Origin of the sequence: Pseudomonas sp. AFG_SD02_1510_Pfu_092, assembly GCF_003331055.1 — a bacterium.
Classification (GTDB): domain Bacteria; phylum Pseudomonadota; class Gammaproteobacteria; order Pseudomonadales; family Pseudomonadaceae; genus Aquipseudomonas.
This window is the reverse complement of record NZ_PUQD01000011.1, coordinates 1-55,535: the sequence shown is the minus strand read 5'-3', so window position 1 is coordinate 55,535 and position 55,535 is coordinate 1. Positions and strand designations below refer to the sequence as shown.

At 63.1% G+C, this 55,535-nt stretch carries 57 protein-coding genes and 1 pseudogene (1 of these 58 running past the window's edge); 50 read left to right on the top strand and 8 right to left on the bottom strand.

What is annotated here, in order from left to right:
- From bamA to ispD, 15 genes are all read left to right on the top strand, one after another.
- Positions 1–1,645, top strand: the 3' portion of a protein-coding gene (gene bamA, locus C6A77_RS07760) for an outer membrane protein assembly factor BamA (protein ID WP_114168925.1). The gene continues 716 nt to the left of window position 1, outside the view; the window shows 1,645 of its 2,361 coding nt (coding positions 717–2,361); its start codon lies beyond the left edge, outside the window; it ends in the stop codon at positions 1,643–1,645.
- A gap of 44 nt (positions 1,646–1,689) precedes the next feature.
- Entirely contained in the window at positions 1,690–2,193 is a 504-nt protein-coding gene (locus tag C6A77_RS07755; RefSeq protein WP_112251053.1) for an OmpH family outer membrane protein, read from the top strand.
- A gap of 1 nt (position 2,194) precedes the next feature.
- Complete coding sequence (gene lpxD, locus C6A77_RS07750; RefSeq protein WP_114168924.1) at positions 2,195–3,250, top strand: UDP-3-O-(3-hydroxymyristoyl)glucosamine N-acyltransferase; 1,056 nt, start codon at positions 2,195–2,197, stop codon at positions 3,248–3,250.
- A 114-nt stretch (positions 3,251–3,364) separates the two neighbouring features.
- A complete protein-coding gene (fabZ, locus tag C6A77_RS07745; protein ID WP_114168923.1) occupies positions 3,365–3,805 on the top strand; it encodes a 3-hydroxyacyl-ACP dehydratase FabZ in 441 nt (146 codons plus the stop codon).
- On the top strand, positions 3,802–4,578 hold the full coding sequence (lpxA, locus tag C6A77_RS07740) for an acyl-ACP--UDP-N-acetylglucosamine O-acyltransferase (protein ID WP_114168922.1): 777 nt from the start codon (positions 3,802–3,804) through the stop codon (positions 4,576–4,578). Before fabZ ends, lpxA begins: the two co-directional genes overlap by 4 nt.
- Before the next feature lies 1 nt (position 4,579).
- The gene (gene lpxB / locus C6A77_RS07735; protein ID WP_114168921.1) at positions 4,580–5,707 is read left to right on the top strand and encodes a lipid-A-disaccharide synthase; all 1,128 of its coding nucleotides are present in this window, start codon (positions 4,580–4,582) and stop codon (positions 5,705–5,707) included.
- Position 5,708: 1 nt separating this feature from the next.
- On the top strand, positions 5,709–6,332 hold the full coding sequence (gene rnhB / locus C6A77_RS07730; RefSeq protein WP_114168920.1) for a ribonuclease HII: 624 nt from the start codon (positions 5,709–5,711) through the stop codon (positions 6,330–6,332).
- A gap of 235 nt (positions 6,333–6,567) precedes the next feature.
- Positions 6,568–10,092: a DNA polymerase III subunit alpha gene (gene dnaE / locus C6A77_RS07725; protein ID WP_114168919.1), complete on the top strand. Its 3,525-nt coding sequence runs from the start codon at positions 6,568–6,570 to the stop codon at positions 10,090–10,092.
- Between the two features lie 107 nt (positions 10,093–10,199).
- Positions 10,200–11,147, top strand: a complete 948-nt coding sequence (locus C6A77_RS07720) for an acetyl-CoA carboxylase carboxyltransferase subunit alpha (RefSeq protein WP_114168918.1) — start codon at positions 10,200–10,202, stop codon at positions 11,145–11,147.
- Positions 11,148–11,288: 141 nt separating this feature from the next.
- Positions 11,289–12,572: a tRNA lysidine(34) synthetase TilS gene (gene tilS / locus C6A77_RS07710; RefSeq protein ID WP_114168917.1), complete on the top strand. Its 1,284-nt coding sequence runs from the start codon at positions 11,289–11,291 to the stop codon at positions 12,570–12,572.
- A 269-nt stretch (positions 12,573–12,841) separates the two neighbouring features.
- Positions 12,842–14,470, top strand: a complete 1,629-nt coding sequence (locus C6A77_RS07705) for a CTP synthase (protein ID WP_025337984.1) — start codon at positions 12,842–12,844, stop codon at positions 14,468–14,470.
- A 3-nt stretch (positions 14,471–14,473) separates the two neighbouring features.
- Complete coding sequence (kdsA, locus tag C6A77_RS07700; protein ID WP_114168916.1) at positions 14,474–15,319, top strand: 3-deoxy-8-phosphooctulonate synthase; 846 nt, start codon at positions 14,474–14,476, stop codon at positions 15,317–15,319.
- Between the two features lie 153 nt (positions 15,320–15,472).
- Positions 15,473–16,762, top strand: coding sequence for a phosphopyruvate hydratase (gene eno, locus C6A77_RS07695; protein WP_016712919.1), 1,290 nt, complete (start codon positions 15,473–15,475; stop codon positions 16,760–16,762).
- A 167-nt stretch (positions 16,763–16,929) separates the two neighbouring features.
- On the top strand, positions 16,930–17,211 hold the full coding sequence (gene ftsB, locus C6A77_RS07690) for a cell division protein FtsB (RefSeq protein WP_114168915.1): 282 nt from the start codon (positions 16,930–16,932) through the stop codon (positions 17,209–17,211).
- Positions 17,208–17,915 carry a 2-C-methyl-D-erythritol 4-phosphate cytidylyltransferase gene (gene ispD / locus C6A77_RS07685; protein ID WP_114168914.1) on the top strand — a complete coding sequence of 236 codons (708 nt, stop codon included), beginning with the start codon at positions 17,208–17,210 and terminating at the stop codon, positions 17,913–17,915. The genes ftsB and ispD overlap by 4 nt, the downstream gene beginning before the upstream one ends.
- Before the next feature lie 132 nt (positions 17,916–18,047).
- Here the strand turns inward: ispD and C6A77_RS07680 are convergent, their stop codons facing one another.
- Positions 18,048–18,944: a LysR substrate-binding domain-containing protein gene (locus tag C6A77_RS07680; RefSeq protein ID WP_114168913.1), complete on the bottom strand. Its 897-nt coding sequence runs from the start codon at positions 18,942–18,944 to the stop codon at positions 18,048–18,050.
- 107 nt (positions 18,945–19,051) lie between these two features.
- On the opposite strand from C6A77_RS07680, the gene C6A77_RS07675 reads away from it, so the two are divergent.
- From C6A77_RS07675 to rpoS, 8 genes are all read left to right on the top strand, one after another.
- Positions 19,052–20,164, top strand: a complete 1,113-nt coding sequence (locus tag C6A77_RS07675) for an S-(hydroxymethyl)glutathione dehydrogenase/class III alcohol dehydrogenase (RefSeq protein ID WP_016485227.1) — start codon at positions 19,052–19,054, stop codon at positions 20,162–20,164.
- An 8-nt stretch (positions 20,165–20,172) separates the two neighbouring features.
- Complete coding sequence (fghA, locus tag C6A77_RS07670) at positions 20,173–21,027, top strand: S-formylglutathione hydrolase (RefSeq protein ID WP_114168912.1); 855 nt, start codon at positions 20,173–20,175, stop codon at positions 21,025–21,027.
- Positions 21,028–21,202: 175 nt separating this feature from the next.
- Complete coding sequence (gene ispF / locus C6A77_RS07665) at positions 21,203–21,676, top strand: 2-C-methyl-D-erythritol 2,4-cyclodiphosphate synthase (RefSeq protein ID WP_114168911.1); 474 nt, start codon at positions 21,203–21,205, stop codon at positions 21,674–21,676.
- Positions 21,673–22,731, top strand: a complete 1,059-nt coding sequence (truD, locus tag C6A77_RS07660) for a tRNA pseudouridine(13) synthase TruD (RefSeq protein ID WP_114168910.1) — start codon at positions 21,673–21,675, stop codon at positions 22,729–22,731. Before ispF ends, truD begins: the two co-directional genes overlap by 4 nt.
- Positions 22,719–23,468 carry a 5'/3'-nucleotidase SurE gene (surE, locus tag C6A77_RS07655; RefSeq protein ID WP_114168909.1) on the top strand — a complete coding sequence of 250 codons (750 nt, stop codon included), beginning with the start codon at positions 22,719–22,721 and terminating at the stop codon, positions 23,466–23,468. Before truD ends, surE begins: the two co-directional genes overlap by 13 nt.
- Before the next feature lie 35 nt (positions 23,469–23,503).
- Positions 23,504–24,142, top strand: a complete 639-nt coding sequence (locus tag C6A77_RS07650; protein WP_161959656.1) for a protein-L-isoaspartate(D-aspartate) O-methyltransferase — start codon at positions 23,504–23,506, stop codon at positions 24,140–24,142.
- A 220-nt stretch (positions 24,143–24,362) separates the two neighbouring features.
- On the top strand, positions 24,363–25,220 hold the full coding sequence (locus C6A77_RS07645; RefSeq protein WP_114168907.1) for a peptidoglycan DD-metalloendopeptidase family protein: 858 nt from the start codon (positions 24,363–24,365) through the stop codon (positions 25,218–25,220).
- Positions 25,221–25,328: 108 nt separating this feature from the next.
- Positions 25,329–26,336, top strand: a complete 1,008-nt coding sequence (rpoS, locus tag C6A77_RS07640) for an RNA polymerase sigma factor RpoS (protein ID WP_013971277.1) — start codon at positions 25,329–25,331, stop codon at positions 26,334–26,336.
- Positions 26,337–26,834: 498 nt separating this feature from the next.
- Here the strand turns inward: rpoS and fdxA are convergent, their stop codons facing one another.
- Together fdxA and mutS are read right to left on the bottom strand one after the other, a co-directional pair.
- Positions 26,835–27,158 (bottom strand): ferredoxin FdxA, encoded by a 324-nt coding sequence (gene fdxA, locus C6A77_RS07635; RefSeq protein ID WP_112251073.1) that lies wholly within the window; start codon positions 27,156–27,158, stop codon positions 26,835–26,837.
- 140 nt (positions 27,159–27,298) lie between these two features.
- Positions 27,299–29,872, bottom strand: coding sequence for a DNA mismatch repair protein MutS (mutS, locus tag C6A77_RS07630; protein WP_114168906.1), 2,574 nt, complete (start codon positions 29,870–29,872; stop codon positions 27,299–27,301).
- Positions 29,873–30,021: 149 nt separating this feature from the next.
- On the opposite strand from mutS, the gene C6A77_RS07625 reads away from it, so the two are divergent.
- The 20 genes and pseudogenes from C6A77_RS07625 (at position 30,022) to recX (ending at position 46,394) form a co-directional block, all read left to right on the top strand.
- Positions 30,022–30,759: a helix-turn-helix transcriptional regulator gene (locus C6A77_RS07625; protein ID WP_114168905.1), complete on the top strand. Its 738-nt coding sequence runs from the start codon at positions 30,022–30,024 to the stop codon at positions 30,757–30,759.
- 474 nt (positions 30,760–31,233) lie between these two features.
- Positions 31,234–31,572 carry a phage holin family protein gene (locus tag C6A77_RS07620; RefSeq protein WP_114168904.1) on the top strand — a complete coding sequence of 113 codons (339 nt, stop codon included), beginning with the start codon at positions 31,234–31,236 and terminating at the stop codon, positions 31,570–31,572.
- Positions 31,573–31,583: 11 nt separating this feature from the next.
- Positions 31,584–32,081 (top strand): hypothetical protein, encoded by a 498-nt coding sequence (locus tag C6A77_RS07615; protein WP_114168903.1) that lies wholly within the window; start codon positions 31,584–31,586, stop codon positions 32,079–32,081.
- Positions 32,078–32,638, top strand: coding sequence for a phage baseplate assembly protein V (locus tag C6A77_RS07610; protein WP_114168902.1), 561 nt, complete (start codon positions 32,078–32,080; stop codon positions 32,636–32,638). Before C6A77_RS07615 ends, C6A77_RS07610 begins: the two co-directional genes overlap by 4 nt.
- A 72-nt stretch (positions 32,639–32,710) precedes the next feature.
- Entirely contained in the window at positions 32,711–33,037 is a 327-nt protein-coding gene (locus C6A77_RS07605) for a GPW/gp25 family protein (protein ID WP_114168901.1), read from the top strand.
- Positions 33,034–33,915 (top strand): baseplate J/gp47 family protein, encoded by an 882-nt coding sequence (locus C6A77_RS07600; RefSeq protein ID WP_114168900.1) that lies wholly within the window; start codon positions 33,034–33,036, stop codon positions 33,913–33,915. The genes C6A77_RS07605 and C6A77_RS07600 overlap by 4 nt, the downstream gene beginning before the upstream one ends.
- 1 nt (position 33,916) lies before the next feature.
- On the top strand, positions 33,917–34,525 hold the full coding sequence (locus tag C6A77_RS07595) for a phage tail protein I (protein WP_114168899.1): 609 nt from the start codon (positions 33,917–33,919) through the stop codon (positions 34,523–34,525).
- Positions 34,518–35,573 (top strand): annotated as a pseudogene (locus C6A77_RS07590) (phage tail protein); the annotation flags it as partial. The gene C6A77_RS07595 and the pseudogene C6A77_RS07590, both read left to right, overlap by 8 nt.
- 1,559 nt (positions 35,574–37,132) lie before the next feature.
- Positions 37,133–38,299, top strand: a complete 1,167-nt coding sequence (locus tag C6A77_RS07580) for a phage tail sheath family protein (RefSeq protein ID WP_114168898.1) — start codon at positions 37,133–37,135, stop codon at positions 38,297–38,299.
- 13 nt (positions 38,300–38,312) lie between these two features.
- Positions 38,313–38,822 carry a phage major tail tube protein gene (locus tag C6A77_RS07575; RefSeq protein ID WP_027920000.1) on the top strand — a complete coding sequence of 170 codons (510 nt, stop codon included), beginning with the start codon at positions 38,313–38,315 and terminating at the stop codon, positions 38,820–38,822.
- 10 nt (positions 38,823–38,832) lie between these two features.
- Positions 38,833–39,135: a phage tail assembly protein gene (locus C6A77_RS07570; protein ID WP_114168897.1), complete on the top strand. Its 303-nt coding sequence runs from the start codon at positions 38,833–38,835 to the stop codon at positions 39,133–39,135.
- Positions 39,136–39,260: 125 nt separating this feature from the next.
- Positions 39,261–41,015, top strand: a complete 1,755-nt coding sequence (locus C6A77_RS25790; protein ID WP_178082380.1) for a hypothetical protein — start codon at positions 39,261–39,263, stop codon at positions 41,013–41,015.
- A gap of 9 nt (positions 41,016–41,024) precedes the next feature.
- A complete protein-coding gene (locus C6A77_RS07560) occupies positions 41,025–41,870 on the top strand; it encodes a phage tail protein (RefSeq protein ID WP_114168896.1) in 846 nt (281 codons plus the stop codon).
- The gene (locus C6A77_RS07555) at positions 41,845–42,051 is read left to right on the top strand and encodes a tail protein X (RefSeq protein WP_114168895.1); all 207 of its coding nucleotides are present in this window, start codon (positions 41,845–41,847) and stop codon (positions 42,049–42,051) included. Before C6A77_RS07560 ends, C6A77_RS07555 begins: the two co-directional genes overlap by 26 nt.
- A gap of 4 nt (positions 42,052–42,055) precedes the next feature.
- Entirely contained in the window at positions 42,056–43,093 is a 1,038-nt protein-coding gene (locus C6A77_RS07550; RefSeq protein WP_114168894.1) for a contractile injection system protein, VgrG/Pvc8 family, read from the top strand.
- Positions 43,094–43,117: 24 nt separating this feature from the next.
- Positions 43,118–43,666: a glycoside hydrolase family 19 protein gene (locus C6A77_RS07545; protein WP_114168893.1), complete on the top strand. Its 549-nt coding sequence runs from the start codon at positions 43,118–43,120 to the stop codon at positions 43,664–43,666.
- Positions 43,660–44,145 (top strand): lysis system i-spanin subunit Rz, encoded by a 486-nt coding sequence (locus C6A77_RS07540; RefSeq protein ID WP_114168892.1) that lies wholly within the window; start codon positions 43,660–43,662, stop codon positions 44,143–44,145. The genes C6A77_RS07545 and C6A77_RS07540 overlap by 7 nt, the downstream gene beginning before the upstream one ends.
- Positions 44,146–44,250: 105 nt before the next feature.
- Entirely contained in the window at positions 44,251–44,733 is a 483-nt protein-coding gene (locus tag C6A77_RS07535) for a nicotinamide-nucleotide amidohydrolase family protein (RefSeq protein ID WP_114168891.1), read from the top strand.
- 103 nt (positions 44,734–44,836) lie between these two features.
- On the top strand, positions 44,837–45,904 hold the full coding sequence (gene recA / locus C6A77_RS07530; protein ID WP_114168890.1) for a recombinase RecA: 1,068 nt from the start codon (positions 44,837–44,839) through the stop codon (positions 45,902–45,904).
- A 19-nt stretch (positions 45,905–45,923) separates the two neighbouring features.
- Positions 45,924–46,394: a recombination regulator RecX gene (gene recX / locus C6A77_RS07525; RefSeq protein WP_075043995.1), complete on the top strand. Its 471-nt coding sequence runs from the start codon at positions 45,924–45,926 to the stop codon at positions 46,392–46,394.
- Between the two features lie 47 nt (positions 46,395–46,441).
- Here the strand turns inward: recX and C6A77_RS07520 are convergent, their stop codons facing one another.
- Positions 46,442–47,560 (bottom strand): LOG family protein, encoded by a 1,119-nt coding sequence (locus tag C6A77_RS07520; RefSeq protein ID WP_114168889.1) that lies wholly within the window; start codon positions 47,558–47,560, stop codon positions 46,442–46,444.
- A 161-nt stretch (positions 47,561–47,721) separates the two neighbouring features.
- Between C6A77_RS07520 and C6A77_RS07515 the strand changes: the two genes are divergently transcribed.
- The gene (locus tag C6A77_RS07515; RefSeq protein ID WP_114168888.1) at positions 47,722–47,931 is read left to right on the top strand and encodes a hypothetical protein; all 210 of its coding nucleotides are present in this window, start codon (positions 47,722–47,724) and stop codon (positions 47,929–47,931) included.
- Between the two features lie 16 nt (positions 47,932–47,947).
- Here the strand turns inward: C6A77_RS07515 and C6A77_RS07510 are convergent, their stop codons facing one another.
- Positions 47,948–48,367 carry a quorum-sensing-regulated virulence factor family protein gene (locus tag C6A77_RS07510; RefSeq protein ID WP_114168887.1) on the bottom strand — a complete coding sequence of 140 codons (420 nt, stop codon included), beginning with the start codon at positions 48,365–48,367 and terminating at the stop codon, positions 47,948–47,950.
- Positions 48,368–48,586: 219 nt separating this feature from the next.
- On the opposite strand from C6A77_RS07510, the gene C6A77_RS07500 reads away from it, so the two are divergent.
- The 3 genes from C6A77_RS07500 (at position 48,587) to C6A77_RS07490 (ending at position 50,465) form a co-directional block, all read left to right on the top strand.
- Complete coding sequence (locus C6A77_RS07500) at positions 48,587–49,297, top strand: tRNA-uridine aminocarboxypropyltransferase (RefSeq protein WP_114168885.1); 711 nt, start codon at positions 48,587–48,589, stop codon at positions 49,295–49,297.
- A 78-nt stretch (positions 49,298–49,375) separates the two neighbouring features.
- Positions 49,376–50,026 (top strand): response regulator transcription factor ErdR, encoded by a 651-nt coding sequence (gene erdR, locus C6A77_RS07495; RefSeq protein ID WP_114168884.1) that lies wholly within the window; start codon positions 49,376–49,378, stop codon positions 50,024–50,026.
- A gap of 73 nt (positions 50,027–50,099) precedes the next feature.
- Entirely contained in the window at positions 50,100–50,465 is a 366-nt protein-coding gene (locus tag C6A77_RS07490; RefSeq protein ID WP_114168883.1) for a diacylglycerol kinase, read from the top strand.
- Here C6A77_RS07490 and finR read toward each other — a convergent pair.
- The gene (gene finR / locus C6A77_RS07485; RefSeq protein WP_114168882.1) at positions 50,462–51,388 is read right to left on the bottom strand and encodes a LysR family transcriptional regulator FinR; all 927 of its coding nucleotides are present in this window, start codon (positions 51,386–51,388) and stop codon (positions 50,462–50,464) included. The genes C6A77_RS07490 and finR overlap by 4 nt on opposite strands.
- A gap of 117 nt (positions 51,389–51,505) precedes the next feature.
- Between finR and fpr the strand changes: the two genes are divergently transcribed.
- Positions 51,506–52,285 carry a ferredoxin-NADP reductase gene (fpr, locus tag C6A77_RS07480; RefSeq protein ID WP_003252381.1) on the top strand — a complete coding sequence of 260 codons (780 nt, stop codon included), beginning with the start codon at positions 51,506–51,508 and terminating at the stop codon, positions 52,283–52,285.
- Between the two features lie 100 nt (positions 52,286–52,385).
- Here fpr and C6A77_RS07475 read toward each other — a convergent pair whose 3' ends face one another.
- Together C6A77_RS07475 and C6A77_RS07470 are read right to left on the bottom strand one after the other, a co-directional pair.
- Entirely contained in the window at positions 52,386–52,880 is a 495-nt protein-coding gene (locus tag C6A77_RS07475; protein WP_114168881.1) for a SprT family zinc-dependent metalloprotease, read from the bottom strand.
- Positions 52,881–53,021: 141 nt separating this feature from the next.
- Positions 53,022–53,621, bottom strand: a complete 600-nt coding sequence (locus C6A77_RS07470) for a Yip1 family protein (protein ID WP_114168880.1) — start codon at positions 53,619–53,621, stop codon at positions 53,022–53,024.
- Positions 53,622–53,882: 261 nt separating this feature from the next.
- Between C6A77_RS07470 and ttcA the strand changes: the two genes are divergently transcribed.
- Both ttcA and C6A77_RS07460 read left to right on the top strand, forming a co-directional pair.
- Entirely contained in the window at positions 53,883–54,707 is an 825-nt protein-coding gene (gene ttcA, locus C6A77_RS07465; RefSeq protein WP_012270926.1) for a tRNA 2-thiocytidine(32) synthetase TtcA, read from the top strand.
- A gap of 4 nt (positions 54,708–54,711) precedes the next feature.
- Entirely contained in the window at positions 54,712–55,383 is a 672-nt protein-coding gene (locus C6A77_RS07460) for a DNA-3-methyladenine glycosylase I (RefSeq protein WP_114168879.1), read from the top strand.
- Positions 55,384–55,535 lie beyond the last annotated feature (152 nt).

Here is a 55,535-nt window from a genome sequence, read left to right as displayed (position 1 = left end):
CGCCTCTACCCAGGTGTCCATCACGCCAGACAAGAAGCACGTCTACATCACCGTCAACATCAACGAAGGCGAGAAGTACACCGTTCGCGACGTGAAGCTGTCCGGTGACCTGAAAGTGCCGGAAGACCAGGTCAAGTCGCTGCTGCTGGTGCAGCCGGGCCAGGTGTTCTCGCGCAAGGTGATGACCACCACGTCCGAACTGATCACCCGCCGTCTGGGTAACGAAGGCTATACCTTCGCCAACGTCAACGGCGTGCCGCAGCCGAACGATGAAGACCACACCGTCGACATCATGTTCGTGGTCGACCCGGGCAAGCGTGCCTACGTCAACCGCATCAACTATCGCGGCAACACCAAGACCGAAGACGAAGTGCTGCGTCGCGAGATGCGCCAGATGGAAGGCGGCTGGGCCTCGACCTACCTGATCGACCAGTCCAAGACCCGTCTGGAGCGCCTGGGCTTCTTCAAGGAAGTCAACGTCGAGACCCCGCCGGTGCCGGGCACCGACGACCAGGTCGACGTCAACTACAGCGTCGAAGAGCAGGCTTCCGGCTCGATCACCGCCAGCGTCGGTTTCGCCCAGAGCGCCGGCCTGATCCTGGGTGGTTCGATCAGCCAGAGCAACTTCCTCGGTACCGGTAACAAGGTGTCGATCGGCCTGACCCGTTCGGAATACCAGACCCGCTACAACTTCGGCTTCGTCGATCCCTACTTCACTGCCGACGGCGTGAGCCTGGGCTATAACGCCTTCTACCGCAGCACCGACTACGACGACCTCGACGTCGATGTGGCCAGCTACGCGGTGGACAGCTACGGTGCAGGTGTCAGCCTGGGCTACCCGATCAGCGAAACCTCGCGCCTGACCTATGGCCTGAGCGTGCAGCAGGACAAGATCAAGACCGGCAAGTACACCGTTGACGAGATCTTCGACTTCCTCGAAGAGGAGGGCGACAGCTTCCTCAACTTCAAGGCCTCGATCGGCTGGTCCGAATCGACCCTGAACAAAGGCGTGCTGGCGACCCGTGGTCACTCGCAAAGCCTGACCTTGGAATCTACCGTTCCTGGCAGCGACCTGTCGTTCTTCAAGCTCGACTACCGTGGCCAGCTGTTCAAGCCGATCAGCAACGACTACACCCTGCGCCTGCATACCGAGCTGGGCTATGGCGACGGTTACGGCAGCACCTCGGGTCTGCCGTTCTACGAGAACTACTTCGCGGGTGGCTTCAACTCGGTGCGTGGCTTCAAGGACAGCAGCCTGGGCCCACGCAGTACCCCAAGCCGCGGCGAGGCCAACGGTGGCAAGCCAGGCACCATAGCCGACCCGGACCAGGATCCGTTGCCGTTTGGTGGCAACGTGCTGGTACAAGGCGGTGTCGAGCTGCTGTTCCCGCTGCCGTTCGTCAAGGACCAGCGTTCGCTGCGCACCTCCGTGTTCTGGGATGTGGGCAACGTGTTCGACACCAACTGCGGCAACAAGCCGGATTGCGAGAAGGTCGGGTTCTCGGGCATGGCCAGTTCGGTCGGCCTGGGCGTGACCTGGATCACCGCGCTGGGCCCGCTGAGCTTCAGCCTGGCAATGCCGGTCAAGAAGCCGGACGATGCCGACACCCAGGTGTTCCAATTCTCTCTGGGCCAGACCTTCTGAGGTCGGCCCTCGCTTAACGACAACGGTTTATCCAGGAGTGCATCGTGCGTAAGTTGACCCAACTGGCCGTAATGGCCGCGGCGCTGGTCGCCACCCCGGCTTTCGCCGAAATGAAGGTTGCCGTCCTGAACTATCAGATGGCCCTGCTGGAATCTGACGCGGCCAAGAAATACGCCGTGGATGCCGAGAAGAAGTTCGGCCCGCAACTGACCAAGCTGAAAAGCCTGGAAAGCAGCGCCAAGGGCATCCAGGACCGTCTGATCAAGGGCGGCGACAAGATGCAGCAGCAGGAGCGTGAGCGCCTGGAGCTCGAGTTCAAGCAAAAAGCCCGTGACTTCCAGTTCCAGTCCAAGGAACTGAACGAAGCCAAGGCCGTTGCTGACCGTGACATGCTCAAGCAGCTGAAGCCGAAGCTGGATGGCGCTGTCGAGGAAGTGATCAAGAAAGGCGGTTACGACCTGGTCCTCGAGCGTGGCGCGGTCATCGATGTCAAACCGCAGTACGACATCACCCGCCAAGTCATCGAGCGCATGAACCAAGCCCGTTGATATGACCGTGACCATGACGCTAGGCCAGCTGGCCGAGGCCCTCGGCGCCACCCTCAAGGGGCCCGAGGCGCTGCAGATTACCGGGCTGGCCACGTTGCAGGAGGCTGGCCCCGGCCAGTTGAGCTTCCTCGCCAACCCGCAGTACCGCAAATTCCTGGATAACAGCCAGGCGGCTGCGGTGCTGCTGAAGGCGGCGGACGCCGAAGGCTTTGCCGGCAATGCACTGATCGTCGCCGATCCGTACCTGGCCTATGCACGCATTTCCCACCTGTTCGACCCCAAACCCAAGGCTGTGGCGGGTATACATCCCAGCGCCGTGGTGGCTGAGGACGCTCAGGTGGATGCCAGTGCGAGCATCGGGCCGTTCGCGGTCATCGAAAGCGGTGCGCGCATCGCGGCCAATGTCAGCGTGGGGGCACACTGCGTGGTCGGTGCCCGTTGCGTGATCGGTGAGGGTGGTTGGCTGGCCCCACGGGTCACTCTGTACCATGATGTGACCATCGGCAAGCGCGTGGTCATCCAGTCGGGTGCCGTGATCGGCGGTGAAGGCTTCGGCTTTGCCAACGAGAAGGGCGTGTGGCGCAAGATCGCCCAGATCGGTGGCGTGACCATCGGCGACGATGTGGAGATCGGCGTCAACACGGCGGTTGACCGTGGTGCGCTGTCGGACACGCGGATCGCTGACGGGGTCAAGCTCGACAACCAGATCCAGATTGCCCACAACGTGCAGATCGGTGAGCACACGGCCATGGCCGCCTGCGTCGGCATCTCCGGCAGCACGCGCATCGGCAAGCATTGCGCCATCGCCGGCGGTGTCGGCATGGTCGGTCATATCGATGTCTGTGATAACGTTTTCGTGTCCGGCATGACCATGGTGACCCGTTCGATCACCGAACCGGGTGCCTATTCTTCCGGCACTGCCATGCAGCCACTGGCTGAATGGCGCAAGAGCGCCGCGCGTATCCGCCACCTGGACGACATGGCCAAGCGTCTCCAGCAGCTGGAAAAACGCGTCGATACCGTGACCTCAGGTGGCCAGCCGACATCAGAAGGCTGATACCATTCCCTGAGCAAGAGTGAACAGTCGCTAGCTGGCTCCTCTTTGGACTGCAAAAGGAGCGTGTGGTCAGCACCTGCGCTCCCTATTCTTATTACAGGCTTCCCCCCCGAAATGATGGACATCAACGAGATTCGCGAATACCTGCCTCACCGTTACCCGTTCCTGCTGGTGGACCGGGTGACGGATCTGGACTACGAGGCCCAGAGCATTCGTGCCTACAAGAATGTCAGCATCAACGAGCCGTTCTTCAATGGCCACTTCCCGGCGCACCCGATCATGCCGGGCGTTCTGATCATCGAAGCCATGGCCCAGGCGGCCGGCATCCTTGGCTTCAAGATGCTCGATGCCAAGCCTGCCGATGGCACCCTGTACTACTTCGTCGGCTCCGACAAACTGCGCTTCCGTCAGCCGGTGTTGCCAGGTGACCAACTGGTGCTGGAAGCCAGGTTCCTCAGCCGCAAGAGCATGATCTGGAAGTTCGAATGCCGCGCCCTGGTCGACGGCAAGCCGGTTTGCTCGGCAGAAATCACCTGCGCGGAACGCTCCCTATGAATTCGATTGATCCTCGGGCCATTATCGATCCATCGGCCAAACTGGCCGATGGTGTCGAGGTCGGCCCTTGGTCGATCGTTGGCCCTGATGTAGAAATCGGGGAGGGCACCGTTATCGGCCCGCATGTTGTGCTCAAAGGGCCGACCCGTATCGGCAAGCACAACCGTATCTTTCAGTTTTCCTCGATCGGCGAAGACACCCCGGACCTCAAGTACAAGGGTGAACCGACGCGGCTGGTCATCGGTGACCACAATGTGTTTCGCGAAGGGGTGACCATTCACCGCGGGACCATTCAGGACCGCGCCGAAACCACCGTGGGCGACCACAACCTGATCATGGCCTATGCCCACATCGGCCACGACAGCGTTATCGGCAACCACTGCATTCTGGTCAACAATACGGCCCTGGCCGGCCACGTGCACGTGGGTGACTGGGCGATCCTGTCCGGTTACACCCTGGTGCATCAGTACTGCCATATCGGTGCTCACGCGTTTTCCGGCATGGGTACGGCGATCGGCAAGGACGTCCCGGCCTTCGTCACCGTGTTCGGCAGCCCGGCCGAGGCCCGCAGCATGAACTTCGAAGGCATGCGCCGCCGGGGTTTCAGTGACGAGGTGATTCACGTGCTGCGCCGTTGCTACAAGATCGTCTATCGCCAGGGCCTGACCGTCGAAGACGCGCTCAAGGAACTGGCCGAGCTGGCTGCGCAACACCCAGAGGTCGAGCTGTTCCGTCAGTCGATCGTGAATTCCGCCCGCGGCATCACCCGCTGACATGGCCCGGCTTTGCGTAGCCTTGGTCGCAGGTGAGGCCAGCGGCGACATTCTTGGTTCAGGCCTGATGCGCGCCATCAAGGCCCGCCACCCCGACGTTCGTTTCATCGGCGTTGGTGGCCCGTTGATGGAGGCCGAAGGCCTGCGCTCCCACTTCCCCATGGAACGCCTGGCTGTCATGGGCCTGGTCGAAGTGCTGGGGCGCCTGCGTGAGCTGCTCAAGCGCCGCAAGCTGCTGATCGAGACCCTGATCGGCGAAAAGCCCGATGTCTTCATCGGCATCGATGCCCCCGACTTCACCCTCAATATCGAACTGAAACTGCGCCAGGCCGGGATCAAGACCGTGCACTACGTCAGCCCGTCGGTCTGGGCCTGGCGGCAGAAGCGCGTGCTGAAGATTCGCGAAGGCTGCGACCTGATGCTGACGTTGCTGCCGTTCGAGGCGCGCTTCTATGAAGAGCAGGGCGTCCCGGTGCGCTTTGTCGGCCACCCGTTGGCCGACACCATCCCGCTGCAAGCCGACCGCCCGGCAGCGCGTGCTGCGCTGGGCCTGGGTGAGGGGCCGGTGGTGGCGTTGATGCCGGGTAGCCGTGGCGGCGAGGTCGGGCGCCTGGGGGCGCTGTTCCTGGATGCTGCCGAACGGCTGCGCCAGCAGGTGCCGGGCGTGCGTTTCGTGCTGCCTTGTGCCAACGCCGCGCGGCGTGCCCAGGTCGAGCAGATGCTCGAAGGCCGCCAGCTGCCGCTGACCCTGCTCGATGGCCAGTCACACCAGGCGCTGGCGGCCTGCGACGCGGTGCTGATCGCCTCGGGTACCGCCACCCTCGAAGCGCTGCTGTACAAGCGGCCGATGGTGGTGGCCTATCGCCTGGCGCCGTTGACCTACTGGATCCTCAAGCGCCTGGTGAAGAGCCCCTACGTGTCGTTGCCGAACCTGCTGGCCCAGCGTGCGCTGGTGCCGGAGCTGCTGCAGGACGACGCCACCAGCGAAGCGCTGGCCGCCACCCTGGCGCCGCTGGTAGCCGATGGCAGCCGGCAGACCGAACGTTTCGACGAAATACACCGCACCCTGCGCCGTGACGCCTCCAACCAGGCGGCCGAGGCGGTACTGGCGCTGCTCAAGGACCGCTGACATGCAAATTGGACTGGACTTCAACCTGGTCGAGGACCTGGTCGCCGGCGTGGACGAAGTCGGCCGCGGCCCGCTGTGCGGTGCGGTAGTGACGGCGGCGGTGATTCTTGATCCGGCGCGGCCGATCCTCGGCCTGAACGATTCGAAGAAACTCACCGAAGCCAGGCGCGAGGCGCTGTTCGATGAAATTTGCGAAAAGGCCCTGAGCTTCTGCATCGCCCGCGCCGAAGTCGAGGAGATCGACCGCCTGAACATCCTGCATGCCACCATGCTGGCCATGCAGCGTGCGGTCGAAGGTTTGCACGTTACGCCAAAGCTGGCCTTGATCGACGGCAATCGCTGCCCGCAGCTGGCGGTGCCGTCGGCGCCGGTGGTCAAGGGGGATAGCCAGGTGCCGGCGATTGCCGCGGCGTCGATCCTGGCCAAGGTGAGCCGCGACCGCGAGATGAGCGCGTTCGAGCTGATCTACCCGGGGTATGGCATTGGTGGGCACAAGGGCTACCCGACGCCGGTCCACCTCGAGGCACTGGCACGGCTTGGGCCTACGCCCATTCATCGGCGTTCCTTTGCTCCGGTGCGCGCGGCGTGGGACGCGCGTGAAGGCGTCACGAGCTCCCTGATCTGAGTTATCAGTTCGCTACTGCGGGCGTCACGCTATTTTTGTGGGAGCGGCTTTAGCCGCGAACACCGGCGCAGCCGGTGCCATACAGCGCGTCGGATTCTTCGCGGGTAAACCCGCTCCCACAGGGTCGGCGGCGCGCACATGTTCTTTGTTCTCTGCGCGACACAGCAGCCCAAATTCTGTCCTCAATTAAGCTACAATCCCGCCCTTGTCGTTCAGCACTGCTACAGGATCTTCCATGTCGGTTCCCTTCGTTCACCTGCGCGTCCACTCCGAATTCTCGCTGGTAGACGGCCTGGTACGGATCAAGCCGCTGGCCAAGGCGCTGGCTGGAATGAACATGCCGGCGGTGGCCATCACCGACCAGAGCAACATGTGCTCGCTGGTGAAGTTCTACAAGACCGCCATGGGCGCCGGCATCAAACCGATCTGCGGCGCCGACATGTGGCTGGCCGCTGCCGACCCGGAAGCACCGCTGTCGCGCATCTGCTTCCTGGCCATGAACCCTCAGGGCTACCGCAACCTCACCGAGCTGATTTCGCGCGGCTGGACCGACGGCCAGCGCAACGGCCTGGTGATTCTCCAGCGTGAATGGATCGCCCCTGCCAGCGAGGGCCTGATCGCCCTGTCGGCCGGCAAGGAAGGTGACATCGGCATGGCCCTGCTGGCTGGCCGGGACGCAGAAGCCGAGGCGTTGCTGCAAGACTGGATGGGCATGTTCCCGGAGCGCTTCTATGTTGAAGTGCAGCGCACCAACCGTGCCCGCGACGAAGAATACGTTCACGCCGCAGTGGCCCTGGCCGACAGGTTCGGCGCCCCGCTGGTGGCGACCAACGATGTGCGCTTCATCAAGCAGGCGGACTTCGATGCCCACGAAACCCGAGTGTGCATCGGCGAAGGCTGGACCCTCGACGACCCCCGTCGGCCAAGAATGTACAGCGACCAGCAGTACCTGAAATCGGCCGAGGAAATGGCCGAGCTGTTCAGCGACCTGCCTGACGCCATTGCCAACACCGTCGAAATCGCCAAACGCTGCAATATCCAGGTGCAGCTGGGCAAATACTTCCTGCCCGACTTCCCCACGCCCAACGGCATGGGCATCGATGACTACCTGCGGCACGTCTCCCATGAAGGCCTGGAAGAGCGCCTGGCGGTGCTGTGGCCGAAAGAGACCACGCCCGATTACGAAGAGAAGCGCCAGGTCTACCTGGACCGCCTGAAGTTCGAACTGGACATCATCATCCAGATGGGCTTCCCCGGCTACTTCCTGATCGTCATGGACTTCATCAAGTGGGCCAAGAACAACGACGTACCGGTTGGCCCGGGGCGTGGCTCGGGTGCCGGCTCGCTGGTGGCCTACGTGCTGAAGATCACCGACCTCGACCCGCTGGCCTACGACCTGCTGTTCGAACGCTTCCTCAACCCTGAACGTATTTCCATGCCCGACTTCGACGTCGACTTCTGCATGGATGGCCGTGACCGGGTGATCGACTACGTGGCCGAAGCCTATGGCCGCAACGCGGTCAGCCAGATCATCACCTTCGGTACCATGGCGGCGAAGGCGGTGGTGCGCGATGTGGCGCGGGTGCAGGGCAAGTCCTACGGCCTGGCCGACCGCCTGTCGAAGATGATTCCGTTCGAAGTCGGCATGACCCTGGAGAAAGCCTACGAGCAGGAAGAACTGCTGCGCGACTTCCTCAAGGGCGACGAAGATGCCCGCGAGATCTGGGACATGGCCCTGAAGCTCGAAGGCGTGACGCGAGGCACCGGCAAGCACGCGGGCGGTGTGGTCATCGCCCCGACCAAGCTCACCGACTTCTCGCCGATTGCCTGTGACGAAGAGGGCGGCGGCCTGGTGACCCAGTTCGACAAGGACGACGTCGAGGCGGCCGGCCTGGTCAAGTTCGACTTCCTCGGCCTGCGGACCCTGACCATCATCAAGTGGGCGATGGAGATCATCAACCGCGAGCAGGCCAAGAAGAACCTGCCCGACGTCAACATCGACTTCATCCCGCTGGACGACCGCAAGACCTACGAGCTGCTGCAGAAAGCCGAAACCACGGCGGTGTTCCAGCTTGAATCGCGTGGCATGAAGGAGCTGATCAAGAAGCTCAAGCCCGACTGCCTGGAAGACCTGATCGCACTGGTGGCGCTGTTCCGCCCCGGTCCGCTGCAATCGGGCATGGTCGACGACTTCATCAACCGCAAGCACGGCCGCGCCGAGCTGGCCTACCCGCATTCCGACTACCAGTACGAGGGCCTCAAACCGGTACTGGCACCGACCTACGGCATCATCCTGTACCAGGAACAGGTGATGCAGATCGCCCAGGTGATGGCCGGTTACACCCTCGGCGGCGCCGACATGCTGCGCCGGGCGATGGGCAAGAAAAAGCCCGAGGAAATGGCCAAGCAGCGCGGTGGTTTCATCGAAGGCTGCGTGGCCAACAATATCGATGCGGACCTGGCCGGTAACATTTTCGACCTGGTAGAGAAGTTCGCCGGCTACGGTTTCAACAAATCCCACTCCGCCGCTTATGGCCTGGTGTCGTACCAGACGGCCTGGCTGAAAACCCACCACCCGGCGCCGTTCATGGCTGCGGTACTGTCGGCGGACATGCACAACACCGACAAGGTGGTGGTGCTGGTCGAGGAAGTGCGCAGCATGAAGCTGCGCCTCGATGCGCCGGATGTGAACTTCTCCGACTTCAAGTTCACCGTCAACAACGACGGGCGCATCGTCTACGGCCTGGGCGCCATCAAGGGCGTCGGCGAAGGCCCGGTCGAGGCCATCGTCGAGGCCCGCGCCCAGGGCGGCCCGTTCAAGGACCTGTTCGATTTCTGTGAGCGCATCGACCTCAAGCGGGTCAACAAGCGCACCCTCGATGCATTGATCCGCAGTGGCGCGCTGGACCGCCTGGGGCCGCACTTCCATGACGAGATCAAGGCCTACCACGCCAACATCGACATCAACCGCGCCACCTTGCTGTCGGCACTGGGCGAGGCGATCAAGGCCGCCGAGCAGGCTGCGCATACCGCCGACAGCGGCCACGTCGACCTGTTCGGCAGCATGTTCGATGAAGTGGATGCCGACGTCTACGCCAACCACCGCAAGGTGCGCGAACTGACCCTGAAGGAACGCCTGAAGGGCGAGAAGGACACCCTCGGCCTGTACCTGACCGGCCACCCGATCGACGAGTACGAGGCCGAGATCCGCCGCTTCGCCCGCCAGCGCATCATCGACCTCAAGCCGTCACGCGAGACCCAGACCATCGCCGGCATGATCATTGCCCTGCGGGTGATGAAGAACAAGAAGGGCGACAAGATGGGCTTCGTGACCCTGGATGACCGCTCCGGGCGCATCGAGGCGTCGCTGTTTGCCGATGCCTTCATGGCGGCACAGTCCTTGCTGCAGAACGATGCCATGGTGGTGGTCGAAGGCGAGGTCAGCAACGACGACTTCTCCGGTGGCCTGCGCCTGCGGGTGAAGCAGGTGATGACCCTGGAGGACGCGCGCACCAAGCTGGCCGAGAGCCTGCGCCTGAAGGTGGCACATGAAGCGCTCAAGGGCGACCGGCTGAAGTGGCTGGGCGAGCTGATCACCCGCCATCGCGGTGCCTGCCCGATCACCCTCGAATACACCGGCAGCGACGCCAAGGCCATGCTGCAGTTCGGCGACCAGTGGGCGATCGACCCCGCCGACGGGCTGATTCAGGCGCTGCGTGACCAGTTCGGGCGTGAGAACGTCTTCCTGCAATATCGTTGAACCGACAAAAAATTTAATCTCGACCTGAATGCGCCTGATCCCTTAAGGTATGGCGCCAAACGGATCAACCGGCCGGCCGCCTGGCCGTAGACCCAAGACGGATGACTATGAACCCGAATTTTCTCGATTTCGAACAGCCGATTGCCGACCTGCAAGCCAAGATCGAAGGCCTGCGCCTGGTAGGCAACGACAACTCGCTGAACATCAGCGATGAAATTGCCCGTCTGCAAGACAAAAGCAACACCCTGACCGAAAGCATCTTCGGCAACCTGACCAGCTGGCAGATCGCCCGCCTGGCCCGTCACCCGCGTCGTCCCTACACCCTGGACTACCTCGAGCACATCTTCACCGAGTTCGAAGAGCTGCACGGTGACCGCCACTTCTCCGACGACGCCGCCATTGTCGGTGGTACCGCCCGCCTGGACGGCAAGCCGGTCATGGTCATCGGCCACCAGAAGGGCCGTGAAGTGCGCGAGAAGGTGCGCCGCAACTTCGGCATGCCGCGCCCTGAGGGCTACCGCAAGGCTTGCCGCCTGATGGAAATGGCCGAACGTTTCAAGATGCCGATCCTGACCTTCATCGATACCCCGGGCGCCTACCCGGGCATCGACGCCGAAGAGCGCAACCAGAGCGAGGCCATCGCCTGGAACCTGCGCGTGATGGCGCGCCTGAAAACCCCGATCATCGCCACCGTGATCGGTGAGGGTGGTTCCGGCGGTGCACTGGCCATCGGCGTGTGCGACCAGTTGAATATGCTGCAGTACTCGACCTACTCGGTGATCTCGCCGGAAGGCTGCGCCTCGATCCTGTGGAAGACCGCCGACAAGGCAGCCGACGCCGCCGAGGCCATGGGCATCACTGCCGAGCGCCTGAAGAGCCTGAATATCGTCGACAAGGTTATCCCTGAGCCGCTGGGCGGCGCGCACCGTGACCCGGCGAAGATGTCGGAAAGCATCCGTGCCGACCTGGTGCAGCAGCTGGACATGCTCGGCAAGCTCGACCACGACGCGCTGCTGGCCCGTCGTTACGAGCGCCTGATGAGCTACGGTATCTGATAGCGAGATCAATAGCACCGGCTTTGCCGGTGTTCGCGGGTGAACCCGCTCCCACAGGTACTGCGCAGCCCTCTGGAACGGCGCGATCCCTGTGGGAGCGGGTTCACCCGCGAATGCTTTCTCGAATGGAGTGCGGGTTCGATGATCAACCTCACCCCCTGGCTGAACGCCCCCGCCTGGTACATCGCCTTCTCCGGCGGCCTCGATTCCACTGTCCTCCTGCACCTGCTGGCCGACTACGCCCGCCACCACCCAGCACCCCCGCTGCGCGCCATCCACATTCACCATGGCCTGCAATCCGCCGCCGACGCCTGGCCTGCGCACTGCCAAACCGTCTGCGAGCGACTGCGTATCGACCTGCAAGTCGTGCACGTCCAGGTCAGGCCCTGCGCCAGCCTCGAACAGGCTGCCCGCGACGTCCGTTATGCCGCCTTCAGCCAAGTGCTTGGCCCAGGCGACATCCTGTTCACTGGCCAGCACCGCGACGACCAGGCCGAAACCTTGCTGTTGCGCCTGCTTCGCGGTGCCGGCCTGCGTGGCCTGGCAGCGATGCCGGCGCAGCGGGCGCTGGGGCAGGGCAGCCTGGTGCGGCCATTGCTGGGTTGTTCCCGGCAACAACTGCAAGACTATGCCCAGGCTCAACGGCTGAGCTGGATCGAAGACCCGTCGAACGCCGACACGCAATTCGCCCGCAACTACCTGCGCGGCGAAGTGTTCCCGCAGCTGCAGCTGCGCTGGCCCCAGGCCGGGCAAAACCTGGCCCGTGCCGCGGAGCATCTTGGCGAGGCGCTGGGCCTGCTCGACGAGCTGGCCCGGGGCGACCTGGCGCAGGCGCAGGAGGGCGCGCCCGTAGCGTGGCCGGGCCTGGATTCGCTTGACCTGGCAACCCTCACGGCGCTGTTGCCGGCCCGTCAGCGCAATGCCTTGCAGTACTGGCTGAGCCGGCGCACCCGCTTGCCCGACACCCGGCACTGGGCTGGCTGGGCCGACCTGTGCAATGCCGCCGCCGATGCCCGGCCTGTCTGGCGGCATGCCGACGGTCAGCTGCTGCGTAGCCAGGGGCGCATCTGGTGGTTGAGCGGCGACTGGTTGCAGCAGCCGCGCGGCGAACAGGCCTGGGTGAACCCCGCACTACCCTTGCTGCTGCCGGGCAATGGCAGTGTGTGTGTTACCGGCGCAGCGGCGGCGGGGGGCTTGCGCATTGCCTATCGCCAGGGCGGTGAAGTGCTGGACGTCCCCGGCCGCGGTCGGCGTGATCTCAAGCGCCTGCTCAACGAACAGCAGGTACCGCATTTCCTGCGACCGCGCCTGCCATTACTGTTTCATGGCGAACGCCTGCTGGCCGTGGCCAACCTGCCCGGGCTGGTGCAGGCCGATTGCCAGCTGCACTGGCAGTTGCCGACGAACGCGCAAGGTTTGAGCTGAAGGGTACATTCGGGTAGACTACCCTCCCTTCTTGATACAGCTTCTGTGGGTTCCGCGAAAACACAGGGGTTGCCGATTACCAAGCAGTTTTTTGCTGGGCTGATTCTGAAAATGACGAGCGAGCTCCATGCCGGGGATACCCCTGGTCTGTACAGACGCGGCAGTTTTTCGAGATGCACTGTGATTGACGCAGGTGATCGGGGGCTTCGGCCTTCCTTCGCTTTCTCCGGCGGCGCTGGCCGCCTTAACGCAGACTTCTAGGGTTTTTCATGACGCGCTACATATTCGTCACGGGCGGTGTTGTTTCTTCATTGGGGAAAGGCATTGCCTCGGCTTCCCTGGCGGCCATCCTGGAAGCGCGGGGCCTGAAGGTCACCATGCTCAAGCTGGATCCGTACATCAACGTCGATCCGGGCACCATGAGCCCGTTCCAGCACGGTGAAGTGTTCGTCACCCACGATGGCGCCGAGACCGACCTCGACCTGGGCCACTACGAGCGGTTCATCCGCACCACCATGACCCAGAACAACAACTTCACCACCGGCCGCATCTACGAGCACGTACTGCGCAAGGAGCGTCGTGGTGATTACCTGGGCGCGACCATTCAGGTCATCCCGCACATCACCGACGAAATCAAGCGTCGCATCATCAAGGGTGCCGGCGATGCCGATGTGGCCCTGGTGGAAATCGGCGGTACCGTGGGCGACATCGAGTCGCAGCCGTTCCTCGAGGCCATTCGCCAGCTGCGCGTCGAAGTGGGCTCCAAGCGCGCCATGCTGATGCACCTGACCCTGGTCCCGTACATCGCCACCGCTGGCGAGACCAAGACCAAGCCGACCCAGCACTCGGTCAAGGAACTGCGCTCCATCGGCCTGCAGCCTGATGTGCTGATCTGCCGCTCCGACCACCCGGTCGATGCCTCGTCGCGTCGCAAGATCGCGCTGTTCACCAACGTTGAAGAGCGTGCGGTGATCTCGCTGGAAGACGTCGACACCATCTACAAGATTCCTGGCGTGCTGCACGCTCAGGGCCTGGACGATTTCGTCGTCGAGCGCTTCGGCCTGCAGTGCAATGGCGCCGACCTGTCCGAGTGGGACAAGGTGGTCGATGCCAAGCTCAACCCGGAGCACGAAGTGACCATCGCCATGGTCGGCAAGTACATGGAGCTGCTGGATGCGTACAAGTCGCTGATCGAAGCGATGAGCCACGCCGGCATCACCAACCGCACCAAGGTCAACCTGCGCTACATCGACTCGGAAGACATCGAGAACCAGGGCACCAGCCTGCTCGAAGGCGCCGACGCCATCCTCGTTCCGGGCGGTTTCGGCCTGCGTGGCGTGGAAGGCAAGATCACTGCGGTGCAATACGCCCGTGAGAACAAGGTGCCATACCTGGGTATCTGCCTGGGCATGCAGGTGGCGGTAATCGAGTTCGCCCGTAACGTGATGGGCTGGAAAGACGCCAACTCCACCGAATTCGACCGCAACAGCGGCCACCCGGTGGTCGGCCTGATCACCGAATGGGCCGATGCCACCGGTGCCGTCGAGACCCGCAGCGAAGCCTCCGACCTGGGCGGCACCATGCGCCTGGGCGCACAGGACTGCCAGCTGGCGGCCGGTTCCAAGGTGCACGACTGCTACGGCAAGGATGTGATCACCGAGCGTCACCGCCACCGCTACGAAGTGAACAACAACCTGCTGCCGCAACTGGTCGACGCCGGCCTGGTGGTTTCCGGCCGTTCCGAAGACGGCGCGCTGGTGGAAGTGGTCGAGTCCAAGGACCACCCATGGTTCGTCGCCTGCCAGTTCCACCCGGAATTCACCTCGACCCCGCGTGACGGCCACCCGCTGTTCAGCGGTTTCGTCAAGGCAGCCCTGGCTCAGAAGAACAAGGCCTGATCAATGACCCAGAAGATCATTCGCGTCGGTAACATCGAGATCGCCAACGATAAGCCGTTCGTCCTGTTCGGCGGCATGAACGTTCTGGAATCCCGTGACCTGGCAATGAAGGTCTGCGAAGAATACGTGCGGGTGACCGAGAAGCTCGGTATCCCGTATGTGTTCAAGGCCAGCTTCGACAAGGCCAACCGTTCGTCGGTAACCTCGTACCGCGGCCCGGGCATGGAAGAAGGGCTGAAGATCTTCGAGGAGATCAAGCGCACCTTCAACGTGCCGGTCATCACCGATGTGCACGAGCCTTACCAGGCCGAGCCGGTTGCCAAAGTGTGCGACATCATCCAGCTGCCGGCCTTCCTGTCGCGGCAGACCGACCTGGTGGTGGCCATGGCCCGCACCGGCGCGGTGATCAACATCAAGAAGGCGCAGTTCCTCGCACCCCAGGAAATGAAACACATCCTGAGCAAGTGCGAAGAGGCGGGTAACGACCAGTTGATCCTCTGCGAGCGTGGTTCGAGCTTCGGCTACAACAACCTGGTGGTGGACATGCTCGGCTTCGGCATCATGAAGCAGTTCGAGTACCCGGTGTTCTTCGACGTCACCCACGCCCTGCAGATGCCGGGTGGTCGCGCCGATTCCGCCGGTGGCCGCCGCGCCCAGGTCACCGACCTGGCCAAGGCCGGCATGAGCCAGGGCCTGGCCGGGCTGTTCCTCGAAGCCCACCCCGACCCGGACAACGCCAAGTGCGATGGCCCATGCGCCCTGCGCCTGGACAAACTGGAGCCATTCCTGGCCCAGCTCAAGCAACTGGACGACCTGGTGAAAAGTTTTCCGACGGTAGAAACCGCGTAAAGCTCGATTCTCGGGTAAAGTACCGTCCGATCCACCCCTGACCAGTCGGTCAGGGGTTCCCTTCACCCGGCCTGCCCACTGCATGTCCGCCCGGTGAACGGCAAGAATTTCCTAAGCTAAGTTGTTTTCGTCAATTCTGGAGTGCTTACAACAATGGCAAAAATCGTCGACATCAAAGGTCGTGAAGTTCTCGATTCGCGTGGCAACCCCACCGTGGAAGCCGATGTACTGCTCGACAACGGCATCATCGGCAGCGCCTGCGCGCCGTCCGGTGCTTCCACTGGCTCGCGCGAAGCGCTGGAGCTGCGTGATGGCGACAAGAGCCGTTACCTGGGCAAGGGCGTGCTGAAGGCCGTCGCCAACATCAACGGCCCGATCCGTGACCTGCTGCTGGGCAAGGACCCTGCCGACCAGAAGGCCCTGGACCGCGCCATGATCGAGCTGGACGGTACCGAGAACAAGGCCAAGCTGGGCGCCAACGCCATCCTCGCCGTGTCCCTGGCTGCCGCCAAGGCCGCTGCCCAGGACCAGGACCTGCCGCTGTACGCGCACATCGCCAACCTGAACGGCACCCCGGGCCAGTACTCGATGCCGGTGCCGATGATGAACATCATCAACGGTGGCGAGCATGCCGACAACAACGTCGACATTCAGGAGTTCATGGTTCAGCCGGTTGGCGCCAAGACCTTCTCCGACGGCCTGCGCATGGGCACCGAAATCTTCCACCACCTCAAAGCCGTGCTCAAGGCCCGTGGCCTGAACACCGCCGTGGGTGACGAAGGTGGCTTCGCGCCTAACCTGGCGTCCAACGAAGACGCCCTCGGCGCCATCGCCGAAGCCGTGGAAAAAGCCGGCTACAAGCTGGGTACCGATGTGACCCTGGCCCTGGACTGCGCGGCTTCCGAATTCTACGAAGACGGCAAGTACAACCTGTCCGGCGAAGGCAAGTCGTTCGACGCCGAAGGCTTTGCCGAGTACCTGAAGGGCCTGACCGAGCGCTTCCCGATCATCTCGATCGAAGACGGCCTGGACGAGTCCGACTGGGCTGGCTGGAAAATCCTCACCGACAAGATCGGCGAGAAAGTCCAGCTGGTGGGTGACGACCTGTTCGTGACCAACACCAAGATCCTCAAGGAAGGCATCGAGAAGGGCATCGGTAACTCGATCCTGATCAAGTTCAACCAGATCGGCTCGCTGACCGAAACCCTGGAAGCCATCCAGATGGCCAAGGCTGCCGGCTACACCGCGGTGATCTCGCACCGTTCCGGTGAAACCGAAGACTCGACCATTGCCGACCTGGCCGTGGGTACCGCTGCCGGCCAGATCAAGACTGGCTCGCTGTGCCGTTCCGACCGCGTTTCCAAGTACAACCAGCTGCTGCGCATCGAAGAGCAACTGGGTGCCAAAGCGGTTTACCGCGGTCGTGCCGAGTTTCGCGGCTAAGCAAGAGATGGTAAAAAGACAGCAGCCGGATTTGTAGGAACGTTCGTACTGATCTTTCCTACGTTACAACGGGTTTCTGTCGACGAAGCCTGGCCTCGGCCAGGCTTCGTGCTATTCAGGCCCCGAAGTAAACAGTACCCGGCAGCCTTTTTAACCTGGATAACGTGATGCGCAGTCCCTATTGGTTGTTCCTCGTCCTGCTCCTGTTGCTGGGAGGCTTGCAGTACCGCCTGTGGGTGGGTAACGGCAGCCTGGCGCACGTGACCGAGCTGAAGCAGCAGATTGCCGAGCAGCATGCCGAGAACGAGCGCCTGCTCGAGCGCAACCGCGTGCTCGATGCCGAAGTGCTGGAACTGAAAAAAGGCATGGAGACCGTTGAAGAGCGGGCTCGCCATGAATTGGGAATGGTCAAAGAGGGCGAAACCCTCTTCCAGTTGCCACAGAAATGATCGAAACCTTACCGGCTTTCTGGGCCGTGATTCCTGCTGCGGGCGTCGGTGCCCGCATGGCTGCCGACCGCCCCAAGCAATACCTGGAGCTGGCCGGGCAGACCCTTCTCGAGCACAGCCTCGACTGTTTTCTTGGCCACCCCGCGCTCAACGGCGTGGTGGTCAGCGTTGCCGATGATGACCCGTACTGGCCTGGCCTGCGCTGCGCCAGCGACCCGCGCATCCAGCGCGCGGCGGGTGGGCGCGAGCGTGCCGACTCGGTGCTCAACGCCTTGTTGCTGCTGCATGCCCGCGGGGCGGCGGACAGCGACTGGGTGCTGGTGCACGATGCGGCCCGGCCGAACCTGGCGCGCAGCGACCTGGACAAGCTGTTGTCGGCGCTGGCCGACGACCCGGTGGGCGGCCTGCTGGCGGTGCCGGCACGCGACACGCTCAAGCGGGCCGATGGCAATGGCCGGGTGAGCGCGACCGTGGACCGCAGCACCATCTGGCAGGCGTATACCCCGCAGATGTTCCGCCTCGGGGCGTTGCACCGGGCGCTGGCCGAATGCCTGGTGGCGGATGTGCTGGTGACCGATGAAGCTTCGGCCATCGAATGGTCCGGCCAGGCGCCGCGGCTGGTCGAAGGTCGCAGTGACAACATCAAGGTGACCCGGCCGGAAGACCTGGAATGGTTGCGCCAGCGTTGGGCCGGGCGGCGCTGAACCTCATACTCCTGTCCCGGCCCTTTCGCGGGTGAACCCGCTCCCACAGGGATTCCACAGATTTAATACCTGGTGGAGATCCTGTGGGAGCGGGTTCACCCGCGAAGAGGCCGGGACAGGCAGCACATCCTTTCAGCCGAACCGATACTCCGGCAACCCCGCCAACCCTTCCTTCAGGTAATCCACCAGCCGCCGAACCTTCGGCGACAGGTGCCGCTGCTGGGGATACAGCGCCCACACCGCAGTATTCGGCGGCTGGTGCGCTTCCAGCAATGACACCAGCGCGCCGCTGTGCAAATGCTCCAGCACGTAGTAATCCGGCAACTGGCACAAGCCCATGCCCAGCAACGCCGCATCCAGCACCGCCTGCCCGCTGTTGCAACGCCAGTTGCCCTGCACCCGCTGGCTGATTTCGCGACCATCCTGCTGCAGTGCCCACACATCCGAACTGCCCACCAGGCAATTGTGCCGCGCCAGCTCTGACAGGCTGTGTGGTCGACCATAACGCTCCAGGTAGGCCGGCGAGGCACACAGGTACATGCGCCGCGGCGCCAGCCGGGTAGCCACCAGCCGCGAGTCGGCCAGGCGACCCAGGCGAATGGCCAGGTCCATGCCTTCATGCACCAGGTCGAGGGTGTGGTTGCTCAACTCCACATCCACCCGCAACTGCGGGTACAGCGCCATGAACCGCGTTACCAGCGGCACGATGAAGCGCTCGCCGTAGGCCACCGCGCAGGTCATGCGCAGCAAACCTTTGGGCTCGCTGGCCAGGTCGCCCATGGCGCGCAGGGCTTCCTCGCGGCCATCCTGCAGGCGCTGGCAGTGCTGCAGGAAGGTCTGCCCCGCCTCGCTCAGGGTGACCCGCCGGGTACTGCGGTACAGCAAGCGTGTCTGCAACCGTTCCTCGAGGCGGGCGATCTGCCGGCTGATGTGCGACGAGGAAACCCCCAGGCGCTCGGCGGCCGCGGTGAACTGGCCCGACTCGGCCACGGCGACGAACTCGTCGATGCCTTCCCAGCGGCTGCTCATGGATTATCCCTGTGTGGCAATAATGTTTTGTCTTCGGCCGGATTATTCATCAAAAGACACTGAATTACACTGCCAGACTGAATCGACCCTCTGTCTGGAGACCTTTGATGATCAAGTCCCGTGCTGCCGTAGCCTTCGAAGCCAAGAAACCCCTGGAAATCGTCGAAGTCGACGTGGCCATGCCCAAGGCCGGGGAAGTGCTGCTGCGCGTGGTCGCCAGCGGTGTCTGCCACACCGACGCCTACACCTTGTCCGGTGCCGACCCGGAGGGCATCTTCCCGTCGATCCTCGGCCACGAAGGCGGCGCGATCGTCGAGGCGGTAGGCGAGGGCGTGACCTCGGTCGCCGTCGGTGACCATGTGATCCCGCTGTACACCCCGGAATGCGGCAAGTGCAAGTTCTGCCTCTCGGGCAAGACCAACCTGTGCCAGGCCATCCGAGCCACCCAGGGCAAGGGCCTGATGCCGGACGGCACCACGCGCTTCTCCTACAAGGGCCAGCAGCTGTTCCACTACATGGGGACCTCGACCTTCTCTGAGTACACCGTGCTGCCGGAAATTTCCGTGGCCAAGATCCAGAAAGAAGCACCGCTGGAAAAGGTCTGCCTGCTCGGCTGCGGCGTCACCACGGGTATCGGCGCGGTGCTCAACACTGCCAAGGTCAAGCCGGGTGACACCGTGGCCATCTTCGGCCTCGGCGGCATCGGCCTGTCGGCGGTGATCGGTGCGGTCAAGGCCAAGGCCGCGCGCATCATCGCCATCGACATCAACCCGGCCAAGTTCGAAATCGCCCGCCAGCTGGGTGCCACCGATTGCATCAACCCGAAAGACTACGACCGCCCGATCCAGGAAGTGATCGTCGACCTCACTGACGGCGGCGTGGACTTCTCCTTCGAGTGCATCGGCAACGTGCAACTGATGCGGGCGGCGCTGGAATGCTGCCACAAGGGCTGGGGTGAGTCGGTGATCATCGGCGTCGCCGGTGCCGGCCAGGAAATCGCCACACGTCCGTTCCAGCTGGTCACCGGCCGGGTATGGCGTGGTTCGGCGTTCGGCGGCGTACGTGGCCGCAGCGAGCTGCCAAGCTACGTGGAAATGTCCGAGAAGGGCGAGATTCCGCTGGATACCTTCATCACCCACACCATGGGCCTGGAAGACATCAACAAAGCCTTCGACCTGATGCATGAAGGCAAGAGCATTCGCAGCGTCATCCACTTCTGAGGTCTGCCATGAGCCTGGATAACATCTCCTGCCAGAAAAGCTTCGGCGGCTGGCACAAGCGTTACCGGCATCACTCCAAGGTGCTCGGCTGCGACATGGTGTTCGCCGTCTACCTGCCACCGCAGGCCGAGCAAGGCGAGAAGCTGCCGGTGCTGTACTGGCTCAGCGGCCTTACCTGCACCGACGAGAACTTCATGCAGAAGGCCGGCGCCCAGCGCCTGGCCGCGGAGCTCGGGCTGATCATCGTCGCCCCCGACACCAGCCCGCGCGGCGAGCAGGTGCCGGGCGACCCTGACGGTGCCTGGGACTTCGGCCTGGGGGCCGGCTTCTATCTCAATGCCACCCAGCAGCCGTGGGCCACCCACTACCGCATGCACGACTATGTGGTAGAGGAGTTGCCCGCACTGATCGAGGCGCACTTTCCGGCCTCGGGCGCGCGCAGCATCAGTGGCCACTCCATGGGCGGGCATGGTGCGCTGGTATGCGCGTTGCGCAACCCGGGGCGCTACCGTTCGGTATCGGCGTTCTCGCCGATCAGCAACCCGATGGACTGCCCATGGGGCGAAAAGGCCTTCAGCCGCTACCTGGGTGAAGACCGTGCGCGCTGGCGCGAATGGGATGCCAGCGTGCTGCTGGCGGACACGCCTGCCGGCGAGTGCCCGCCGTTGCTGGTAGACCAGGGCGACCGCGATGACTTCCTCGAGAAGCAGCTCAAGCCGGAAGCGCTGGAGCAGGCGGCACGCAAAGGCGGGCATGAACTGACCCTGCGCCTGCAGCCAGGTTATGACCACAGCTACTACTTCATCGCCAGCTTCATCGAGGAGCACCTGCGTCATCATGCGGTGGCGCTGGGGCGGGTGTAACGCGTAGCTGCTGGGTTTGCTTCATCGCCGGCAAGCCAGCTCCCACTCGACCGCATAGACCTCTAGCCCTGTGCAGTTCCTGTGGGAGCTGGCTTGCCGGCGATGGGCTGCGAAGCAGCCCCAATCTCTCAAAAGCAGGTAGAATCACGCCCTGACTCATTCAGGGCGTTTTTCTATGCGTATTGGCCACGGCTACGATGTGCACCGTTTCTGCGACGGTGATTTCATTACCCTGGGCGGGGTGCGTATCCCCCACAAATACGGCCTCCTGGCCCACTCCGATGGCGACGTGCTGCTGCACGCCCTGAGCGATGCCTTGCTTGGCGCTGCCGCGCTGGGTGACATCGGCAAGCACTTCCCCGACACCGACCCGCAGTTCAAGGGCGCTGACAGCCGCGTGCTGTTGCGTCATGTGCTCGGCATCGTCCAGGGCAAAGGCTGGAAGGTCGGCAACGTCGACGCCACCATCGTCGCCCAGGCCCCGAAGATGGCCCCACACATCGAGACCATGCGCCAGCTGATCGCCGAAGACCTGCAGGTCGAACTGGACCAGGTCAACGTCAAGGCCACCACCACCGAGAAGCTCGGCTTCACCGGCCGCGAGGAGGGCATCGCCGTGCATTCGGTCGCCCTGCTGTTGCCAGCATGACCGAACTGGAACTGCTGGGCCCGCGCGCATCGGGCGAGTCACTGGGCACTGCCGTCCTCAAGGCGGTGGCGGAAGATTTCCAGGTCGACGAAGTGCTGGACATCCCGTTGGCGGGCCAGGGTGAACACCTGTGGCTGTGGGTCGAAAAACGTGACCTGAATACCGAAGAGGCTGCCCGCCGGCTGGCCCGTGCTGCCGGCGTGCCCGTACGCAGCATCAGCTACGCCGGGCTCAAGGACCGCCAGGCGCTGACCCGCCAGTGGTTCAGCCTGCACCTGCCGGGCAAGGCCGACCCGGACCTGTCGCGTGCCGAGGATGCCAGCCTGCGTGTGCTCAAGCAGGTGCGCCACCAGCGCAAGCTGCAGCGCGGTGCGCACTCGGCCAACGGCTTCACCCTGCGCCTGACGGCGCTGGCAGCCGACCACCAGGCGCTGGATACGCGCCTGGAACAGCTCAAGCAGCACGGTGTGCCGAACTATTTCGGTACCCAGCGCTTCGGCCACGCCGGTGGCAACGTTCATGACGCCCTCGACTGGGCCGCACGCCAGGCCCTGCCCGAACAGCGCAACGTGCGCTCGCGGCTGCTGTCGGCCGGGCGCAGCTACCTGTTCAACCAGCTGTTGGCGGCGCGTGTCGCCGATGGCAGCTGGGCGCGGGCCCAGGTCGGCGATCTGCTGGCGTTCACCGACAGCCGCAGTTTCTTCCCGGCGGGGGAGGCGGAATGCAGCGACCCACGCCTGGCGATTCTCGACCTGCACCCGACCGGCCCGCTGTGGGGTAACGGCGATTCACCGGCCAGCGGCGCCACCGCGCAGCTGGAAAACGCCGTCGGCGCGCGTCTGCCGGCACTTTGCCAGTGGCTGGCGCGCGCGGGCATGGATCACGAACGGCGCATTCTGCGGCTCCCTATTGGCGGCCTTACGTGGCATTATCCCGAGCCTGATATCCTGCAACTGGAATTCGTCCTTCCGGCCGGATGCTTCGCCACCGTGGTGGTGCGCGAAGTCGTGGATCTGGTGTCGGCAGGGCAGACGGACAGCCCATGCGTATTCTGATTTCGAACGACGACGGTGTTACCGCACCCGGCCTCGCCGCGCTGCACGCTGCGCTGGCGGATTACGCCGAGTGCGTGGTGATTGCCCCGGATCAAGACAAGAGCGGCGCCAGCAGTTCGCTGACGCTGGACCGGCCACTGCACCCGCAGACCCTGGCCAATGGCTTCATCAGCCTCAACGGCACGCCGACCGACTGCGTGCACCTGGGGCTCAATGGGCTGTTGCCGCAGACGCCGGACATGGTCGTGTCGGGGATCAACCTCGGTGCCAACCTGGGCGACGATGTGCTCTATTCGGGTACCGTCGCCGCTGCGCTGGAAGGGCGTTTCCTCGGTGGTACCTCGCTGGCGTTCTCGCTGTTGTCGCGCCAGCCGGACAACCTGCCGACCGCGGCGCATATCGCCCGTCGCCTGGTCGAGGCGCAGTCGCGCCTGGCCTTGCCGCCGCGCACCGTGCTCAACGTCAACATTCCCAACCTGCCGCTGGAGCACATTCGTGGCATCCAGCTCACCCGCCTCGGTCATCGTGCGCGGGCGGCGGCGCCGACCAAGGTGGTCAACCCGCGCGGCAAGGAAGGTTACTGGATCGCCGTGGCCGGTGACGCCGAAGACGGCGGCCCGGGCACCGACTTCCATGCGGTGATGCAAGGCTACGTATCGATCACTCCGCTGCAGCTCGACCGCACCTTCAGTGATGCCTTCGAACAGCTCGACGGTTGGCTGGAGGGCCTGCTCTGATGCGCGAGGACGACATGCTGCGGCGTGGTATCGGCATGACCTCCCAGCGTACGCGGGAGCGGCTGATCCAGCGCCTGAGCGAAGAAGGTGTCGCCAACACCAAGGTGCTCGACGTGATCCGGCGTACACCGCGCCACCTGTTCGTCGACGAGGCGCTGGCACATCGCGCCTACGAAGACACCGCGCTGCCGATCGGCCACAACCAGACCATCTCGCAACCGTTCATGGTGGCCCACATGAGCGAGCTGCTGCTCGAAGCCGGGCCGCTGGACAAGGTGCTGGAGATCGGCACCGGTTCGGGCTACCAGACGGCGATCCTCGCCCAGCTGGTCGAACGGGTGTTCTCGGTGGAGCGGATCAAGGTGCTGCAGGACCGGGCCAAGGAGCGCCTGGTCGAGCTGAACCTGCGCAACGTGGTGTTCCGTTGGGGCGACGGTTGCGAGGGCTGGCCGGCGCTGGCGCCATACAACGGCATCATCGTCACCGCAGTGGCAGCAGAAGTGCCGCAGGCACTGCTCGACCAGCTGGCGCCAGGCGGGCGCATGGTCATCCCGGTGGGGCCAGCCGGCGAAACCCAGCAACTGATGCTGATCGTGCGTGAGGAGCATGGCTTTTCGCGCCGCGTACTTGGGGCCGTGCGCTTCGTACCGCTGCTCAACGGTCCGCTGGCCTGAGCATTGCCGGCCTGCGCACTGCGGGCAGGCGCCACGCGGTATTTTTGTGCCAACGGCGAATTCCTGCCGCGCCGCCCTGTCTATCTGGCGGGGTGTGGCGCCAGGGCTTGGCCACAGCCTTCTGCACCTGCCTGCCAATAGCGGCCGGCTTGGTTATAATTGCAACAATATTGCATTTCTTGTCTTCATATCGATTTTCGGCACCATGAGGGGAGCGCGGGTGGGTCACACAGTCATTCGGCAGCGCAAGGACGGCTCGGGTTTCAAGCTTCTGGTGATTGCACTGGCCATGGGCACGCTACTGGTGGGTTGCTCGAGCACCAGCAGCAACAGCGCGCGGGTGGTCGACCGCAATAACACCGTGCCCAAGCGCCCGGCGGTGACCAGTGGCCAATACATCGTCAAACCTGGCGATACGCTGTTCTCGATTGCCTTCCGTTATGGCTGGGATTACAAGGAACTGGCCGCGCGCAACGGTATCGCTGCGCCTTATACCATTCGCCCCGGGCAAGCGATTCGTTTCAGCAGTGGCTCTGGCGGCACTACCACGGTGGTGTCCAGCCCCTCGTCTTCGAGCAAGACCACGGTCACCCGGCGACCGGTGGGCAGCACCGCCCCGGTGCCAGCGGGCAGCAGCAAACCGGCCACGCCGGCAGCCTCCGGCAGCGCGCCGGTAGTGGCTAGCGTGCCGGCTGCCGAGCGCGCGGTCGGTGGCTGGACCTGGCCTGCCAACGGCGTGCTGATTGGAAAATTCGCTTCAAACGGTAGTTTGAATAAAGGCATTGATATCGCCGGTGATTTGGGACAGCCTGTTTTTGCTGCGTCTGATGGGGCAGTGGTCTACGCCGGGAGTGGCTTGCGGGGCTACGGCGAGCTGGTCATCATCAAACACAGCGATACCTACGTCAGTGCCTACGGTCACAACCGCAGGCTGTTGGTTCGGGAGGGGCAGCAGGTCAAGGCAGGGCAGTCGATTGCTGAAATGGGGTCTACAGGCACAGATCGGGTGAAGCTGCATTTCGAAATTCGCCGCCAGGGCAAACCCGTCGATCCGCTCCAGTTCCTGCCACGTCGTTGACCGTTGTACCCGGCCTGTTCCTGCGATGTAGAGGGGACAGGCTCTAGCGCTGCCAGGGAACCAGGTGCCGCTCGAGTCTGAGTTCGAACTCAGCAAAGGACTATAACAATGGCTCTCAGTAAAGAAGTGCCGGAGTTTGACATCGACGATGACCTCCTCCTGATGGAGACGGGCATTGTTTTGGAAACGGATGTGGTGTCAGACGAACCTGCTGTATCTTCGGTTCGGACGAGGGCCAAGTCGGGCTCTTCGCTCAAGCAACACAAGTATATCGATTACAGCCGGGCGCTCGATGCCACCCAGCTGTATCTCAACGAGATTGGATTCTCGCCACTGCTGTCGCCGGAAGAAGAAGTGCACTTTGCGCGGCTGTCGCAAAAGGGCGACCCTGCCGGCCGCAAGCGCATGATCGAAAGCAACCTGCGCCTGGTCGTGAAAATCGCCCGTCGTTACGTGAATCGCGGCCTGTCGCTGCTCGACCTGATCGAGGAGGGCAACCTGGGGCTGATCCGTGCGGTCGAGAAGTTCGACCCGGAGCGTGGTTTCCGCTTCTCGACCTACGCCACCTGGTGGATTCGTCAGACCATCGAGCGGGCGATCATGAACCAGACCCGCACCATCCGCCTGCCGATCCACGTGGTCAAGGAACTGAACGTCTACCTGCGCGCAGCGCGCGAGCTGACCCAGAAGCTGGACCACGAACCCTCGCCAGAAGAAATCGCCACGCTGCTGGAAAAGCCGGTCGCCGAGGTCAAGCGCATGCTGGGCCTGAACGAACGGGTCTCTTCGGTGGATGTGTCGCTCGGCCCGGACTCGGACAAGACCCTGCTCGATACCCTGACCGACGACCGCCCGACCGACCCGTGCGAGCTGTTGCAGGATGACGACCTGTCGCAGAGCATCGACCAGTGGCTGGGCGAACTGACCGACAAGCAGCGTGAAGTGGTGGTGCGTCGCTTTGGCTTGCGCGGGCATGAAAGCAGCACCCTGGAAGATGTCGGCCTGGAAATCGGCCTGACCCGTGAGCGGGTACGGCAGATCCAGGTTGAGGGGCTCAAGCGTTTGCGCGAGATCCTCGAGAAGAACGGCCTCTCCAGTGAGTCGTTGTTCCAGTAGCGAAAGCCTGGAATAGCAAACGCCCCGATGACCCTCGGGGCGTTTTTGTTTGTCTGACCTGTCAGGCGATATAAAAGCGGGACCGAAAATATTATGTACCGCGCTACCCCCGTAACATCGTGTGTAAGCCTTTTCTTACTTGTCGTGTAAGCCTTTTATGTACGGTTCAGTAAATCATTGTCGTATCCAGCCCCGGGGTTTTCCCAAGCTCTTGAAAACCCTGACTTATTTACCCGTGAGGAAATGTGTCACCAGCAACACCTTGTGAGGTTTCGCAGTTGCCCGCCTGGCTCAAGTCGCTAGTATTCGAACTGTGCACAGGGACATGCACAGGCCTTCAGGACGAAAGCCAAGGACATCGCAAGAAGCGATTTCATCAGGATGATGTTTGGGACAAGCAGGGACTACGGAAAAAAATGTGGGCGGGTCAAACCGCCCCTTTTTTTTGCCTGCAAAAAACAAAAAAGGCCGCAAGGGCCTTTTCCGTATCTGGCGTTATCAGCGCTCCAGGTGTTCGATCTTGCCGGTCTTGCCGTCCCACTCCTCAGCGTCCGGCAGGGCGTCCTTACGCTCGGTGATGTTCGGCCAGACTTCCGCCAGTTCGGCGTTCAGCTCGATGAAGTTTTCCATGCCCGCAGGCACTTCGTCTTCCGAGAAGATGGCTTGCGCTGGGCACTCCGGCTCGCACAGTGCACAGTCGATGCACTCGTCCGGGTGGATGACCAGGAAGTTCGGGCCTTCGTAGAAGCAGTCCACCGGACAGACTTCCACGCAGTCGGTGTATTTGCATTTGATGCAGTTGTCGGTGACGACGAAGGTCATTTCTAGTTTTCTCCTCAGGCGACGGCGGCGGCCCTTCCTCTCAGGGCCGCGCGGTTTACGGGTACGTGGCTGCAGGCCAGGCTAATAACCTGCAGCACCAGCAAACCGCGGCGGATTCTACCAGCTTGTAGTGGGCGCCGTTATAACAGGTTCTTTAGTTGATATAGCATTTCGATAGCTTGACGCGGGGTCATGTCGTCCACTTGCAGCTTGCCCAGCTTCTCGATGGCCGGGTGTGGCAGGCTGGCGAACAGATCGCTCTGGTGCGGGACCTGCGGCGCATCCTTGGCTTTTTGGGCTGGAGGCTGCTCATGCGGCAGGCTGGTGGTTTCCAGCCGGCCCAGGTGTTCGCGGGCACGCTGGATGACCGCCGTCGGCACGCCCGCCAGTTGCGCCACGGCCAGGCCGTAGCTCTGGCTGGCAGGGCCAGGCAGCACATGGTGCAGGAAGACGATGCGCTCGTTGTGCTCGGTGGCATTCAGGTGCACGTTGGCGACCAGCGGCTCGCTTTCGGGTAATACGGTGAGTTCGAAGTAGTGCGTCGCGAACAGCGTGTAGGCGCGCAGTTGGGCCAGGCGCTCGGCGGCGGCCCAGGCCAGCGACAGGCCGTCGAAGGTGCTGGTGCCGCGGCCGACTTCATCCATGAGCACCAGGCTGCGCTCGGTGGCATTGTGCAGGATGTTGGCGGTCTCGCTCATTTCCACCATGAAGGTCGAGCGGCCGCCGGCCAGGTCGTCACTGGAGCCGATGCGGGTGAAAATGCGATCGACCAGCGACAGCTCGCAGCTGGCCGCCGGCACGAAGCTGCCAATATGCGCCAGCAGCACGATCAGCGCGGTCTGACGCATGTAGGTGGACTTACCGCCCATGTTCGGGCCGGTGATGATCAGCATGCGCGTGTCGTTGTCCAGGCCCAGGTCGTTGGCCACGAAAGGTGTGGTCAATACCTGTTCCACCACCGGGTGGCGGCCTTGCTCGATACGCAGGCACGGCTCGTCGACGAAGTGCGGGCAATTCAGGTCGAGGGTCAGCGCTCGTTCGGCCAGGTTGCTGAGAACGTCCAGTTCGGCCAGCGCAGCGGCACTGTCCTGCAGCGGCGCGAGGTGGCTGATCAGGGTTTCCAGCAAGGCGTCGTAGAGCATCTTTTCGCGCGCCAGGGCGCGGCTCTTGGCCGACAGCGCCTTGTCCTCGAAGGCTTTGAGCTCCGGAGTGATGAAGCGCTCGGCGCCTTTGAGCGTCTGACGGCGGATGTAGTCGCCTGGCGCCTGCTCGGCCTGCTTGGTCGGCAGCTCGATGAAGTAGCCATGCACGCGGTTGTAGCCGACCTTGAGGTTGGCCAGACCGGTGCGGGCCTTTTCCCGGGCTTCCAGGTCGATCAGGAACTGGCCGGCGTTCTCGCTGATCGCCAGCAGTTCGTCCAGTTCGTTGTCGTAGCCGGCCTTGAGCACGCCGCCGTCGCGGATCACTGCCGGCGGGTTGTCGATGATTGCCCGCTCCAGCAGGCTGGCCAGTTCGGGGTAGGTACCGGTAATGGCCGCCAGGCGCGCCAGGTGCGGCGCCTCCAGCTCGGCCATGGCGTTCTGCAGCTCGGGCAGCGCGCCCAGCGCATCGCGCAGGCGCGCCAGGTCGCGTGGGCGGGCGTTGCGCAGGCCGATACGGGCGAGGATCCGCTCGATATCGCCGATTTCCTTGAGCTGCGGCTGCAGCTTCTCGAAGCGGTAGCCGTCGAGCAGGCAGCGGATCGAATCCTGGCGTGCCTGCAACACCTTGAGGTCACGCAGCGGGCGGTTCAGCCAGCGGCTCAGCAAACGGCTGGCCATGGCGGTCTGGCAGCGGTCGATCACCGACTGCAGGGTGTTGTCACGGCCGCCTGCCAGGTTGATGTCCAGCTCCAGGTTGCGGCGGCTGGCGCCGTCGAGGATGACCGTGTCGTCCAGGCGTTCGTGGCGCAGGCTGCGCAGGTGCGGCAGGGCCGTGCGCTGGGTTTCCTTGGCGTAGCTCAGCAGGCAGCCGGCAGCGCCGATGGCCAGGGTCAGCTTGTCGCAGCCAAAGCCCTTGAGGTCCTTGGTCGCGAACTGCTGGCACAACGCTTTGCGTGCCGAATCACGGTCGAAGTCCCATGGCGCACGGCGCCGGGCACCCGGGCGTTTTTCCGCCGGCAGGTCGCGCGGCCAATCGTCGGGGATCAACAATTCGACCGGGTTCAGGCGCTCGAGCTCGGCCAGCAGGTTTTCCCAGCCCTTGATCTCCTGCACGCTGAAGTTGCCGCTGGTTATGTCCAGCACGGCCAGGCCGAACAGGCGCTCATCACCGAGCAGCGCGGCAATCAGGTTGTCGCGACGCTCGTCGAGCAGCGCCTCGTCGCTGACCGTACCGGGGGTGATGATGCGCACCACCTGGCGTTCCACCGGGCCCTTGCTGGTGGCAGGGTCACCGATCTGCTCGCAGATCACCACCGATTCGCCGAGCTTGACCAGCTTGGCCAGGTAGCCTTCCAGCGAATGGAACGGAATCCCGCACATGGGAATGGACTGGCCGGCTGACTGACCGCGTGCGGTCAAGGTGATGTCCAGCAGCTTCGCGGCTTTTTTCGCATCTTCATAGAAGATCTCGTAGAAGTCGCCCATGCGGTAGAACATCAGCTGGTCCGGGTGCTGGTTCTTCAGCTTCCAGTATTGCTGCATCATCGGGGTGTGTGCGGAAAGATCAGACATTCAGGGCCTTACAGCGGGTGATCTGGTTGGCGTTTGTGAAACCGGCAATGGTACAGGCTTTTTCGCGCTGATGCAGGCGTGGCGCTGCATGCATCCTCGCGCCACGCAGTGCATTGCATTTCATGCCTTCTGCCTGCATTATGCATGCTATGCAAAAACGCAACGTAGCCACCGTACTCAGAGAACTGCTCGATCGCCACGGCCTGTCCCCGACGGAGCTGTACCGGCGCACGGGTGTGCCTCAATCCACCTTGTCGCGAATTCTCGGCGGCAAGATCGTCGACCCTTCTGACAAACACGTGTCGAAGATCGCCGAGTACTTCGGCGTCAGCACCGAGCAATTGCGTGGCCGCGCAGAGCTTGGCGAGCCTCGCGAAGCCGCGCTGCCGGCGCACGGTCATGCCGACCTCAGCGACATAAGCCTGTGGGACGATGAGACCCCCGTCGAGGATGACGAGGTGTCGGTACCTTTCCTTCGTGAGGTTGAATTGGCAGCGGGATCAGGAAGATTCGTCATCGAAGAAAGCGAGCACGCGCGCCTGCGCTTCGGCAAGCGCAGCCTGCGCCACAATGGCGTACAGTTCGACCAGGCCAAGTGCGTGACCGTGCGTGGCAACAGCATGCTGCCGGTGCTGCGCGACGGCGCGACGGTGGGGGTGAACACCGGCAAGTGTGCGATCGGCGACATCATCGATGGCGACCTCTACGCCATCAACCACAACGGCCAGCTGCGCGTGAAGCAGGTGTATCGGCTGCCTACCGGCATTCGCCTGCGCAGCTTCAACCGCGACGAACATCCCGACGAGGATTACAGTTTCCAGCAGATGCAGGATGAGCAGATCAGCCTGCTCGGGCATGTGTTCTGGTGGGGTATGTACGCGCGCTGACGCTCCCGCACCCAGGAAACCCGCTACGGCGGGTTTTTTTTCGCCTGCAGAAAACCCCTACAAGGCAGGCTGCGCATGGCTTACATGCACATCAGCAAAAATCAGCGCATAGAAATTTGAAGAAATGCATTGACTGCATATGCATTAGTGCATAGCCTGTGTCTCAAGCCGGACGGAAACCGGTTGTTACACAGGCAGCGATGGACCGCCTCAAAGGTCCAGAGGGTTGGCAACTGGCCCGGGTGTGCAGCGTAAAGCACCACGATCAGTTATCCGGCGGGCAGGCAGCCGCGGTCGGAATCATCAATTTGTAGCGGAACCGCACGGCGTCACCAGTCGTGGCCGGCGGTTTGCCAACGCATTACTGAAAAGCCTGGCGAGCCGGGCTTTTTGGAATGTCGAGGTTTCAGGACAAAGCACTCATAACCGACCTGTTGGCCCGCGCCAGCAGGCATTTACACAGGAGACAGGACAGTGACGAACGAGCAACAGGCGTTACTCGAGATGCCGCTCTGGCTGGTGATCGTCCTGGCGTTGCTGGGCGGTCTGAGCGGCGAAATGTGGCGGGCCGACAAGGCCGGTGCCACCGGTTGGTCGCTGCTGCGCCGGCTGGCGCTGCGCTCCGGGGCCTGCATGGTCTGCGGGGTATCGACGGTGATGCTGCTGTATGCCGGCGGCCTGTCGATCTGGGCGGCCAGTGCATTCGGCTGCATGACTGCGGTCGGCGGCGCCGATGTCGCCATGCGGCTGTATGAGCGCTGGGCGATGCGGCGTCTGGGCCTGCGCGACAGCTCACAGCCCGACGAGCGATAAGGAGAATATGCATGAGCGAACTGGCCACTTTGCATGGCGCAGTGACGGCAACCATTCGTGAGGCAATGCCGGAGCTGGCATCGGTAGATGCCTATACCGCCGTAGGAAATGTCCCAGAACGGCCTTCGCTGCGCCACGGCATCGTCCGCATGACGGCCGATGCGGCTCCGCGGGATGGCCGTTCGGTGTTGATCGCCACCTTCGAGGCGGATATCACCGCCGACAGTGCCAATCCAGAGGCGCGGCTTCAAGGCAGCCTGCTGGCCGCGCAACTGATGGACCTGCTGCGCCAGCAACATTGGGCACTGGACTTCGTCGAAGCCAGCCGCAACGTACAAGCACAGTTCCAGGGCAGTGCCTGGACCGTGCGTTGGGACCAGCCGGTACTGCTTGGCGAGCCGCGCTGGAACTGGCCGGATCAGCCGCCCGGTAGCCTGGTATGGGGCTTCGCACCCGATACTGGCCTGGGTAATGAAGCGCACTATGTCGCGCCGGAGGACCTGACATGAGCTACGTCAGTGCCATGCATGACCGCATGCTGGCGTGCATGGTCATTCCCTGCCGGGTGGTCGCTGTGGACCTTGCCGCCGCCCGGGTCCGGGTGTCCGACGGCAGCGGCTGGACCAGCGCCTGGTTGCGCTGGCACGCCCAGGCAGCCGGCCAGGCCAGGCACTGGCGGGCGCCCAGCCTGGGTGAGCAGGGGGTGTTGCTCAGCCCCAGCGGCGAGCCGGCCCAGGGCACCTTCCTGGCGGGCCTGTATGGCAATGCCGGCAGCGCAGCGGACAACCGTGGGCACACCGAGGTCTGGCGCTTCGCCGATGGCGGTTCGATCAGCTACGACTGGCAGGCCAGCCACTATGACATCCAGCTGCCGGCTGGCAGCGCGACCATCAAGGTCGGCGCCAGCACGGTGCAGGTCAGTGACGGTGTGGTCAGCCTGCAGGCCGCAAGCATCAGCCTCTCCGGCAACGTCACGGTCGATGGCCCGCTGCAGGTCAGCGGCGATATCAGCGGCGGTGGCCGGATCATCGACACTGCCGGCAACACGGCCAACCACAAACACTGAATCAAGCCCGCTCATGCGGGCTTTTTCATACCAGGAGAATGCCATGCATACCCATGAACCGGGCGGTGCGCCATGATCGGCATGGACCGCCGCACCGGCCAGCCACTGACCGGCATCGATCATCTGCGCCAGTCCATCGAAGACATCCTCACTACACCGCTGGGCAGCCGGCGCATGCGCCCGGAGTACGGCAGCCAGCTGCGGCGCTTCGTCGACTTGCCGGTCAATGAAGGCTGGAAAAGCGCCGTGCAGGCTGAAGTGGCCCGCGCACTGGGCCGCTGGGAGCCGCGTCTGCAACTGCAGCGGGTCAAGGTAGTCGCGGTGCTTGGTGGCCAGGTCAGCCTGGCGCTCGTTGGCCGCTACCTGGGCGATGATGCGCTGGTGGAGGTGAACGTATGAGCCAGGTCGACCTGTCGAAACTGCCAGCACCACAGCTATTGGAGGACCTGGACTACGAAGCGCTCTACCAGGCCGATCTGGACACCTTCCGCAGTTATCTCGGTGACGGCTGGACCGCCAGTCTGGAAAGCGACCCGGTGACCAAGCTGCTCGAGGTCGGCGCCTATCGCAAACTGCTCAACCGGGCCCGCATCAACGATGCCGCCAAGGCGCTGCTGCTGGCGTACGCCCAGGGCAGCGACCTTGACCAGCTGGCGGCCAATGTCGGCCTGCAGCGCCTGGTGATCCAGGCCGAAGACCTGGCCAGCGTCCCGCCAGTCGAGGCGTTGCTGGAAGCGGATGATGCCCTGCGCGAGCGGGTGCAACTGGTCTATGAAGGCCTGACCACGGCTGGCCCGCGCAACAGTTACATCCTGCATGCCCGCAACGCTTCGGGGCAGGTGGCTGACGCCACCGCCGAAAGCCCGTCGCCGGCCGTGGTGGATGTCACCGTGCTGAGCCTGCAAGGCAACGGCGTTGCCAGTGCCGAGTTGCTGGCGCAGGTTGCGGCCTACCTCAATGACGACGATATCCGCCCTGTTGCCGACCGGGTCAACGTGCGCAGCGCCGAGGTGCTGCCCTACCGCATCGATGCCGTGCTGCACCTGGCCGACAGCGGCCCTGAGTACGAAGCGATTCTCGCCGAGTGCCAGCGCCGCCTGCAGGCCTGGGTCAACCCGCGCAGGCGCCTGGGCGTGGAAGTGGCGCGCTCGGGCATCGATGCGCAACTGCACATCGATGGTGTCAGCCGGGTCGAGTTGAATGGCTGGGCCGATATTCGCCCGAGCAAGGCGCAGGCGGCCTGGTGCAGCGGCTTCACCTTGAAGCGGGGGAGCTGATATGCAGAGCCTGTTGCCGCTCAACCGCACCGCGCTGGAGCGGGCCATCGAGGTGGCTGCCGACGAGGACCTGAAGGTCAGCCTGCGCCAACTCTACAACCCGGATACCTGCCCGGCGCATCTTCTTTATCAGCTGGCCTGGGCCTGGTCGGTGGACCGTTGGGAGGACAGCTGGAGCGATGAGATCAAACGCTCGGTGATCCGCTCGGCGTTCTTCGTCCATGCCCACAAAGGCACCTTGGGTGCGCTGCGGCGGGTGGTCGAGCCCTTCGGTTACCTGATCGAGGTGCAGGAGTGGTGGCAGACCGCGCCGCCCGCCCAGGCGGGCACATTTGCCCTGAAGATCGGCGTTTCCGATACGGGCATCAGCGAAAGCACCTACCAGGAACTGTCTGCGCTGATCGACGACGCCAGGCCAGTCAGCCGCCACCTGACCGGCCTGGTAATCAGCCTCGAAAGCCGTGGCGCCCTTCATTTCGGCTGCGTGATCCAGGACGGCGACGAACTGGACATCTACCCCCCGGCACCCCGTGACATCGAGGTTATCGGCGTGGTGGGACGTGGCGGCCGCGAACACACAATCGATACCTTGGACATTGCACATGGTTGACCAGACTTCTCAGTTCTACGCCATCCTCACCAACGTGGGCGCGGCGAAGCAGGCCAATGCCGATGCCTTGGGCATTGCCTGGAAAATCACCCAGATGGGTGTCGGCGATGCCAAAGGCACCGACCCGACCCCCAACGCCACCCAGACCAGCCTGATCAACGAATGGCGCCGCGCGCCGTTGAACCAGCTGAAGGTGGATGACAGGAACAGCGCGATCATCATTGCCGAGCAGGTCATCCCTGCCGACGTCGGCGGCAAGTGGATCCGCGAGATCGCGCTTTACGATGCCGATGGCGACATGGTTGCCGTGGCCAATTGCGCGCCGACCTACAAACCCTTGCTGAGCCAGGGCTCGGGACGTACCCAGGTGGTGCGGATGAACCTGGTGGTCAGCAGCGCCAGCAATGTGCAGCTGAAGATCGATCCGGCTGTGGTGCTGGCGACCCGGGAGTGGGTTACCGAGGAACTGGCCAGACAGGACTTCAAGCATTCGGTGGTGGCGGCAACCACGGCGAACATTGCCTTGACCGGGTTGCAGACGGTTGATGGGGTGGCGCTTGCTGCCGGGGCGCGGGTGTTGGTGAAGAACCAGACAGCGGCCAAGGATAATGGTATTTACGAAGCATCGGCAGGCACATGGAGCCGGAGCAGTGATGCTGATACCAGCGCCAAGATCACTTCCGGTTTACTGGTGCTGGTGGAGCAGGGGGCAGCCAATGGTGATAGCGCCTGGCAGCTCACGACTGATGGTCCGGTTTCGCTGGGCGTCACTGGTCAGGTCTATGAGATGGCTTTCGGCCGCAGCGGCGTAACGGCTGGCACTTTTCGGAGTGTCACAGTAGATAAGTACGGTCGGGTCATCGCAGCCAGCAATCCAACCACCGTTGCCGGATATGCTCTGACGGATGTTTACACAAAAACCCAGGTGGATACCGCGTTGGGATCGAAGGCGCCTCTGGCCAGCCCGGTCTTCACTGGATTGGCCAAAGCTTCCACCCCAACGCTGACCAGCGATGATACGACATTGGCTACCACCAACTTCGTACAGCGGGTGATCGGTCAGCTGGGTTGGGGCAGCTATGGTGTTTCTACCAGCAATATGCCAGCTGGTACAGACCTCAACGACATGGTCACGCCTGGGTCCTATGGGCAGGCAGCTAATGCCAACGCCACGCTTGCATTAAACTATCCCGCTCCCATGGCTGGAACATTACTGGTCCAGGCAGCGACCTCGGCGATCGTTACTCAGGTGTATTGTCTCTACAATACCGGACAAGTCTTCAGTCGTTCATGTTATTCAAATGTTTGGTCTAAGTGGACGGAGCTTGCCGTCACAGATTCGCCCGCGTTGAGAGGACTGCCTACGGCACCTACTGCGGTTAAGGGCAGCAATTCAAAACAAGTTGCAACGACGGAATTCGTTCAGGACGCAGTTGCTGGTCTCGTGGACTCCGCGCCTGCCGCGCTTGACACCTTGAAGGAATTAGCGCTGGCACTGGGTAACGACCCGAACTTTGCTACGACGGTTACCAATACATTGGCGACCAAGGCGGCTAAAGCGACTACCTTGGCGGGTTACGGTATCAGCGACGGATACACAAAAGCCCAAGTGGATTCTGCCCTCACGCTGAAGGCGTCTACGGCAAGCCCGGTTTTTAGCGGAAACCCGACAGCGCCTACGGCTGCCCGAGGAAATGTTTCAAAGCAGTTGGCGACTACCGAGTTTGTCAAGGAGGCGGGATTGACCCTGCCGTCGCAAATACAGGGCGTGTCGTCCGGCTCTACCCTTGGTCCGGATCAAGTTGGCCGCCTCCTTAGCATGGGCGGTCCAGCCATCTGGAGTGGTACATTGACCTTACCTTCGTCGGGAATCGCTGTAGGCTCGGTATTCATGGTTTACGTGAGTTCGGGTGAAGGGACAATCACGATCCTGAAAGCTGCCGCTCAAGGTAGTTACATCAACATAGGTTCAAGGCAATACGACGCTGTCAGTATTGGTAGGGATGAGCCGCCTATTGTGCTCATGTGCGCCGCGGATGGCATTTATACAGTCATTGCAGGTGGGTTATCCAATACGCCGGATTATTCATCGTTCAAGGCCGGCGCGGGTTGGGCGCGAAATCCCAATGGGCTGATCGAGCAGTGGGGGAAAATATTGCTTCCTTCCAGCATTGCCTCTGCAAACATCGATACCGTATTTCCGTTGCAGTTTCCCAATGCTTGTCTGTCAGTAGTTGCAAGCATCGGTATTAATACTGATAACTACGACAAGATCTCCTATTATCGGCAAAATCGCCAATCGGTAAGTATTGGCGCTTCAAGTGTCTCTGGATTCGATGGCCAGGCGTTTTGTGATAATAACCTTGCGGACTCCCGTATTGTTCAATGGCGGGCCATTGGGTATTGAGTTGCTAGTTTTTTGGAGAGTAAAAGAATGCGGTAGATTCATCTGATTTGGGTGGCCAGGGCATGGATGCGTAAGGCAGAAACGTTATGGTTTTGCTTATAGAAGCCGCCCCGTTAAACCTGATGCTCCTTTATTCGCCATCTTCTTCCAGGCCCTGCACCCGCAGGGCCTTTTCATTCCTGAACCCGGAGTAAACCTACATGAGTGGATTCTTCCACGGCGTCACCGTCACAAACGTCGACACCGGCGCCCGCAGCATCGCGTTGCCTTCCTCTTCGATCATCGGCGTGGTCGATACCTTCACCGAGGGCGCTGGCGCCACGGCCAAGGCAAACGACCTGGTACTGATCACCAGCGAGCGTGAAGCCGTTGCGGCCTTTGGCGAAAGCGCCGCCATCACCAAGGCCTGCCGCGCCATCTACAGCCGCGCCAAGGCGGTCATCGTCGCCTGCGGCGTGGCCAGGCTGGACGATGCAGCAGAGCAGACCGCCGCGATCATCGGCACGGTGCAAGCCGACGGCAAACGCACCGGCCTGCAGGCGCTGCTCGATGGCAAGAGCCGGTTCAACGCCCAGCCACGCCTGCTGGCAGCCCCGCGCCACAGCGCTACCCAGGCGGTGGGCACGGCACTCGTGGCTCTGGCCGACAAGCTGCGCGGCATCGCCATCATCGATGGCCCCAACACCACCGACCAGGCGGCCATCGACTACGCGAAGAACTTCGGTGCCAAGCGCGCCTTCCTGGTCGACCCGGGCGTGCAGTACTGGGACAACGGCGAGCAAGCCAGCGTCGATGCACCCGGCTCGGCCTGGGTCGCCGGCCTGTTCGCCTGGACCGACAGCGAATACGGTTTCTGGGCCTCGCCCTCGAACAAGGAGTTCGTCGGCATCACGGGTACCACCCGCCCGGTGGAGTTCCTCGATGGCGATGACAGCTGCCGCGCCAACCTGCTGAACAACGCCAACATCGCCACCATCATCCGCGATGACGGCTTCCGTCTGTGGGGCAACCGTACCCTGTCGAGCGACCCGAAATGGGCGTTCGTCACCCGCGTACGGACCTTGGACATTGTCATGGACGCGATCCTCTACGGCCACAAGTGGGCTGTGGACCGTGCCATCACCGCCACCTACGTCAAGGACGTCACCGAGGGCCTGCAGGCCTTCATGCGTGATCTGAAGAACCAGGGCGCGATCATCAATTTCGAGGTCTTCGCCGACCCGGAACTGAACACCGCCAGCCAGCTCGAGCAGGGCAAGGTGTACTGGAACATTCGCTTCACCGACGTGCCACCTGCCGAAAACCCCAATTTCCGCGTCGAAGTCACCAACCAGTGGCTGACCGAAGTCCTCGATTCCGCCGCTTAAGGAGCGCATTTACATGGCAATGATTCCCGAAACCCTGGCCAACCTGAACCTGTTCGTCGATGGCGTCAGCTTCCAGGGCGATGTACCCAGCCTGACCCTGCCCAAGCTCACCCTGAAGATGGAGGAGCACCGCCCCGGCGGCATGGACATGCCGGTCGAAATGGACCTGGGCATGGAGAAGCAGGAGGCGGCCTTCACCACCACCGGCGTGCGCCGCGAAGCGCTGAAGTTCTTCGGCCTGGCCGACGGCAGCGGCTTCAATGGCACGTTCCGAGGCGCCTTCAAAGGCCTCAAGGGCAAGATCAACCCGGTCGTGGTAACCCTGCGTGGCACGCTCAAGGAAATCGACATGGGCGACTGGAAGTCCGGTGACAAGGCCGAGATCAAGCACAGCGTCGGCTTGACCTACTACAAGCTCGAAGTCGATGGCCGCCTGATCTACGAGATCGACGCGCTGGGCATGAAGCGCGTGATCGACGGTGTCGACCAGCTGGCCGCCCAGCGTGCCGCGCTCGGCTTGTAAGGAGACGACCATGGCTCAAGTGAAAAAGCAGCCTCAATGGCTGACCCTGGGCGCCGAGCGCGTCACCGTGCGCCTGTCGCGCCCCAGCGAAGCCAACGGCGTTCAGGTCGACAGCCTGTCGCTGCGGGCACCGACCGTGCGGGATATCCGCAACGCCCAGGCCGGGGGTGTGGACGATGACGAGCAGCGCGAACTGAACCTGTTCGCGTCGCTGGCCGAGGTGGGCATCAAGGACCTCGAAGGCCTGGCCCTGAAGGACTATAGCCGCCTGCAAAGCGGCTATTTTCGCCTGGTGCAGGACGACGAACTTTGACCCGGCGCGGCAGAAGGCCGCCGCGCGGCGGCTGGCCAAGGAGCTGAATTTTTCGGCGAGCGAGATCATGACCATGTCGTACAGCGACATGGTCTGGTGGCTCGCCCCGTGACAAGGAGGAACCTATGGCGAACACAGAGGTGTTCTCGCTCGGGCTCGGCGTCACCGTCATCAACCCCCTGGGCCAGGCCATCGAGTGGCTGCGCCGGGACGTCGACCGCCTGCGCCGGCAGGCCGACGGCACCCGGCTTGGCCGGCTCATCGGCGAAGTGATCCGGCTGGGGTTGGCGCTCGGGAAGGTACGCGAGGTCGAACGCCAGCTGGCGCTGGACCAGGTACAGCAAGACGAAGAGCCGATCGCCAGGCTAGGTGCGGAGGCCGCTGCCGTTGAGCGCTTACGCCAGCATTACCTGATGCTGGACCGGGTGCTTGCCGGGCTGGCGCAGCTCAAGCCGCTGCAGGGCCAGATGACGGTCAATGTCTTTCAACAGTGGCATTCGGTCGTGCAAGGGCCAGGGGGCGCTACACCAGGCAAGCTGCAAGCGCCTGCGCAGGCCCCCGCACAGGCTTCCAGGCCGGCTCCCGGCGCGCAGGCCGGTGATGACCTGGGCAACCTCGGCAAGGGCCTGGCGGTGGCCGCCGGGGCTGGCGGGGTTGCTATCGCTGGCGCGTATCGCACGCTGCCGCCGGAACGACAGCGTGCGATACGCGAGCGTATTTCGAAGGAGTGGCGGGACAACCGTGTCGAAACCTTCGGCAAGGTCGCCAAGGCGGTAATCACTGCCGAGGACGGGGAAGAAAGGGCGCGTGGCGTCGGCGCAGCGGTCGGCGAAATCGGCGGCCGCGTGCTGGGCGCAATGGCACCTCTGCTGTTCAAAGGCAAAGGTAAAACGCCAGGTAAAAGCTCGAACACAGCTACAAGCAGAGGAAAGCGTCAGCGCAGAGGTGAAAGCCAGCGCAAGGCTCGAATCAAGGCGCAAAGAGCAGCCGCGCGCAAGCAGACTGCAGAACGGCAGGCAGAGCAAAAGCAGGAGGAAACCGCGCAAGAACAGTGGGCCAGGTTTGGCGGCCAACTGGGCGAGGCTGCGGGTGATCTGGTCGGCGGTGCGCTGTTCAACTGGATCACGGCGGAGGCTGAGCCGACGCCACAAGGCAACGGCACGTTTTTGCAGGGCGAGGCGCAAGCCGCTTCCCGGATGGCGTCCTCGCTACCTTTGATCGGCACAGGCAAACAGCTGCCCTTGGCCGGAAAACTGTTCAGGCGCGCCCCACTTACGGCAGTGCTGGATACCTCGCGGCAGGTGGCCGAGATCTACCAGGGAGAAGCCGCGCCCGCAGAGAAGCTGGAAGGCTATGGCGAGGCTGTCGGCGGGCTGGGTGGCAGTTTGGCCGGCTCATCGGCCGGGTGGCTCGGTGGCGCGGCGGCCGGTGCCCTGATCGGCTCGGTGGTGCCGGGTATAGGCACAGTGATCGGCGGTGCCATCGGCGGCCTGCTGGGGAGCCTGGGTGGTGGTTATCTGGGCGGCATGGGCGGTGAATGGGTCGGCGGCGCGTTAGGCAAGGCCGTGGCATCCGTCGCCGGTTCCGATGCGCCAGGGGCGAGCAAAGACGCTGGCGGTATCCCCGGCCAGGCAGAGCGATTGCAAAAAAGCGTCCCATCTGCACCGGCACCAGCCGTTTCGACACCGGCGCCACCGGCTATGGCGACGCCTGCCATCAACCAGCAATTCACCTTCACCGCCAACATGCCGGTGACTTTCAACAACAGTTTCGATGACCCGACCACCCTGCAACAACTGGAAGCCATCGCCCGCCGCGTGCTTGACGACCTGATGCGTCAGGCGCGCGCGGTGCAGATGGTCGATCAACCACAGCCATGAGGAGAACCCATGACCTACCTGGAACAGTTGCAAGGTGGCTTGCATGCACTGGTCAAGGCGGGCGAAGCAGGGCGTCGGCGTGCCGACGCCATGCTCGAACCGATGAACCAGGCGGTCGACCATGCCAGGGAGGCGGCCGTTGCGCTCGAAGCCCTGCCATGGATCGGCCCGGCGATCGGCAAGCGCCTGCAACGCACCCTGCGCGCCATGGATTCGGCCAGGCAGCGCGTCGACAAGGTCATCGCCAAGTACGACCAGACCCTCGCTGTGGTGCGCAAGGTGCGCGACCGCGTCGAGGCCTTCAGCGAACAGCTGGGCAAGGCCGGAGCGGCGGTACGGCGTGTGCTGGGCGATGTGCGTTCGGCCGCCGGCAGTGTGTTGTCGACCCTTGGCCTTGCGCCTGACGCCACGCCTGCGGCGCAAGCGATCACGCCGTTCCCGCACCTGCTGGTACTGCAACCGCTGAAGGCCGACACAGCGCCGTATTACTTCAACCTCGACACTGCTGCCTTCGATCAACTGCGTCGGCAAACGCGTTTTCGCTGGGCCGGGCAGGAGCGTTTGAGCCGCGAGAATGCCCAGCAGGCGGTGGGGCTGGGGGAGGAGACCATCACTATCCGTGGCGCAATTTTCCCGGGTTTCAAGGGCGGATTGGGCCAGTTGCAGGCCCTGCGTGGCATCGGCCGCCAGCTACTGCCACTGTCGCTGACCACCGGTTATGGCGAAGTGCTTGGCACCTGGTGCCTGACCCGCATCGAAGAAGAGCAGGGCGCCTTGCTGGCCGGCGGCATTGCGCGCAAACAAGGTTTCTCACTGGAGTTCGTCAGTTATGGACAAGACCTGCAAAACGTCTGAGGGCGACCTGCTCGACACCCTCTGCCAGCATTATTACGGGCACCTCGATGGCAGCGTGGAAGCGGTGTTGCAAGCCAACCAGGGGTTGGCCGATGAGCCTCAGCCATTGCGCAGCGGCGTAACGCTCCGTTTGCCGGTGCTGGCGCTGGCATCGGCCGACGCCGTGCACCTGTGGGGCTGATGCCATGCAGCCACAATTTCGCATCCAGGCAGATGGCAAGGACATCACGGCACTGATCAATGATCGCCTGTTGTTGTTGCGTACCACCGATAAACCGGGCATGGAATCGGATGACTTCGAGCTGCGCATCGATGCTCGCGACGGCACCGTGGCCGTGCCGGCGCGTGGCGCCCAGGTCGAGGTGCATCTGGGTTACGCCGGCCAGCCGCTGACCCGGCTGGGGCGTTACACCGTCGATGAAGTCGAGTTGCTCGGCCCACCCGACACCTTGGTGATCCGCGGGAAGGCCAGCGATCTACGCGGCAGTGGCCGGACCATCCGCAGCGGCAGCTGGGAGGCCGTGCCTTTGCAGCGCATTGTCGCCGAAATCGGTGCACGCAATGGCTGGCAGGCCATCTGCCCGGTATTGACGCAGGTGCCGCGGGTGGACCAGGTCAACGAATCGGACCTCAACTTCCTCACCCGCCTGGCGCGCCAGTTCGACAGCACTGCCAAGCTCGCCAATGGCCAGTTGCTGGTACTGCCGCGCCAGAGCGGGCAGAGCGCCAGCGGCAAAGCGCTGGGCGTGGTCGGCATTGCCCGCGGCGATGTCAGCCAATGGCACTTTCGCCTCGATGACAAGGCCGCGCGCAAGGCTGTGCGCACCCGTCATCTCGACGTAGCCAGTGGCGAGGCGAACACCATCGAACTGGTCAACGACGAGGTGGCCGAGGGGCAACGGCCGGTGCATACCGACCGTCATCTCTACCCCAACCGTGCTGCTGCCGAACAGGCCGCCAGGGCCCGCCTGGCCAGCTTCAACCGTGATACCGCGCATGTGCGCCTGGACTTGCCTGGGCGTACCGACCTGTTCGCCGAGCGCAGCATCGACTTGCAGGGTTTTGTCGATGGCCTCGACGGCCAGTACTTGATCGACGCGGTCGAGCAGGTGTTCACCAGTTCGGGCTGGCGCACCACCGTGCAAGGTAATGGCGGCAGGTCAGGCAAGAAGCTGAAGGCCAAGGGCGCCGCGCCCCGCCGCCAGGCCGCAATAAAGGCTTGAGGGCGATACAAAGGAGTGCCAGACATGCTCACTGAAACCCAACTGCTATACATTTTGCCGAACGCCCGCCCTGTAGCGGGCGTTTTTCTTTCTGCACTGAACGCCAGCCTGCCACGTTGGGAAATTGACAACGCCAAGCGCGTGGCGGCGTTCATCGCCCAGGTCGGTCATGAATCAGGCCAGTTCCGTTATCTGAAGGAGCTGGGCAACGACCACTATCTGGCCCGCTACGACACCGGCAGGCTGGCCCTGCGCCTGGGTAATACCCCCCAGGCCGATGGCGATGGCCAGCGCTATTGCGGGCGCGGCCTGATCCAGGTTACCGGGCGCAACAATTACCTGGCCTGCAGCCGCGCGTTGTTCGGTGATCAGCGCTTGCTGGCGCAACCGCAACTGCTCGAACAACCACGCTGGGCCTGTGAATCGGCCGCGTGGTTCTGGCATTCGCGTGGGCTCAATGCCCTGGCGGACCGAGGCGAGTTCAACCGCATCACGCGCCATGTCAATGGTGGGCTCAATGGGCTGGATGAGCGTCTCGAGCTTTGGGCGCGGGCACGCGAGGTGTTGTGTTGAACCGATGGCGACTGGGGCTGGGCGGGTGCTTGCTTGTCCTTTTGGTGGCGCTGGCCTGGCAGGTACAGGGTTGGCGCTATGGCCGGCAGCTGGCGCAACAGGCGCAAGCCCAGGCGGACGCCGAGGCTTCCCGGCTGCGCGCCGAACGTGAGCGGCGTCAGACTCTGGAACGACGCCTGGAAGAAAGTGAAACTCGTCATTTCAAGGAACTCGCCGATGTTCAGCAGGCTCAGGCTCGGCTGCGTGATCGCCTTGCTACTGCCGATCTGCGGCTGTCAGTCCTGGTCGAGCGCGACAACCTCCCCGGCTCAGTGTCTGCCGCCTCCAGCGCCGGCGGCGTGGGTCATGCAACCGTACGCGCCGGACTTGAGCCGGCGCATGCTCGACGAATTATCGCCATCACCGATGAAGGGGACCGGGGGTTGATTGCGTTGCGGGCTTGTCAGGCTTATGTGCGGGAGGTGCGTGGTGGGCTTTGATGCCTGTCTCGAGGCGCCTGGCGCGTGTGCGGCTTGCCCTCGAAAGCGGCAGAAATGCTACGGTGTTTGCACTCCTATCCAGGAACCCCATCAAGGAACATTGACATGGACCCAATCACCGTCCTTTCCACCCGCCTCGGCGAACACCTGCGCCGCTTCAACGCGCAGGTCACCACCGCCGAATCCTGCACCGGCGGTGGCATCGCCGAAGCCATCACCCGCGTGCCCGGCAGCTCGGCCTGGTTCGAGGCTGGCTACGTAACCTACTCCAATGCCCAGAAAACCCGCCAGTTGAATGTGCCTGCGGCACTGTTCGCCGAGGTTGGCGCAGTCAGCCAGGAAGTGGTCGAAGCCATGGCACGCGGTGCCCAGGCAGCCAGCGGTGCGCGCTTTGCCGTAGCCGTCAGTGGTGTGGCCGGGCCGGACGGCGGTTCGCCGGCCAAACCGGTGGGTACCGTGTGGCTGGCCTGGGCTGACGGCAGCCACGTATCCAGCGAGCGCCGCCAGTTCGACGGCGACCGCGAGGCGGTGCGGCGACAGACGGTGATCGCCGCGTTAGACGGCTTGTTACAGCTTGGTGCCGAGTAAATCGACGACAGGGGTTTGCGTGAGCGTTCGCCTGTGGAATAATACTGGCTACTTATACAGGTATTCCGGCCGTCAGGGCCAAGTCGAACACGTGAGGATTTCAATGGACGACAACAAGAAGCGCGCCTTGGCTGCGGCCCTGGGTCAGATCGAACGCCAATTCGGCAAAGGCGCGGTCATGCGCATGGGCGACCACGAGCGCCAGGCTATCCCTGCCATCTCCACCGGCTCGCTGGGCCTGGACATCGCGCTGGGCATCGGCGGCCTGCCTAAAGGCCGTATCGTCGAGATCTACGGCCCGGAATCGTCGGGCAAGACCACGCTGACCCTGTCGGTCATCGCTGAAGCCCAGAAAAACGGTGCCACCTGCGCCTTCGTCGACGCCGAACACGCACTCGATCCTGAATACGCCGGCAAACTGGGCGTCAACGTCGACGACCTGCTGGTTTCCCAGCCGGACACCGGCGAACAGGCGCTGGAAATCACCGACATGCTGGTGCGCTCCAACGCTGTTGACGTGATCATCGTCGACTCCGTGGCCGCCCTGGTACCGAAGGCCGAGATCGAAGGCGAGATGGGTGACATGCACGTGGGTCTGCAGGCTCGCCTGATGTCCCAGGCGCTGCGCAAGATCACCGGTAACATCAAGAACGCCAACTGCCTGGTCATCTTCATCAACCAGATCCGGATGAAGATCGGCGTGATGTTCGGCAGCCCGGAAACCACCACCGGTGGTAACGCCCTGAAGTTCTACGCCTCGGTGCGTCTGGACATCCGCCGTACCGGCGCGGTCAAGGAAGGCGACGAGGTGGTCGGTAGCGAAACCCGCGTCAAGATCGTCAAGAACAAGGTCTCGCCGCCGTTCCGCCAGGCCGAGTTCCAGATCCTCTACGGCAAGGGCATCTACCGTAACGGCGAGATCATTGACCTGGGTGTTTCCCAGGGTCTGGTCGAGAAGTCTGGCGCCTGGTATGCCTACCAGGGCAACAAGATCGGCCAAGGTAAAGCCAACGCTGCCAAGTACCTGGCGGAAAACCCGGCCATCGGCGCCGAGATCGAGAAGCAGATCCGCGAGAAGCTGCTGACCTCTGGTGCTGTTGCCGCTGCTGCCAAGGCTGCTGCTGCCGAAGCTGATGCCGATGACATGGCCGACGCTGACGCCGGTTATTGAGTGCGATAGATAGCCGAACATGTCCGCCGTACTCGACACCCCCGTCGCCATTCGGCGGACAGCCATGGACCTGCTTGCGCGACGTGAGCACGGTCGTGTCGAGCTGACGCGAAAGTTGCGTCAGCGCGGCGCTTCGGACGAGTTGATCGAGCCCGAGCTCGACCGGCTCGCCGAAGAAGGGCTGCTTAGCGAGGCCCGCTACCTCGAAAGCTTCATCCGTTACCGTTCCAGTTCTGGTTATGGCCCTGCGCGTATTCGTGAAGAATTGGGCCAGCGTGGCTTGGCGCGTGCTGATATCGAGCAGGCGTTGCGCGAAAGCGAGGTGGACTGGGGCGAGCGCATGCGGGATGTATGGCAGCGTAAATTTGCTGGTCAACGCCCGCATGACCCCCGCAGCCGTGCCCAGCAGACCCGCTTTCTCGCTTACCGGGGTTTCCCGATGGACATGATCGGCCGCCTGCTAAGCGGGCGTGATATCGACGATTACTGACAAACTGTGCTGCCTGGCCCGGCTTTATCGCCAGGCCAGGTAACCACTCAGTTGGCTTTCAACGCTTCCCTGGCCCGCTGCGTGGTATGCATGGGCTGTGGCTTTGCCCAGTTTTCCGGGAGGTTGATGAAATCCACCAGCTCGCGCAGCCGGCCCTGGTCCCGGCCATTGAAGGCAAACGACAAACGGGTCAGGTGGCTGAAATTGCCTACTTCGTGCTCGGCACTGCTGTCAGGCTGCTGGTGATACTTGCCACTCAGGCGCAAGTCGGCGAAGCCTTCCTGGATGTCATACAGCGCCGCCTCGCTCAGCGGATGGTGCATGCGGATCACGAACTGGCTCTTCAGCCAGCGGCTGGAGTGGTAGTTGCTGTAGAACTGGTTGATCTCCTCGACTGCCTCGTCGGCGCTGTACACCAGGCGCAGCAGCTTCAGATCGCTGGGCAGGATATAGCGGTTTTCCTCCAGCTGGCGGCTGATGAAGTCCAGGCAGTCGCGCCAGAAGCTGCCGCCTGGCGAGTCCAGTAATACCACCGGCACCAGCGGGCTCTTGCCGGTCTGGATCAACGTCAGCACCTCGAGCGCTTCATCCAGGGTGCCGAAGCCACCCGGGCACAGCACCAGTGCATCCGCTTCCTTGACGAAGAACAGCTTGCGAATGAAGAAGAAGTGGAAGGGCAGCAGCTTGTCGGTGCCGTCCACCGTGGGGTTGGCGTGCTGTTCGAAGGGCAGGGTGATATTGAAACCCAGGCTGTGGTCGCTGCCGGCGCCTTCGTGGGCTGCGGCCATGATGCCACCGCCGGCACCGGTGATGACCATCAGGTCGGAGCGCGCCAGGGTTGCGCCAAGCTCGCGCGCCAGTGCGTACATCGGGTGTTCCAGCGGGGTGCGCGCCGAGCCGAACACGGTCACCTTGCGCCGCCCGCGGTAACGCTCCAGGGTGCGGAACGAATGGTCCAGTTCACGCAGGGCCTGCAGGGTGATCTTCGCGTTCCAGCGGTCGCTGTCGTCATGGGCCATGCGCAGAACGGTCAGCATCATGTCGCGGTACAGCGGCAGGTTGGGGCTGTGCGGTGCTACCAGTTGCAGTTGTGCGTCAATGTTGCTCAGGTCGATGTTGTTGTCGCGGAAGTGGCTGAACAGCAGTTCACTCGATTGGTAAGGCATGCAACGTCTCCTTCTGCACCAATACCTCTGACCTCAATCTAGACCCTCGCGCCCGATCGTGCCGGGGTGTTCGGCACCGCCATCCGTCGGCGTGCCGCCACGGGTGACGCGGGTTTGGTTAACTGGGTAAAGCGAAACGTGTCGATGCAGGAGGTGGCGGTATGCATCGCTTGGTCATCGAAGTGGACCGGCAGCTTTACCAGCAACTGGAAAATGCGGCCCAGGCGCATCACCTGAGCCTGGAGGCCGAGTGCCGGCGCAGGCTGTCGGGGCTGGAGTGCCAGTCGCGCTACTTGCAGGCGCTGCTGGCAGAGATGCGTGCCGATGCCGCTGAAGGGCGCTGGCACGCCCGCGAAGACGAAAAGGCCTAGCGGTTGAATTTTCCCGCTATTTCTTCTTGTTGCCGGCCACGCAGCTGGCATTGTCGAAAGCCTGGTCCATGATCGGCTCGTTGCTCTTGTACACCGTGAAGCGGTAGACCATGACCGCGCCTTTGGACATCAGGTTGCGGAAGCCGCTGTTGCGGCAAACGCTGTCACCCAGCTGGCTGCGCACCTGGGCCGGGTTGGCCTGCATGCGCTCGGCGTGCTCCTGGCGCACGCTCAGGTGGTTGACCAGTGCCTTGCCTTCTACCGTGTAACCTTGGTCGAGGATGTCCTCGTTGATGGCGCGCGGGGTGCCGACACTGCTTTCCTTGGCAACCTTTTGCAGCATGTTGTTCAGGTCGTATTCCTGCTTGGATGCCGCCTGGGCTGCCAGGGGCAGGGCGAGCAGCAGGCTCAGGGCGGGGACGATACGGCGCAGCATGAATCTCTCCTGGTTCGATGACTGGCGCTTTGACATGCGCGGGTCGACGGCGTTCCGTGAACATCGCGAGGCTGCGAGGTTCAGGTACGGTAAAGCGTCGATTATAAGGAGCGCCTTGCCGGCTGCACAGCAATTGTCCCCTGTTCTGGTAGACTGGCGCCCTTGTCTACTCCGAGTCATCCCTGTGCCGATTCCCAACCTGTCCAGAGCCCTGCCGGCATGAGCCATGCGGTAGCGCGCCTGCGCGCCGAACGCCTGGCCCGTAGCAACAAGCCTTTCATCGCCCGTGGCTCGCGTGCCGAACGCTGCCCCGACTGCCGGGTTATCGCCACGCATTGCCTGTGCGCCTGGAAACCCCGGGTGCAGGCGGAGTCCGGCGTGTGCCTGCTGATGCATGACACCGAGCCGTTGAAGCCGACCAACACCGGCTGGTTGATCGCCGACCTGATCGAGGACACCTCGGCCTTCGGCTGGCTGCGCACCTCGGTCGATGAACGCTTGCTGGCCTTGCTGGGCGATCCGCGCTGGCAACCCTACATCGTCTTCCCCGGCGAATTCGTCGCCCAGCAGCGGGTGGTCAGCGAGGTGGTGCGCGAGCCCGGCAAGCGCCCGTTGTTCATCCTGCTGGATGCCACCTGGACCGAAGCGCGCAAGATGTTTCGCAAGAGCCCATACCTGGACCGCTTCCCGGTGCTGAGCCTGCAGGCCGAGCAGATGTCACGCTACCGTCTGCGCCGTTCCAAGCGCGACGATCATTTCTGCACCGCCGAGGTTGCCGCCATGTGCCTGGACCTGGCCGGCGACACCCAGGCCTCGCAGGCGCTGGACGCCTACCTGGATGTGTTCAGCCTGCATTACCTGAGCGGCAAGCGGCGCCTGCCGCTGGATGAGCAGGACGACACCCACCAGCGTTTGCATACCTTCCTATAGTCCAAGGGGCACAACCCCTGCTTTGGTTCATAATGACCCTTACCCGAGTGCCCGACACAGAACAGGATCCCCAGATCGATGGCCACTTACGAAATCCTGATTGCCGATGACCACCCGCTGTTTCGTGGCGCCTTGCGCCAGGCCGTTACCCTCGGCCTGGGCCCGGATGTAAGCCTGGTCGAAGTCGCCAGCATTGCCGAACTGGAAACCCGCCTGAGCGAAAAAGCCGACTGGGACCTGGTGTTGCTGGATTTGAACATGCCGGGTGCCTACGGTTTTTCCGGGCTGGTGCTGCTGCGCGGGCAATATCCGCAAATTCCGGTGGTGATGGTTTCGGCGCAGGAAGAAGCCGCCGTGGTGGTCAAGTCCCGCGAATTCGGTGCCAGCGGCTTCATTCCCAAGTCCAGCACCCTCGAAGTGATCCAGGATGCGGTGCGCAAAGTGCTCGATGGCGAGGTCTGGTGGCCGCCGCAGGCGTTCGAGAAGGTCGATGTCTCGGCCGAGGCCAAGGCCGCCAGCGAAGGCCTGGCCAGCCTCACGCCGCAGCAGTTCCGCGTACTGACCATGGTTTGCGAGGGCCTGCTGAACAAGCAGATCGCCTACGAGCTGAACGTGTCGGAGGCGACCATCAAGGCGCACGTGACCGCGATCTTCCGCAAGCTGGGCGTGCGTACCCGCACCCAGGCGGCGTTACTGCTGCAACAACTTGAATCGGTTGCCAGTAGCTGAATGCGCCTGGCTTCACGCTTTTTTTACCCGTGCCGGTCTAGTCTGCCGGCCTTTCCGTTGTGAAGTGACTCGCATGACATCGCCATTCAAAGGCCAGACCGGCCTCAAACGTATCCTCAACGCCGCCGGCTATTCGCTGGACGGCCTGCGTGCCGCCTTTGTTGGCGAGGCCGCGTTCCGCCAGCTGGTGCTGCTCAACGTGCTGCTGGTTCCGATCGCCTTCTGGCTGCCGGTCAGCCGGGCGGAGCGGGCAATCATGATCGCCGTGTGCCTGTTGGGCCTGATCGTCGAGCTGTTCAACTCGGCGGTGGAGGCGGCCATCGACCGCATTTCGCTGGAGCGCCACCCACTGTCGAAAAACGCCAAAGACATGGGCAGCGCCGCGCAACTGGTGGCACTGACCATGGTCGCGCTGGTGTGGGGCGTGATCCTGCTCTAAGCGATTGGCGGCAACACGATTTCGTCACTGCGGGTAAAGCCCGCGGTGAAGTTGCGGCACAGTTCGAGAAATTCGCGCATGGCCGAGGTCTGGTATTTCTGTTTGTGCCAGATGAAGTAGAACTGCCGCATCAGGTCCAGCTCCGGGGTTTCCACCGCTACCAGGCTGCCGCGGCGGAAGGCGTCACGCAGCGCCAGGCGCGAGATGCAGCCGATGCCCAGGCCGGATTCCACTGCACGCTTGATGGCTTCGGTGTGTTCCAGTTCCAGGCGGATATTGAGGTTGGTGCGGTGGTGGCGCATGGCCTGGTCGAAAGTCAGGCGCGTGCCGGAGCCCTGTTCGCGCAAGATCCACGCTTCCTGCGACAGCGTCTGCACATCGGCGCGGCCCAGTTTCGCCAATGGGTGTTGCGGCGCGCAGAACACCACCAGTTCGTCCTCGACCCAGGGCTGCACTTCCAGGTCGGGGTGGTTGCAATCGCCTTCGATCAGACCCAGATCAATTTCGTAATGCGCCACCTGATGCACGATGTGCGCAGTGTTCTGCACGTGCAGTTTCACCTGGCTTTCCGGGTGCACCTGCATGAAGCTGCCGATCAGCAGGGTGGCCAGGTAATTGCCGATGGTCAGCGTGGCGCCGACCGCCAGCGAACCGAAACCGGACTTGCCGTTGAGCAGGTCTTCGATCTCCTTGGCCTGGTCGAGCAGGGCCACGGCCTGGGGCAGCAACTGTTGGCCCAGGGCGTTGAGGCTCAGGCGTTTGCCGGCGCGGTCGAACAGCTGACAGCTGGATTGGCGCTCTAGCTCGGTGATCGAGGTGCTGGCGGCCGACTGCGACAGGGCCAGCATGCTGGCAGCGCGCGAAACGCTCTGATGCTGGGCCACGGCAACGAAGACTTGCAGCTGACGAAGTGTAAATCGCATATCGATATAACCGATAACACATATCTTGATAATCCAGTTAACAGATATTGTCGCTGCCTCTAAACTATCGCGCAACTGCGCGTTTGCGTGCTGCGTTTTTCTTCAGGAGCCCCATCGATGAGCAACATGAACCACGAACGTGTCCTCAGTGTGCACCACTGGAACGACACCCTGTTCAGCTTCAAGTGCACCCGCGACCCGGGCCTGCGCTTCGAGAACGGTCAGTTCGTGATGATCGGCCTGCAACAGGACAATGGCCGTCCGCTCATGCGCGCCTATTCCATCGCTTCGCCGAACTGGGAAGAGCATCTGGAGTTCTTCAGCATCAAGGTGCCGGATGGCCCGCTGACCTCGCAGCTGCAGCACTTGAAGGAAGGCGACGAGATCATCATCAGCAAGAAGCCCACCGGTACCCTGGTGCTCGACGACCTGAACCCGGGCAAGCACTTGTACCTGCTGAGCACCGGCACTGGCCTGGCGCCGTTCATGAGCGTCATCCAGGACCCGGAAACCTACGAGCGTTTCGAGAAAGTGATTCTGGTGCACGGCGTGCGCTACGTGAACGAAGTGGCCTACCGCGAGTTCATCACCGAGCACCTGCCGCAGAACGAGTTCTTCGGTGAATCGGTGCGCGACAAGCTGATCTACTACCCGACCGTGACTCGTGAGCCGTTCGAGAACCAGGGCCGGCTGACCGACCTGATGCGCAGCGGCAAGCTGTTCAGCGACATCGGCCTGCCACCGATCAACCCGCAGGACGACCGCGCGATGATCTGCGGCAGCCCGAGCATGCTCGACGAGACCAGTGAAGTGCTGGACAGCTTCGGCCTGAAGATCTCCCCGCGCATGCGTGAGCCGGGCGACTACCTGATCGAGCGTGCTTTCGTCGAGAAGTAAGGTCAGGTAGATATAAAGGAGGCGACCCTAGGTTCGCCTTTCTTATGCGTGTTATTCATCTGTTGCCAGCACCCGCGAAGGGGCCAGTGCAGGCAAGCCACTATTCAACGCGCGTCTCGCCGCTATACACCAATATCGCCCGACACCGCTTGCACAGATAGCGCCGCCCCTGACGCACCAGCTTGTGCCGCTGCGCGGTAAACGGAAAGTCGCTCTGCGGGCACGGGCAGCGGTAGATGTAGCGGGTCACCACGCGCCGCTGCACTTCGTAATTGTGGCAACGGTTGGGCGGCAGTTCATACACGCCGCGCATGATCAGCTGCCACTCTTCGCCGTGGGCCTGGATACCGTCGCCGAACAGTTGGTGGGCCACCAGGTGCGCCACTTCATGGGCCACGGTCTGGCGCAGGAAGTCTTCCTGGTTCTCGCGGTAAAGCTGCAGGTTGAAGCGCAGCAGGTTCTGGTGCAGGTGGGCAACGCCGGCTTTTTGCCCGCGCAGCTTGAAGCTGACTTCCGGGCGCGGGAAGGTGCGTTTGAAGAAGGTTTCGGCTTGCTGATAACAGGTTTCGACGCGTTGTCTGAGCAGCTCGGGCATGGCGGGGTGGTTCTCCTGACCGGGTATTATGCCGCAACCCCGGGCAGCCTGCCGAGCCACCGGTCAGCGTAGGGCCAGAGGCCGCCTTGCGGCGGCCCCTGGTCAATGCCCCAGTGTTGGTCGAGTCTGTTCTGATCCGCCCTAATTGGTGTAAACCGGCCCCACGCCCAGGCCCCATATGATCACCGTGGCGGCCATGATCGCCACCAGCACCACAAGGCCCACCGCCAGCACCGAGCTGGAGAACAGGAAGCCTTCGTCGGACGGTATGTTCATGAAGGTCGGCAGGCCGACATACAGCAGGTACACCGTGTAGCAGATGGCCGCAGTGCCGACCAGCATGCCCAGCCACAGGTGCGGATACAGCGCCGCCAGGCCGCCGATGAACAACGGGGTGGCGGTGTAGGTGGCGAAGGCGATGCACTGTGCCATGGACGGGTTGGCGTCGTAGGTGCGGGCCATCCAGTGGATGAACGCGCCCATCACCGCCACCCCGGCAAGCATCGCCAGGTACGACATGATGCTCATCCAGATGGCGCTTTCCATGGTCAGCATCACCGCTGGCCGACCGCCGATCACCCAGCCGACCTGGGTGGTACCGATGAAAGCCGAAATGGCGGGGATTGCAGCCAGGATCAGGGTGTGCGTCAGGTACATGTGGCTGATGGTTTCTTCTTCGCCACGAATCTCCCGCCATTCCTGGTCGGGATGGGTAAACAGCCCCACAACGTGATGAATCATGCCGATCACTCCTCTGAATGTTGCCAGACGCCCCCCAGATGGAGCGCAGCGGCCCGAGGCCCGAACACCGAAGCAAGCGGTAATGTGGCCTTATGTCGCAGTATAGGAAGCCGTTACCCACACAAACCGCGCTTTTTAGAGCAAATCGCGCTGTAGCGCCGGCTGTTGATTACCTTGAAGTCTTTATCGGAATGCCTACAGCAGCGCCGCGTTTGTGCGTAAAATAGCCGGCTTTTGTCACACCTCGCGGATCCAAGCGCTATGGGCACCCTCTCGGTCAACCAGAACAAACTGCAAAAACGCCTGCGTCGTCTCGCCGGCGAAGCCATCACCGACTACAACATGATCGAGGATGGCGACAAGGTCATGGTCTGCCTGTCCGGCGGCAAGGACAGCTACACCATGCTCGATGTTCTGTTGCACCTGCAGAAGGTGGCACCGATCAAGTTCGAGATCGTCGCGGTGAACATGGACCAGAAGCAGCCGGGCTTCCCCGAGCATGTGCTGCCGGCCTACCTCAAGGAACTCGGTGTCGAGTACCACATCGTCGAGAAGGACACTTACTCGGTGGTCAAGGAGCTGGTACCGGAGGGCAAGACCACCTGCTCGCTATGCTCGCGCCTGCGCCGTGGCACCCTGTACACCTTCGCCGACGAAATCGGCGCGACCAAGATGGCGCTGGGGCACCACCGCGACGACATCGTCGAAACCTTCTTCCTCAACATGTTCTTCAACGGCGCGCTCAAGGGCATGCCGCCGAAGCTGCGGGCCGACGACGGTCGCAACGTGGTGATCCGCCCGTTGGCCTACTGCAGCGAGAAGGACATCCAGGCCTACTCGGACATGAAGGAATTCCCGATCATTCCGTGCAACCTGTGCGGCTCGCAGGAAAACCTGCAGCGCCAGGTGGTCAAGGACATGCTGGTGGAGTGGGAGCGCAAGCACCCGGGGCGTACCGAGAGCATCTTCCGCGCCTTGCAGAACGTGGCGCCGTCGCAGCTGGCCGACCGCAACCTGTTCGACTTCACCAGCCTGAAGATCGACGAAAACGCCACCCCGCGCTTCCTTGACGTGTTGAACATCTGAGCCCATGCGCGATTACCAGTGGCTGCATGAGTACTGCCTGAACCGCTTCGGCTCGGCCCAGGCCCTGGAGGCCTTTCTGCCGCAGCCGCGCACGCCGGCACAACTGCGCGACATCAGCGACGACCGCTACCTGTCGACGCTGGCCCTGCGCGTGTTCCGTGCCGGGCTCAAGCACAGCCTGGTGGATGCCAAGTGGCCGGCGTTCGAACAGGTGTTCTTCGGCTTCGACCCGGAAAAAGTGGTGCTGATGGGCGCCGAGCACCTGGAGCGGCTGATGCACGACGAGCGCATCATCCGCCACCTGGGCAAGCTCAAGAGCGTGCCGCGCAATGCGCAGATGGTGCTGGATATCGCCAAGGCCCATGGCAGCTTTGGCGCGTTCATTGCCGACTGGCCGGCGACCGATATCGTCGGGTTATGGAAGTACCTGGCCAAGCATGGCAACCAGCTGGGCGGGTTGTCGGCGCCGCGCTTCCTGCGCATGGTCGGCAAGGACACGTTCATCCCGACCGACGACATGGCGGCGGCGTTGATCGCGCAGCAAGTGATCGACAAACAGCCGACCAGCCAGCGGGACCTGGCCTTGGTGCAGCAGGCGTTCAACCAGTGGCATGCCGAGAGCGGGCGACCGCTGTGCCAGTTGTCGGTGATGCTGGCGCATACCGTCAACCATTGAGATCGCTGGGGCTGCTTTGCAGCCCATCGCCGGGCAGCCCCGCGCCCCCCCCCCACCCCCCCCCCCCAACCCGGGGGGGGGGGGGGGGGGAGAGGGAGGGGGGGGGGGGGGGGCCGCCCCCGCCCCCCCCCGGCCGCGGGGGGAGAACCCCC

Excerpts from the sequence above, each read along its gene's own strand:
- kdsA (WP_114168916.1), top strand. The coding sequence starts at position 14,474 with ATGACCCAGAAGATCATTCGCGTCGGTAACATCGAGATCGCCAACGAT.
- finR (WP_114168882.1), bottom strand. The coding sequence starts at position 51,388 with ATGCGATTTACACTTCGTCAGCTGCAAGTCTTCGTTGCCGTGGCCCAG.
- C6A77_RS07515 (WP_114168888.1), top strand. The coding sequence starts at position 47,722 with ATGCATCGCTTGGTCATCGAAGTGGACCGGCAGCTTTACCAGCAACTG.
- fdxA (WP_112251073.1), bottom strand. The coding sequence starts at position 27,158 with ATGACCTTCGTCGTCACCGACAACTGCATCAAATGCAAATACACCGAC.
- C6A77_RS07570 (WP_114168897.1), top strand. The coding sequence starts at position 38,833 with ATGGCTCAAGTGAAAAAGCAGCCTCAATGGCTGACCCTGGGCGCCGAG.
- C6A77_RS07510 (WP_114168887.1), bottom strand. The coding sequence starts at position 48,367 with ATGCTGCGCCGTATCGTCCCCGCCCTGAGCCTGCTGCTCGCCCTGCCC.
- C6A77_RS07470 (WP_114168880.1), bottom strand. The coding sequence starts at position 53,621 with ATGATTCATCACGTTGTGGGGCTGTTTACCCATCCCGACCAGGAATGG.
- C6A77_RS07550 (WP_114168894.1), top strand. The coding sequence starts at position 42,056 with ATGCAGCCACAATTTCGCATCCAGGCAGATGGCAAGGACATCACGGCA.
- C6A77_RS07545 (WP_114168893.1), top strand. The coding sequence starts at position 43,118 with ATGCTCACTGAAACCCAACTGCTATACATTTTGCCGAACGCCCGCCCT.
- C6A77_RS07680 (WP_114168913.1), bottom strand. The coding sequence starts at position 18,944 with ATGAGCAGCCGCTGGGAAGGCATCGACGAGTTCGTCGCCGTGGCCGAG.
- C6A77_RS07580 (WP_114168898.1), top strand. The coding sequence starts at position 37,133 with ATGAGTGGATTCTTCCACGGCGTCACCGTCACAAACGTCGACACCGGC.
- erdR (WP_114168884.1), top strand. The coding sequence starts at position 49,376 with ATGGCCACTTACGAAATCCTGATTGCCGATGACCACCCGCTGTTTCGT.
- C6A77_RS07720 (WP_114168918.1), top strand. The coding sequence starts at position 10,200 with ATGAACCCGAATTTTCTCGATTTCGAACAGCCGATTGCCGACCTGCAA.
- fghA (WP_114168912.1), top strand. The coding sequence starts at position 20,173 with ATGAGCCTGGATAACATCTCCTGCCAGAAAAGCTTCGGCGGCTGGCAC.
- truD (WP_114168910.1), top strand. The coding sequence starts at position 21,673 with ATGACCGAACTGGAACTGCTGGGCCCGCGCGCATCGGGCGAGTCACTG.
- C6A77_RS07555 (WP_114168895.1), top strand. The coding sequence starts at position 41,845 with ATGGACAAGACCTGCAAAACGTCTGAGGGCGACCTGCTCGACACCCTC.
- C6A77_RS07675 (WP_016485227.1), top strand. The coding sequence starts at position 19,052 with ATGATCAAGTCCCGTGCTGCCGTAGCCTTCGAAGCCAAGAAACCCCTG.
- lpxB (WP_114168921.1), top strand. The coding sequence starts at position 4,580 with ATGGCCCGGCTTTGCGTAGCCTTGGTCGCAGGTGAGGCCAGCGGCGAC.
- dnaE (WP_114168919.1), top strand. The coding sequence starts at position 6,568 with ATGTCGGTTCCCTTCGTTCACCTGCGCGTCCACTCCGAATTCTCGCTG.
- surE (WP_114168909.1), top strand. The coding sequence starts at position 22,719 with ATGCGTATTCTGATTTCGAACGACGACGGTGTTACCGCACCCGGCCTC.
- mutS (WP_114168906.1), bottom strand. The coding sequence starts at position 29,872 with ATGTCTGATCTTTCCGCACACACCCCGATGATGCAGCAATACTGGAAG.
- C6A77_RS07575 (WP_027920000.1), top strand. The coding sequence starts at position 38,313 with ATGGCAATGATTCCCGAAACCCTGGCCAACCTGAACCTGTTCGTCGAT.
- lpxA (WP_114168922.1), top strand. The coding sequence starts at position 3,802 with ATGAATTCGATTGATCCTCGGGCCATTATCGATCCATCGGCCAAACTG.
- C6A77_RS07605 (WP_114168901.1), top strand. The coding sequence starts at position 32,711 with ATGATCGGCATGGACCGCCGCACCGGCCAGCCACTGACCGGCATCGAT.
- C6A77_RS07610 (WP_114168902.1), top strand. The coding sequence starts at position 32,078 with ATGAGCTACGTCAGTGCCATGCATGACCGCATGCTGGCGTGCATGGTC.
- recX (WP_075043995.1), top strand. The coding sequence starts at position 45,924 with ATGTCCGCCGTACTCGACACCCCCGTCGCCATTCGGCGGACAGCCATG.
- ispD (WP_114168914.1), top strand. The coding sequence starts at position 17,208 with ATGATCGAAACCTTACCGGCTTTCTGGGCCGTGATTCCTGCTGCGGGC.
- C6A77_RS07490 (WP_114168883.1), top strand. The coding sequence starts at position 50,100 with ATGACATCGCCATTCAAAGGCCAGACCGGCCTCAAACGTATCCTCAAC.
- C6A77_RS07560 (WP_114168896.1), top strand. The coding sequence starts at position 41,025 with ATGACCTACCTGGAACAGTTGCAAGGTGGCTTGCATGCACTGGTCAAG.
- C6A77_RS07615 (WP_114168903.1), top strand. The coding sequence starts at position 31,584 with ATGAGCGAACTGGCCACTTTGCATGGCGCAGTGACGGCAACCATTCGT.
- lpxD (WP_114168924.1), top strand. The coding sequence starts at position 2,195 with ATGACCGTGACCATGACGCTAGGCCAGCTGGCCGAGGCCCTCGGCGCC.
- ispF (WP_114168911.1), top strand. The coding sequence starts at position 21,203 with ATGCGTATTGGCCACGGCTACGATGTGCACCGTTTCTGCGACGGTGAT.
- C6A77_RS07650 (WP_161959656.1), top strand. The coding sequence starts at position 23,504 with ATGACCTCCCAGCGTACGCGGGAGCGGCTGATCCAGCGCCTGAGCGAA.
- fabZ (WP_114168923.1), top strand. The coding sequence starts at position 3,365 with ATGATGGACATCAACGAGATTCGCGAATACCTGCCTCACCGTTACCCG.
- C6A77_RS07460 (WP_114168879.1), top strand. The coding sequence starts at position 54,712 with ATGCGCGATTACCAGTGGCTGCATGAGTACTGCCTGAACCGCTTCGGC.
- rpoS (WP_013971277.1), top strand. The coding sequence starts at position 25,329 with ATGGCTCTCAGTAAAGAAGTGCCGGAGTTTGACATCGACGATGACCTC.
- ttcA (WP_012270926.1), top strand. The coding sequence starts at position 53,883 with ATGGGCACCCTCTCGGTCAACCAGAACAAACTGCAAAAACGCCTGCGT.
- C6A77_RS07600 (WP_114168900.1), top strand. The coding sequence starts at position 33,034 with ATGAGCCAGGTCGACCTGTCGAAACTGCCAGCACCACAGCTATTGGAG.
- ftsB (WP_114168915.1), top strand. The coding sequence starts at position 16,930 with ATGCGCAGTCCCTATTGGTTGTTCCTCGTCCTGCTCCTGTTGCTGGGA.
- tilS (WP_114168917.1), top strand. The coding sequence starts at position 11,289 with ATGATCAACCTCACCCCCTGGCTGAACGCCCCCGCCTGGTACATCGCC.
- C6A77_RS07625 (WP_114168905.1), top strand. The coding sequence starts at position 30,022 with ATGCAAAAACGCAACGTAGCCACCGTACTCAGAGAACTGCTCGATCGC.
- C6A77_RS07520 (WP_114168889.1), bottom strand. The coding sequence starts at position 47,560 with ATGCCTTACCAATCGAGTGAACTGCTGTTCAGCCACTTCCGCGACAAC.
- C6A77_RS07500 (WP_114168885.1), top strand. The coding sequence starts at position 48,587 with ATGAGCCATGCGGTAGCGCGCCTGCGCGCCGAACGCCTGGCCCGTAGC.
- C6A77_RS07705 (WP_025337984.1), top strand. The coding sequence starts at position 12,842 with ATGACGCGCTACATATTCGTCACGGGCGGTGTTGTTTCTTCATTGGGG.
- eno (WP_016712919.1), top strand. The coding sequence starts at position 15,473 with ATGGCAAAAATCGTCGACATCAAAGGTCGTGAAGTTCTCGATTCGCGT.
- C6A77_RS07535 (WP_114168891.1), top strand. The coding sequence starts at position 44,251 with ATGGACCCAATCACCGTCCTTTCCACCCGCCTCGGCGAACACCTGCGC.
- fpr (WP_003252381.1), top strand. The coding sequence starts at position 51,506 with ATGAGCAACATGAACCACGAACGTGTCCTCAGTGTGCACCACTGGAAC.
- recA (WP_114168890.1), top strand. The coding sequence starts at position 44,837 with ATGGACGACAACAAGAAGCGCGCCTTGGCTGCGGCCCTGGGTCAGATC.
- C6A77_RS25790 (WP_178082380.1), top strand. The coding sequence starts at position 39,261 with ATGGCGAACACAGAGGTGTTCTCGCTCGGGCTCGGCGTCACCGTCATC.
- C6A77_RS07475 (WP_114168881.1), bottom strand. The coding sequence starts at position 52,880 with ATGCCCGAGCTGCTCAGACAACGCGTCGAAACCTGTTATCAGCAAGCC.
- rnhB (WP_114168920.1), top strand. The coding sequence starts at position 5,709 with ATGCAAATTGGACTGGACTTCAACCTGGTCGAGGACCTGGTCGCCGGC.
- C6A77_RS07595 (WP_114168899.1), top strand. The coding sequence starts at position 33,917 with ATGCAGAGCCTGTTGCCGCTCAACCGCACCGCGCTGGAGCGGGCCATC.